General features: G+C 45.4%; 32 protein-coding genes and 2 pseudogenes. 10 read left to right on the forward strand and 24 right to left on the reverse strand.

All coding sequences use genetic code 11. From position 1 onward, the window contains the following. Positions 1-620 precede the first annotated feature (620 nt). A complete protein-coding gene (locus IEY48_RS15520; protein ID WP_188921946.1) occupies positions 621-1,310 on the forward strand; it encodes a fumarylacetoacetate hydrolase family protein in 690 nt (229 codons plus the stop codon). A gap of 74 nt (positions 1,311-1,384) precedes the next feature. On the opposite strand, the gene IEY48_RS15525 is transcribed toward IEY48_RS15520, so the two are convergent. The 21 genes from IEY48_RS15525 to IEY48_RS15625 form a co-directional block, all read right to left on the reverse strand. Beyond that, positions 1,385-1,642, reverse strand: coding sequence for a hypothetical protein (locus IEY48_RS15525; RefSeq protein WP_188921947.1), 258 nt, complete (start codon positions 1,640-1,642; stop codon positions 1,385-1,387). Positions 1,643-1,659: 17 nt separating this feature from the next. Continuing rightward, entirely contained in the window at positions 1,660-3,288 is a 1,629-nt protein-coding gene (pfaD, locus tag IEY48_RS15530; RefSeq protein ID WP_188921949.1) for an eicosapentaenoate synthase subunit PfaD, read from the reverse strand. Positions 3,289-3,306: 18 nt separating this feature from the next. Then, positions 3,307-9,087: a hotdog fold thioesterase gene (locus tag IEY48_RS15535; RefSeq protein WP_188921951.1), complete on the reverse strand. Its 5,781-nt coding sequence runs from the start codon at positions 9,085-9,087 to the stop codon at positions 3,307-3,309. Next, positions 9,084-11,162: a PfaB family protein gene (locus IEY48_RS15540; RefSeq protein ID WP_188921953.1), complete on the reverse strand. Its 2,079-nt coding sequence runs from the start codon at positions 11,160-11,162 to the stop codon at positions 9,084-9,086. The genes IEY48_RS15535 and IEY48_RS15540 overlap by 4 nt, the downstream gene beginning before the upstream one ends. Further along, entirely contained in the window at positions 11,159-19,048 is a 7,890-nt protein-coding gene (locus IEY48_RS15545; RefSeq protein WP_188921955.1) for a type I polyketide synthase, read from the reverse strand. Before IEY48_RS15545 ends, IEY48_RS15540 begins: the two co-directional genes overlap by 4 nt. Continuing rightward, complete coding sequence (locus IEY48_RS15550; protein WP_188921957.1) at positions 19,032-19,904, reverse strand: transcriptional regulator; 873 nt, start codon at positions 19,902-19,904, stop codon at positions 19,032-19,034. Before IEY48_RS15550 ends, IEY48_RS15545 begins: the two co-directional genes overlap by 17 nt. A gap of 372 nt (positions 19,905-20,276) precedes the next feature. Then, positions 20,277-21,281 carry an AgmX/PglI C-terminal domain-containing protein gene (locus IEY48_RS15555; protein WP_188921959.1) on the reverse strand — a complete coding sequence of 335 codons (1,005 nt, stop codon included), beginning with the start codon at positions 21,279-21,281 and terminating at the stop codon, positions 20,277-20,279. Position 21,282: 1 nt separating this feature from the next. Further along, positions 21,283-21,816 (reverse strand): ExbD/TolR family protein, encoded by a 534-nt coding sequence (locus IEY48_RS15560; RefSeq protein WP_188921961.1) that lies wholly within the window; start codon positions 21,814-21,816, stop codon positions 21,283-21,285. Continuing rightward, positions 21,813-22,367: a biopolymer transporter ExbD gene (locus IEY48_RS15565; protein ID WP_188921963.1), complete on the reverse strand. Its 555-nt coding sequence runs from the start codon at positions 22,365-22,367 to the stop codon at positions 21,813-21,815. The genes IEY48_RS15560 and IEY48_RS15565 overlap by 4 nt, the downstream gene beginning before the upstream one ends. A gap of 5 nt (positions 22,368-22,372) precedes the next feature. After that, positions 22,373-23,026 (reverse strand): MotA/TolQ/ExbB proton channel family protein, encoded by a 654-nt coding sequence (locus IEY48_RS15570; RefSeq protein ID WP_188921965.1) that lies wholly within the window; start codon positions 23,024-23,026, stop codon positions 22,373-22,375. A 119-nt stretch (positions 23,027-23,145) separates the two neighbouring features. Further along, a complete protein-coding gene (locus tag IEY48_RS15575; RefSeq protein WP_188921967.1) occupies positions 23,146-23,466 on the reverse strand; it encodes a hypothetical protein in 321 nt (106 codons plus the stop codon). Position 23,467: 1 nt separating this feature from the next. Then, positions 23,468-24,256, reverse strand: coding sequence for a tetratricopeptide repeat protein (locus tag IEY48_RS15580; RefSeq protein ID WP_188921969.1), 789 nt, complete (start codon positions 24,254-24,256; stop codon positions 23,468-23,470). Then, positions 24,243-27,287: a tetratricopeptide repeat protein gene (locus IEY48_RS15585; protein ID WP_188921971.1), complete on the reverse strand. Its 3,045-nt coding sequence runs from the start codon at positions 27,285-27,287 to the stop codon at positions 24,243-24,245. The genes IEY48_RS15580 and IEY48_RS15585 overlap by 14 nt, the downstream gene beginning before the upstream one ends. Next, on the reverse strand, positions 27,287-29,425 hold the full coding sequence (locus IEY48_RS15590; RefSeq protein ID WP_188921973.1) for a hypothetical protein: 2,139 nt from the start codon (positions 29,423-29,425) through the stop codon (positions 27,287-27,289). Before IEY48_RS15590 ends, IEY48_RS15585 begins: the two co-directional genes overlap by 1 nt. Positions 29,426-29,431: 6 nt before the next feature. Beyond that, complete coding sequence (locus tag IEY48_RS15595) at positions 29,432-29,986, reverse strand: AraC family transcriptional regulator (protein WP_160054691.1); 555 nt, start codon at positions 29,984-29,986, stop codon at positions 29,432-29,434. 65 nt (positions 29,987-30,051) lie between these two features. Continuing rightward, positions 30,052-31,206 carry a DUF3570 domain-containing protein gene (locus IEY48_RS15600; RefSeq protein WP_229786515.1) on the reverse strand — a complete coding sequence of 385 codons (1,155 nt, stop codon included), beginning with the start codon at positions 31,204-31,206 and terminating at the stop codon, positions 30,052-30,054. Continuing rightward, positions 31,193-31,453: a DUF4266 domain-containing protein gene (locus IEY48_RS15605; RefSeq protein ID WP_188922001.1), complete on the reverse strand. Its 261-nt coding sequence runs from the start codon at positions 31,451-31,453 to the stop codon at positions 31,193-31,195. Before IEY48_RS15605 ends, IEY48_RS15600 begins: the two co-directional genes overlap by 14 nt. A 7-nt stretch (positions 31,454-31,460) precedes the next feature. Further along, a complete protein-coding gene (locus IEY48_RS15610) occupies positions 31,461-31,979 on the reverse strand; it encodes a TlpA family protein disulfide reductase (protein WP_188921977.1) in 519 nt (172 codons plus the stop codon). 53 nt (positions 31,980-32,032) lie between these two features. Next, positions 32,033-32,695, reverse strand: a complete 663-nt coding sequence (locus IEY48_RS15615; RefSeq protein ID WP_229786517.1) for an outer membrane beta-barrel domain-containing protein — start codon at positions 32,693-32,695, stop codon at positions 32,033-32,035. Then, positions 32,665-33,405 (reverse strand): outer membrane beta-barrel protein, encoded by a 741-nt coding sequence (locus tag IEY48_RS15620; RefSeq protein ID WP_188921979.1) that lies wholly within the window; start codon positions 33,403-33,405, stop codon positions 32,665-32,667. Before IEY48_RS15620 ends, IEY48_RS15615 begins: the two co-directional genes overlap by 31 nt. 55 nt (positions 33,406-33,460) lie before the next feature. Next, a complete protein-coding gene (locus IEY48_RS15625; RefSeq protein ID WP_188921981.1) occupies positions 33,461-36,118 on the reverse strand; it encodes an HzsA-related protein in 2,658 nt (885 codons plus the stop codon). Between the two features lie 390 nt (positions 36,119-36,508). Here IEY48_RS15625 and IEY48_RS15630 point away from each other — a divergent pair, with 390 nt between their 5' ends. The 9 genes and pseudogenes from IEY48_RS15630 (at position 36,509) to IEY48_RS15670 (ending at position 47,607) form a co-directional block, all read left to right on the forward strand. After that, on the forward strand, positions 36,509-37,777 hold the full coding sequence (locus tag IEY48_RS15630; RefSeq protein ID WP_188921983.1) for a hypothetical protein: 1,269 nt from the start codon (positions 36,509-36,511) through the stop codon (positions 37,775-37,777). Between the two features lie 2 nt (positions 37,778-37,779). Beyond that, positions 37,780-40,218 carry a LamG domain-containing protein gene (locus IEY48_RS15635; protein WP_229786518.1) on the forward strand — a complete coding sequence of 813 codons (2,439 nt, stop codon included), beginning with the start codon at positions 37,780-37,782 and terminating at the stop codon, positions 40,216-40,218. A gap of 118 nt (positions 40,219-40,336) precedes the next feature. Next, positions 40,337-41,914, forward strand: coding sequence for a general secretion pathway protein GspF (locus IEY48_RS15640; RefSeq protein ID WP_188921984.1), 1,578 nt, complete (start codon positions 40,337-40,339; stop codon positions 41,912-41,914). Positions 41,915-42,527: 613 nt separating this feature from the next. Beyond that, on the forward strand, positions 42,528-42,686 hold the full coding sequence (locus IEY48_RS15645) for a hypothetical protein (RefSeq protein WP_188921986.1): 159 nt from the start codon (positions 42,528-42,530) through the stop codon (positions 42,684-42,686). 800 nt (positions 42,687-43,486) lie between these two features. Continuing rightward, the gene (locus IEY48_RS15650) at positions 43,487-43,816 is read left to right on the forward strand and encodes a hypothetical protein (RefSeq protein WP_188921988.1); all 330 of its coding nucleotides are present in this window, start codon (positions 43,487-43,489) and stop codon (positions 43,814-43,816) included. Positions 43,817-43,971: 155 nt separating this feature from the next. Beyond that, positions 43,972-44,895, forward strand: a complete 924-nt coding sequence (locus IEY48_RS15655; protein WP_188921990.1) for an AraC family transcriptional regulator — start codon at positions 43,972-43,974, stop codon at positions 44,893-44,895. Positions 44,896-45,099: 204 nt separating this feature from the next. After that, a pseudogene (locus IEY48_RS15660) lies at positions 45,100-45,432 on the forward strand (transposase); the annotation flags it as partial. A 239-nt stretch (positions 45,433-45,671) separates the two neighbouring features. Next, positions 45,672-46,649 carry a transposase gene (locus tag IEY48_RS15665; RefSeq protein WP_188921992.1) on the forward strand — a complete coding sequence of 326 codons (978 nt, stop codon included), beginning with the start codon at positions 45,672-45,674 and terminating at the stop codon, positions 46,647-46,649. 667 nt (positions 46,650-47,316) lie between these two features. Beyond that, positions 47,317-47,607, forward strand: coding sequence for a hypothetical protein (locus tag IEY48_RS15670; protein WP_188921994.1), 291 nt, complete (start codon positions 47,317-47,319; stop codon positions 47,605-47,607). Positions 47,608-47,690: 83 nt separating this feature from the next. On the opposite strand, the gene IEY48_RS15675 is transcribed toward IEY48_RS15670, so the two are convergent. The 3 genes and pseudogenes from IEY48_RS15675 to IEY48_RS15685 all read right to left on the reverse strand — a co-directional run bounded on the left by IEY48_RS15675 (position 47,691) and on the right by IEY48_RS15685 (position 49,956). Further along, the gene (locus IEY48_RS15675) at positions 47,691-48,896 is read right to left on the reverse strand and encodes an ABC transporter permease (protein ID WP_188921996.1); all 1,206 of its coding nucleotides are present in this window, start codon (positions 48,894-48,896) and stop codon (positions 47,691-47,693) included. Beyond that, positions 48,896-49,535: pseudogene (locus IEY48_RS20665) on the reverse strand (ABC transporter ATP-binding protein). The gene IEY48_RS15675 and the pseudogene IEY48_RS20665 overlap by 1 nt, the downstream one beginning before the upstream one ends. Positions 49,536-49,611: 76 nt before the next feature. After that, the gene (locus tag IEY48_RS15685; RefSeq protein WP_188921998.1) at positions 49,612-49,956 is read right to left on the reverse strand and encodes a hypothetical protein; all 345 of its coding nucleotides are present in this window, start codon (positions 49,954-49,956) and stop codon (positions 49,612-49,614) included. Positions 49,957-50,124 lie beyond the last annotated feature (168 nt).

Consider the following 50,124-nt stretch of genomic DNA (forward strand, 5'->3'; position numbering starts at 1 on the left):
AAAAGTCGATAACGCAGTAAAAATGGCCAACAAACGCTACCCGAAGGGTTCGGCTAAAAACGTTTTACTCTTTGTTGAAAGGATCTTGCTTAGATGACTAGGCATCAATCCATTCGCCTCGATTAAAACGTTTTTAACTCGAACAAAATTTAACCAGCAAAGATCAGCAGGCCCTAATGTATAAAGATGGATACCGTGAGCACTCATGTTATTCATCTTTTTCGCTTAACGCGCATATTTCTAAATTCACTTTTACTATGTTTATCTGCTTTATGGACTTTTGCTTCCTAGCGTTCACTTCCTAACTTTCACTTCCTAACTTTCATCTAGCACTTTCTTTGAAAAAATTTTAATTGCTCCACGCCTTGTTTAGCCTTTATTCTACATTAACTTGAATTCGGCATAAGGGATGAACTTATGCGATTTAAAATCAACATGTTAACCAAGCTCATCGTCACGCTTGTAATTGTTATGCTAATAAAGCGAATTGACGCGCCAGTCTCTTGCAAGTCGATTTAACGCAGTTAGCAGAGCAAAGCGTTGCTTGAAAGGCTTTTATTATCGCGAGCTTAGGTTAAATTAATATTTTGTAGAAGTGTTTCATTTTCAATGAGGTTAATGTGAATTTACCCAATGTAGTACTAAAACAAGCCGAACAGACCTTAGCTGTCACCCCATCAAAAATTGTCTGTATTGGGCGTAATTATGTAGATCATATTCATGAACTGGGCAATGACGTGCCAGATGAAATGGTGGTGTTTTTAAAGCCGAGCTCTGCTATTACTGGCACTTTATGCAGTGAAATGGGTGAAACATTACATTACGAAGCCGAGCTGTGTTTTATGGTTAAGGATGGTCAATTTAGCGCGGTAGGCGTTGGCCTTGATATGACCAAGCGTGAGTTGCAGGGCAAACTCAAAAAGCAGGGCTTACCGTGGGAGCGCAGTAAAGCGTTTGACGGCTCAGCGTTGTTTAGCGAGTTTATTCCAATGACGTCGGCGCAACAAGATTGGTGTTTTCAATTGACCATTGATAACCAAGTAGCTCAACTTGGGCACCAGCAATTAATGACCTATCAACCCAACGCCATGTTTGCCGCCATCACTGAGTTTATGAGCTTAAATGACGGTGATATTGTGATGACTGGTACCCCAAAAGGGGTTGGCGCTGTTTCTGCTAATACTTCGTTTGAAATCAGCCTGTGGCCAAATGTAGCCTTTGAGGTATTTGAAACCGCACTGTCTGGTGAAAAATCAATGACCCAGCTTTGTGGCCCAGCGATGTTAGTTAAACAGTGGCAAGCAGTTTGAGTGAGGAGTGTTAAAAGCAAAAAGACCCTCTTAGCTAAGTGGGTCTTTTTTATTCATAATCCAAATCAGTTTGGTTATTTCATTAACGCGACGGCTTCCATATCGAGCTCAATATCAGTACAGCCTTTAGCGCAATAAATACCGGGCGCTTTCGCATTTGGCTTGGCATTTTTATTGTTGGGCGGCAATTGCAATGTCAGTGGTTTATTGCAGTCGGCACATGTGGCGCTGTTGCCTTTTAGCATGCGTTTAATCAGATTTTTCTGCTGGTTAAATGACGCCAATGTTGGGCCATTTACCGCTGAAAAATCGAGTTTTTGTGTGTCGCTCATCATTGTTCCTATGCTGGCTATTTAACTTGATCTGCCGGGCGCCAACGTTGTAATGCAACGGGTAGGCTAACACCCTGTGCCGTTAATAGATTCACTCGGGCCAAATAAGCGGCACCGTGCATTAAATGTTTGGCCAAGTCTACTGCATGGCGCTGGGGGTAGTCATCTAAATAACTGCCTTTTGCCCAGGCGTTAAATGCGCCAAGTGCAGGGCCTGCCCAGATTTGATAATCCATTTCACGTCCTGCCTCACCAGCATTTGACCAACGGCTTGATAAGCCAAGGTACCAACGGAAAATTAACGCCATTTTACGTTTAGGGTTATCTTTAGCTCGCTCTATTTGTTTTGGGTCGCGCTCATTAAAATGCGCCACTGTGCCGGCCCAAATGTCATCTAGGCTTGAGCGAAACACTTGTTTTTCAAGCTTTTCACGCTCATCAGCCGGAATGGCTTCTATTGAATCATAACGAGTATAAATTTCGTATAACTTGTTAGCGCGCATCGGGAAAAGGGTGCCGCGCTTAACCACTTGCAACTTAACGCCCATTTCGAACATATCAGCTGCTGGTGCCATGGTGACATCGGCCATTTCTGTGGTGGCCAATAATTTACGAGTATGTTCACTGGCGCCAGCTTCTACGCAAGCCTGGTTAATTGATCCGGTGACAATAAACGCCGCGCCCATATTGAAAGTCGCCAGTGCGGCGTCGGGCGTACCCACACCACCTCCAGCACCGACGCGAATAGGGGTTTTGTAGTTGTACTGTGTCTGGACTTCATCTTTTAGCGCCAAAATTGTTGGCAACAAGGTCACTAATGGACGGTTATCTGTGTGGCCGCCAGAGTCGGCTTCGGCGGTAATGTCATCAGCCATGGGCACTAATTGTGCTAATTCCATTTGCTCGGCGCTGATCAAGCCATCATCAAGCAGTTGTTGCAGCATTTTTACCGGTGCGGGCTGCATAAATTTAATCGCCACTTCGGTGCGGCTAATTTTTGCGATGACTTTGTTGTCTATTTGAATTTCACCATGTGCATCACGGCTTAACCCTGCTGCGCGGTAATAGACAATTTGCGGCGTTAAGCCCAAAAAGGCCGAGGCTTCAACTGTGCGCACTTTGTGTTTTAAAAATAGCTCTACGCTACCACGCTCAAGTGCTGGCTCACTTGGGCTATGGATTAAGTTAAAAGCATAAGGCCCATTCGGCAGGGCGGTTTGAATGTGCTTAATAGCTTGCTCAACCCGAGACGGAACAAGGCCCGCTGCACCAAATGAGCATAAAATACCGGCCTGACCTAATGCGATAACCAGTTCTTCAGATGAAATACCGTTGGCCATAGCACCAGCGTAATAAGCGTATTTAACCCCGTGCACACGGCGGAAATTACTGTCGCCTAAACTTTGGGTGCCAAGGGCTGGGGCAAAGGCGCTGACAGGCAGTTCATTGGCCGCAGTAATTGCATCGGTTACCACTTGAGCTTGCTGTGCAACACCTAGGCCTTGCTGATGATCATTAACCACATAACAGGCTTGCGATAAGTCTTTAAGCTTTTTGTTCATTCCTGCAGAGTCAAAACTGACGTGCTGCTGGCTCACTTGCCAAGGCCATGGAGAAAGCTTTTCGTTTTTTAATTGGGTTGTCATTATTTTTTCCTTGAAAAGCTAGGCTTCTTCAATACAAATAGCGATGTCTTTTACTTCGTAAATGCGTAAACCATCTTTACTTAAATTGGCATCACCCACGATGATGCGTTTACCGTTTTCGTCTTTTACTGCACTGATGTGCACATCTAACGACATTTGTTTGTTTAGCGGATTAATTTGGCCGCGGTATTTCCATTTTATATCCGACAAAATCTGGCCGAATTTAGGATTGGTAAAGCCAGCGCCTAAATCGTTAGTAATCGCGTAAGTTTGCATTAACTCGATGATAGCTTCAACGCCTAATGAACCTGGCATTACCGGATCTTGATGGAAATGGAATTGGAAGAACCAGTCACTTGGGTCAATGGTGCGTGATGCAGCTAAATAGCCCTGCTTATACTTGCCGCCGTTATTGACGATTTCTGCCGTATCGATAAAGTTAAGCTGACCACCGGCTAAGCGGTAATGTGGCTGATGTGCAGGCGCATTAAACACGCGCGATTGTTTATCAAGCAAGTTGATAATGCTGTCGGCTGCGACATTGTTGTCGACATGCCAGGGTTGGGTAATTTTACCGTTATCAATGCCAAGCTGGTTTTTAAGTGCATCACCTTTAAAGTAGCCAAACACTGCGCCGCCTGTGTAAAACGGTTCGCCATCGACACTTAAATCAAAGGTAAAGTTTTGAATAATGTTACTGCCTGCAATCACGGTCGACAATAAACGCGAATCGTTAACGATGGTTTTGCCGCGTAAATCCACATGGCGCAGTAAGGTGCCGTGACCGTCGAGGTTACGGAAAAACAATTCTTGTCCCGGAAAGCCTAACGTTGTGCCCATGTAGCCAGAAATAAAGCCATTGGGTTGCAATGATATTTCCATTAACACCGAGTATGGCATTACCGCCTGATGGCTGTTTTTGGCAAAATACCATGCATCTGTTGGTACTTCATATTCAGCAATACACGATGACGGTTTTTTCAGTTCGCCACGCTTACCATTAATGTCGATAACGCGGGTGGTTAACTGTAAATCACCGCAAGGTGTACGCGGCGGGATCAGCCCTTTATAAATGCTAAAGTCTGGCCCAAAGCATTTTTCAATATCGCCAGTAGCAAATTCAAACATATGATACGGCGTAAAAGGCACAGTATCGGGCACGCGGTTAGCGTATTTAGAATCAGCACTGACTTGCGGCGCTGCAACGTGTTTTAGCGGGATAACGCCTTTATTGGTTGCTGCATTGGTGTCGGCTATTTTCGCCATTAACGGGGCGACATCTTGCTGGCCGGCGTTGTTGTTTAAGCCAGTTGGTGTTTGATTTGTTGTGTCTGCTGTTGGCTTGGTGCTTGTATTAGCAGTTGAGTCGCCAAGGTAGCGGGTGCATTGCGCTTCTTCTTTGATCATCACCCCGAGGTTTTGAAAATCGACTACTACTTTGCCATTAAGCAAAATATCAATATTGGCTTTAGCATATGGACGTGGCGAAATACCGATTTCGGTGACTTCCATACGGTAAGTTAACTCGCCGTATTGCGGTAACACCTGGCCGCGACAACGCACTTTTTGCGAGGCATTTTCCAGCGGTTGAAAACGGCCGTTTTCAACTAACGTATGCATACCAATATGCAACATAAAGAACTGCAGTAATTGGCCACAGCCTTCAGCCATTAATGAGCCGGCCATCACTTGGTCGCCTTTAAAATGACACGGGAAATACCAATGATCTGGCGCTAATTGCTTGTGGCCTTCAACTAACCCTAGGCCCCATGTGCCGCCGCCCACTTGTAAGTTGCTTACGCGCTCAATCATTAAGAACTTTTCAGACGCAAAACACAGCGATTTTTGCATGCCAGTTTGCAGCTGGTGGCCAACGTGTTCGCCGCGAAAGCAGCTGCCAATATCGCCAGTTAATAAATGGTGAATTTGACCATAATCAAAGGCTGATTGTGCGCAGTGTAGTAACGGTGCAAATGTCGGTTTATTTGGGTTGTTAAGCACTTGCTGACGCAGCTTAATTTCATCTTCGGTTTGGATAACGCCTTTACCATCAGACAATTCTTTGTCGGTAAAGAAGCCGGCACAGCCGCCGTCCATTTTCAAAATCATCTTGTCGCCGACAAAACATTCGTACGAGAAGAAAAACAATAAGGTGTCGCCATTGCGGGCAAAGTTATTGATTTTAATGTCATAACGTAGGGTGTCGCCGCCACGCGGTAAATCACTTAGGAAGGTCAAGGTGCAGTCGAGTAAGCGATAAACGCGCTCGCCTTTGTTTTCAAAATCGATGCCTAAGTAGCTAATTAACATTAAATCGCACTGGCCCGACTCAACCGCGACGGCCCAGGGAATTTGCCCGTCAACCAGATACGGCGCATCAACTGGGATGTCGTACTCTGTGGTCATTGAGCAAGGTTTGTATTGATTCATGCTGGCATCAAGTTTGGTTACGCGAGATACCAATAAGTAGTCGGTAGTGGGTAAGCGCACACGGCGTGAATAGCTGTCGATGATGGCATAATCTGGGCCAAATACTTTGGCGATATCACCTTCGGCATATTCCACTAAATCGGCGTAGTTCCAAATACACGGTTTATCTGCCGGAATGGGGACGGTGTAAGCCGGAACCTGCGCATGGTTCGGTGCCAGTACCGATTGAGCTTCAACGTTATGAGTTGGCGCATTGGTTGTTATTGTTGGTGCTATTGTTTGCGCTGTTGCGGCAGACGTCATCGAAGCCAGTTGTGATTTTAACAAGCTGTCGGCAACTTTTAACCCTGCCTCTCGACTGGCTAAAAACGCTAAGTGGGCTTGTTGTGCTAGCCATTGGTTTTGCTGAAAAGCGGTTAAATGTGCTGGTGGTATCGCCGAGCTAATCCCTTGAGTTGGATTAGTGTGATTGTCTGTTGGTTGAGGCTGCGAACCTGGAATCTGTGCTGAATGACTTGCGGGCATAATAGGCTCGTTTATATTCATTTTTATTGGGGCTTGTTCCACTGAAACGGGTTTAATCGATGCGCATTGGTTAACAATGTTATCGATAGCAGCAACTGGGCTGTCGACAATGTGCTGATAGATATCGCGGCCACCTAAACTGACTTGTTTAATCAAGCTTAGTTTGGCGCTTTTGGTTAGCTGCTCTGTGAGCGGCTGACTTAAGCGGCTGGCAAGCGTCTGTTGCTGTAATGCATTAAGCGATAATCCAATGCGTGAGTATTGATTTTCACTGGCGCTAATCACCTGTGCATTAACGTCCGCTTGTTGTAACTGCTGACTTTGGATAAGTGCATTAAGCAAGCTTGCCATGCCAGAGGCGGCAAAGGTATGGCCTAACACATCTTGTGCGCTTGTAATGCTATGTGGCTTAGCCATTTGAGTTAACTGACTCGTTAGCTGCAGCCCAAAATCAGACAGTTGGCAAAGTGGTGCAATATTGAGTTCATTGATATCAAAGGTTTGCTCGAGTTTGAGCTGATCTTGCTTGGCAAACTGCACGCTATCAATACTGGCAAAGCTGTCGGTTGGATGATCTTGCTGTAATACAATCGCGCCAGTACCTTCACCTAAGTGGATAGCGCTTTCCTGTAAACCCGTAGCTTGCAGGTGTGCATTGTTGAGTAGGCAGTTTTCAATACTGCCAGACAAATCAACCGCAGCAATAATCACCGCATCGAGCGGTTCTTGTAACGAGCCCATGGCAAACAAGTTTTGCGCCACATCAATACAGCGATTAACCGATTGTTCAGCGGCTGAAATGGTAAAGGCGGGGCCGTTAAAGTCCCAAAGCGATGAAATCCTCGACGCCATAATATTGCCAATAAAACTGGTGTACTGGTTTAATTTGGCGGCATCGAGCACGCTGTCCATGGCGATGGCTTCAAGGGCCTGGTATTCATCGTTTGTAAGTTCAACACCTTGAGCGGCGAGGCTTTGCGCAAGCTGGCTGTGCAAGTTTACTCGGCCACGGAATTGATGTAATTCTAGCTCGGTTTCCATGGCCACTAACACGGCCACTTTGCTACCGGGTTTAAGGTTGGCATTCACAATGGCTTCATCGGCGACTTTTATCAGTAACAACTGTTGCGAAATTAATCGGTCGTCTTCATTCGGCGGCACTTTGAAGCGTAAAAAATCAAAGTCGAATTGATCTATGTATGCACCATCAGGCACCTGCTCAATACCGTATTTGGCCAATAGTTCTGGATGTTTGTTGATGCCTTTCCAGCGTTGAGTCGGCAATGGGGTAAATAAATGTTGTTTAGCGCGAATACGCTCAGCAAGCTGATTAACGCTACTGCACTGGCCAAAGTGAGCTGCCATCCCGGTAATGTGCATCGGTTTTTCGCTGGCGTTGATCACCTGAGTCGGTTGTTGCGATGTTGCCGCTGCTTCAGAGTACGACTCTAATAACAGGTGAGCATTACAGCCCCCAAAACCAAATACTGACACGCCAGCATGACGTGCGCGATTACCGACTTTATCTGGCCAAGGTAGCACTTCATTGGGCAAGGTTGCCTGACCAAATAAGCCATTAGGAGAGGCGATAGGTGCGCTGATATTAATACTCGGTGGTAACACACCTTCACGCATGGCAAAAATCATTTTCATGATGCCTGGCATACCCGCTGCGGTGAGTAAGTGGCCCAAATTAGATTTAGCCGATCCAAGCCGTGGCGTGGCACTGCCATTGAGTTTATCTTCAAAAAAGCGCTCCATTGAGGTTAACTCAACTTTGTCGCCCAATGGCGTTCCCGTGGCATGGCATTCAATCACTTCAATGCTGGCAGGGGTAATGCTTGAGTCTAATGAGGCCGCTTCACGATATGCTCGCTCAAAGGCTTGCACTTGGCCTTTACTGTTTGGGCTAAGCACAAACTGGCCTTTACCGTCGTTTGATAAACCAATGCCGCTGACGAGGGCATAAATATGGTCGCCATCAAGCTCGGCATCTTCAAGGCGTTTTAGCACTAAGACGCCAGCACCTTCACCGGCAAACAAGCCTTTGCTGTTGCTGTCAAACGGCGCTGAAATGCCGTGGTCTGGATAGGCATGAAAAATCGAAAAGCCCATGTTGATAAAAAAGGGATCAGCGCCCGATACCGCGCCAGCCAGCATCATGTCGGCTTTGCCAGTATGCAAATAATCACAGGCAAGCTTTAATGCATAAACAGAGCTAGCGCAGGCAGCATCTAGGCTTAATTGCGCGCCGCCCAATCCTAAGGCATCTGCTACTAGCTTTGAGGCATTGTGAGCCACCGCGCCATTGCGCCAATTATGTTGCTCGGTTTGTGCGGTTAAACCAAAATCTTGCAATACAAAATTAGGTTGTTGTAATTTGGTTTGTAAGGCTTTTTCGACCACGCTGTGATAAAGCGGTACAAATAATTGGTTTGACTTAGCGGTGGGGAACGACAAGGCGCCCATCACAATACCGGTACGCTGTAAGCTAGGATGATTAAGATCGGTAATCCCAGCATCGGCTAAGGCGTTACGTGCTGTGTCGGTGGCCCATAAAAAGCTGTCGTCTAGGCCTTTAAAAGCACTGCTATCAATATGATAACCATCAGAGTTAAAACTGAAGTCCTGAATGTAGCCGCCTTTGTCGCAATAAAAACGGTCTGACTGACCCTGCACACCGATGTAATCGCTAGGCGATGCATTGAGTTTTTGCGCATTTATTTGGCTACGCGAATCTTTTTTGTTGATGAGGTTTTGCCAAAATTTTGCCGGAGTGTCGGCATCGGGATATTGATTGGCTAAGCCTACAATGGCTATCTTGGGAGCAGCTTGAGAACTCAATGAGGTTCTCCTTCTAATAAAGTGTCACCATGCTCAACAGCAAAGCTGTTGGCGGCAATGAATAAGGTTTGTTGTTCGATGGCTTCGTTTAAGCTTTGCATAAACGGGGTTAATGACATGGGTACTCTGTGAGTCATTAACTGGGCTAAGCATTTCAATAAACTGTTGATGTCGTCAGCGCCTTTAGCATTGACGGCCAATGCTTGAGCCTGCACATCTGTTGTTTGTTGGCCAATAATTTTATCGATTATGGTGGCGGTTTGTCTGTCGGCGCCGACTTCAACAAATAAACGGCAGCCCTGACTAATTGAGTCGCTGATCAGCTGGCTAAAGTCCAGTGGATGACAAAAGGTGTCGGCAATTGACTGAGCAATGGCGTGTGATGTTAATTCAACTGGCTGTTTTTGCGCTGCCGATAAAAACTGAGTCGATGTCGGCAGCGTTGCAGCTAATGGCTGCAAGTAAAACTGTTTTACATCGTCAACAATATTGAGTGCCGCAGGGGTATGCATTGCCGTGACTCTATTGGCGGCAATGCCACGTTTACCGGCTTGTTTGAGTAATGCTTTGCAGCTTTGTTCGCAGCCAGCTAACACTAAGCTGTCGCCCTGAATAATGGCAATGTAAGCACGAGGATAATCGACTAGGTACGGGCTAAGGTCGGCAACTGTCGCGCGGGTAACAAAGCTGTTCCACACTATCGGTTCATCATTTGCTAATTGCCAGGCTTGTCTCACACAGCGCAGTTCACCTGAAATATCTTGATTAAAAATACTGCTGTTTTGGGTTGAATCGATTAACTGGTGCGGGGCTTGCCATACACCTAAACTGGCCCACATGGCGGCTTCGCCCATTGAATAGCCTAAAGCGAAGGCCGGTGTTATCTCAAATTCATCCTGCAATATTTTGCTGAGCATGTAACTTGCGCCCACCCCCGCAATGGCAAGCTCACTGAGGCTCATGTGGTTATTGTTTTTCTCTGCAGTGGCATAAATCGCTTGAGTTTGCAGCATGGCTGGCAAGTCGCCTTGCGCTTCTAACTTAGCAAATAGCTTAGGAAAAACATGACCAAGCTGGCTAAACATCTGCGGGTAAACCGTGCCGACACCTGGGTAGACAAAGCTCAGCCCGTTGGCGCCTAATGGTGACGCGGTAAAGCAACTGCCTGCAGGCGTTTTGTAGTGTAACCTTGTGTTGTTAAGCGTTGAGGCGTTTTGAGTTTGTTGAGTATCAAGTGCCGCGAGCATGGTAGATGCTTCTTGCTGTAAACCGCTTTGACTCGTTGCCATTAACACCAAGGCATAAGGCGCTTGCGATTGGTATTGTTGCCATTGTTGGTGGATAAATTTAAGCAGGCCTAGCTCATCGCATGGCTCGCTGAGTGCGTCGCAAACGGCGGTTAATTGTGTGTGTAACTGGGCAATATTCTGTGCTGATACTGGCAGCATTAATCGGTTTGCTGCTAATAATGGTTTAGCACTCAGTAATTGACTGCCTTGTGTGAGCACGAGTGCGAGTACACCGATGTTACTTGGGTAACACAAGCTTGCCACACGGCTTTGGTGTGCTGGCGTAAACCAAAAATCTTGGCTGTTGGGCACACGTCGATAGGCAATGTCTTCAATAAGCGCGACCAATGCATTGAGTGCAATATTGGCCTGAGTTAACTCTACCGCTTGAGGTTGAGTATGTTGTCTTTTGGCATGAGCGAGTGCTTGAGCCATTGCTTGATCGGTGTTATCACCACACCCTATTCCGTTTAAATAGGCATGAGCATGTAAGCCATTTTTAGCCGCAGTGATTGCCGGCATAATCCACAGTTTATCGTTAATACTTACAATATCGTAGCTATGATTGCCAAGCAGACCTGCCGCGTCTAACAACAGGGCTTCTAACGGCTGAGAATCTATCGGCTGATGCTTTGTGGATAACTTGCTTACACTGTTGGCATCAGGCGCAGCCAACAACAAGGCCAGGCGCATTGGCTTGGCTTGTTGTTGTTTGAGATCAGCGGTTAACTTTTCGGTTAACGCTGCTTGCTGAACGGCGGACATCGCGTTTACTGAAAAGGTCACACGGTATCCTTGCTGTGCTGATTCGCAGGCTGATTCTCATGTTGATTGATAAAGGCCTGATTCAGTGTTTTGCTAATGGTGATTTTAGCATCACGCATTTGACAGCTTAAACGTCCATCTTGATGATACAAACTCACATTGGCCAGTAACATTCTGCCGCTGTGTTTTACCACCTCAAGCTGGATGTAACCCTGATCGCCACTGGAAAAAGGTGCTACCGTGATAAATTGCCCCATTGATGATGGCAAACTGGCAGCATCGTATTTGAGTCTTGCCCAAACCAACATGGCCTGTAACAGCAAATCTTCGGCAAATATTTGGCTACCACCGGATACTGCCGATGGCGCAAAGCCTGGGCTGTCGGCAGGATCAATTTGCGGTAACTTAACCTCACACAGCAGCTCGGTATCATCAAAGCTCAATACTTGCTTAATACCCTGCAAACGCGGTCCATGGAACAAGGTGCCGTTTTGATACAAGGTATTGCCTGCATGTATTGCGGGCATCTGCGCGAGCTTTTGCAGCACGGTTGAAGGTAACGATGACTGAGCAACTGCGGTGGGCGTTAGCGCGTCATTGACAACTAATGTTGCCTGATATTGCGGTTTCATTGTGCTGTCGGGCTCGTCTAACACACAGCTCGAAATCAATGCACTTAAGCCAGTGTCAGTGTGGGTGAGTTGCAGCTTTAGTAAATGTGTCTGGTCGGTGTCAAAAATAACCCCTTTAAGCAATTTATAGTCAGCAATACTCACAGGCACATGGCACAAGGTTTGTGCGGTTTCGCGCATCCACTGGATAGCACACACGGTCGGCAACACTGGGTTGCCGGCAATGCGGTGATCGTTTACAAATGCAAGCTCATTAGGTTGCAGCACCCGTGTCACCGTAATGGTTTGGGTGTCTGCAGCCCAATATGGCGCAGAAAACGTCAGCGAACCCTCTGCGTGTGGCAAAGTGTTCGCATTAGGCTTTTTTGCCGTTGCATCCTCTGTGGCTGAGCCTTGCATGTCTGAACCAATTAGCATTTGCACACCTTGCGAGCTTAATAAGCTATGAGCAAATAAATTGGCTCCGGCCTCAAGCGGGATGACGTATACGCCACGTTCTACGAACATTTTTTTCAACGCAGAACTCACCATACCGCCGTCCCATGGGCCCCAGTTAAAGCTCATGACTTTGGCTTGTGGTAATTGTGCGGCCAATTTTAATGCGGTTTTATTAAGGATTTCATTCGACATCGCATAGTCGCTTTGACCTGTGTTGCCATAAAACCCAGCAGCCGACGAGAACATGGCAACCAATTTGATTTGTTGTGGTTCAAGCGCATTAATAATGCTTGCCACACCAGTCACCTTGGTGCTGTATACGCGGTTCAGTTCATCCAATGTTTTGTCTTGAATGTGCTTATCCGCTAATACGCCAGCACCATGAATGACACCATTGATGACTAACTTTTTACCGTTAGCATCGGTTAACTCTGCCAGTGCGTCGATAACGCCTTTAGCCTTGCTGACATCCATAGCAACATATTGCGCGCTGGCGCCTACCTTAGTAAAGGCGGCGAGGGCACGGTCAATCTCTAAGCTACTTTGTACAGGCCACACTAACGCATCAATTTGCTTTGGTGTGGGTTTAGCGCCTTGCGACTGGATGAAACCAATTGCGGCGGCTTTAAGCTCAGAGGTTTGTTTACCTTGAGCCCAGGCTGGCATGTCATTGCCTAGGTGTTGACTGCGACCGGCTAATACAAAATGCGATTGGCACTGTTTGGCCAGTGTTAGCGCACATTCAAAGGTCACACCCTTAGCGCCGCCAGTCACTAACACATTGTCTTGCTGTGTCAGTTGGGCAGCAGGATAGCTTGCACTGGTGTTGGGTTGGCTCGCTGCGATTAACGTTACGCGACCTTGTTGGCTAATGCCGACTTCGGTAATGCGTTTAGCACTTGGCGCTGCACCATTAACATCAAACAGTTCAGCAATAATGGCATTGGCAAACGTTTTGGCATCAATATCATTGGCGATATCAAGCGCGCGGCAGAACACATTTGGCCATTCATGGCTTAAAGTTTTGGTGAGCCCAGACAATGCTGCCTGGTTAAGCTCTGCTTTGCTTAGTGCCGCGCTATCAAGGTAGCCAAAGCCACTATCGATACGGCTTACGGTAAAGTAACTTAAGCGTGATTGCAGTGTTTTTGCAAATTCAGCATGCAGATGTTTTGCCCATAAAAAGGCGTTATCAACAGCGGCTTTTGCTGCCTCATTACAACTGACTAAATCTTTGCTGTCAGCGTTAAACTGCGGTTGTAAGTGCACAAAACCCGCAATAGGGTGTTTAGCGCTAATCTCACTTATTACCTTGGCAATGGCTGCATCATCAATGCTGGTTAAGGCATAGCTGCTGATGTCGCTGCTTAAAGGCGAGTGAGCTGTGCTGATGCTTTCTGGGTTACGAATAACGGCGACGGTTAATCCTTTAGCATTAAGTTTTTCAGCAAGTACACCGGCATTATGGCCGTCATCTGTGATGACAATGCAGCTGTCTGTTGAATAACATGCTTCTAGTTTATCCGCCGCTGGCAACTTTTTTAGCGCTACCCCGCTGTGTGGCGGTAAGTCAGAGCTATCAAGTGTTGGCTTAGCTGTTATGCTTTGCTCTGCCGTGGCTGCTGCGGTTGAATTTAGCGCGCCTAGGGTTGCTTGCATGTAGCTGACGATTTCGCCCAATGTACAACATTCAGCTAAGTCTTCTGGGTTCAGCTCAGGTAAATCGGCCAACTCATCCTGTACGGTACCTAAAATTTCCACACGCTTGATTGAGTCGATACCCAAGTCTGCTTCCATGTCCATGGTCAACTCGAGCATTTCGGCTGGATAACCGGTTTTATCGGCCACCACCGACATCATGGTGGTTAACACGATTTCCGCGCTTAAGCCTGATGCTTGAGCAGGAGATGTTTGCACCGTTTGCGCTTGAACTTGTGCAGCCACTGTAGCTGGCGTTGCTGATAATTTAGATTGCATATAGTCAACAATCTCGCCCAGGGTGCGGCACTCTGCTAAATCTTCAGGGTTGAGTTCTGGTAAGCCTGGTAGCTCATCCTGTACGGTGCCTAAAATCTCGACGCGCTTGATGGAATCAATCCCTAAATCGGCTTCCATGTCCATGGTCAACTCGAGCATTTCGGCTGGGTAACCGGTTTTATCGGCTACCACTGACATCATGGTGGTGAGTACGGTTTCCGCGCTCAAGCCTGATGCTTGAACAGGAGATGTTTGCACCGTTTGCGCTTGAACTTGTGCCGCCACTGGAGCTGGCGTTGCTGATAATTTAGATTGCATATAGTCAACAATCTCACCTAGGGTGCGGCACTCGGCTAAATCTTCAGGATTGAGTTCTGGCAAGCCTGGTAGCTCATCTTGCACTGTGCCTAAAATCTCCACGCGCTTGATGGAGTCGATCCCTAAATCGGCTTCCATGTCCATGGTCAGCTCGAGCATTTCTGCTGGGTAACCGGTTTTATCGGCCACCACACTTAACATGGTGCTAAGAACCGTGTCTGCACTTAAACCTGACGTTGATGCAGATACTTGTGCTGCGGGTGTGTTAGCCGTTGATGTAGATATAGCTGGCGTTGCTGATAATTTAGATTGCATATAATCAACAATCTCACCCAAGGTGCGACACTCAGCTAAATCTTCTGGATTGAGTTCTGGCAGGCCTGGTAGCTCATCTTGCACTGTGCCTAAAATCTCGACGCGCTTGATGGAGTCGATACCTAGATCGGCTTCCATGTCCATGCCAAGTTCAAGCATTTCTGTTGGGTAACCGGTTTTATCGGCAACCACAGTTAACATAGTGCTCAGTACTGTGTCTGCACTTAATCCTGACGTTGCTGTTGCTGATTCTTGCGTAGCGGGTGCGCTAGCCAGTGGCGTTGATACAACAGCTGGCGAGGCTGATAATTTAGATTGCATGTAATTCACAATCTCACCCAGGGTGCGACACTCTGCTAAATCTTCTGGGCTAAGCTCTGGCAAGCCTGGTAGCTCATCTTGCACTGTGCCTAAAATTTCAACACGTTTGATTGAGTCGATACCTAAATCGGCTTCCATATCCATGCTAAGTTCAAGCATTTCAGTAGGGTAACCGGTTTTGTCGGCAACCACATTCATCATGGTGAGCTGCACAGCATCTGCAGATAAGCCTGTAGATGCACTTGCAACTGCTGCCGTTGCTGGCATAGGTGCGGTTGGTTGAGCCACTTGAGCGATAGGCGCTGATACTGCTGGCGCTACTGTTGTGGCAGTGGCTGCAACAGGTGCTGGTGCAGCGGCTTGAGTCATCACTGGTGCTTGCGGGGCAGCTACAGGCGTTGCAACCACTTGTTGTGCTGTGGTGGTATTGGCAAACGTGCTCACTGGAACACTTGGTGCTTGTCCTTGTAGCATGGCCAATGCAGCCTGACTAGTTTGTGCTTGTAGAGTTAAAAACTGGCTGTGGCTTTGCAGTGTTTGCGCTTGATGCTGGTGGAATAATTCCATTGAGCGTTGCAAGCTTTCTGGGATAGCGACCCCTGATGATGCCATTTGCGCTTGGGCTGTCATCAATTGATTAAAGGTATCGCCATACTGCTGAGGAATGGCTAAAAACTGCTGATGTAATGTTGCAGTTTGTTGCTGAGCGGCAAAAAATGCACTTAAGCTGTCGTTACTGACTGCGGAATTTGCGTGTACTGGTGCTTGAGCTGTTGTTTGGCTTGCGTGCGCTGGTTGCGCCGTTGCTTGTGTAAGAGGCGTTTGTGCGATAGGCGCTTGAGCTGATGCAGTAGGTGCACTGGCCACTTCAACGTATTCGGTTTTGATCACTTGTTTTTCCACTATTTTTTCCACAATTTTCTCGACAGGCACTTCCACTGTCTTGCTGGTGACTTCGCCGGTTTGCAATGATTTTTGCATTTTGGCTTGTGTGCTTGGACTGATGTAGTTTTGCGCCGTCAGTTTGACGTTCATCGGCGAGGTTTTAGCAAGCTCTGCTATTGGCGCTTGATAAGGATCAACCTCAGTTAATGCCACACCTAATACCGCTAATTGTGTTGCCGCTTGACGCAGCTGTGTATCGCTACTGCCTTTCGGGTTAGGATTTAGGCTGACAACACTGACCGCTTCGGGTTTGTTGCCTAATGTCGCATCAACCAGTTTTTGTAAAATATTTTTAGGCCCAAACTCAACAAATACTCGAGCGCCTGCATCGTACATGGCAACGAGTTGCTCGCTAAAATGCACCGACTGCAGCATATGTTCGCTAAAGACGGCTTGAATTGCTTTGCCGTCGCTTGGGTGAAGCTGGCCTGTACCGTTGGCATATAATGCCACTTTAGGCTTAGCAAACTTAACCTTGCTAATCGCTTTGGCAAACGGCTTTTGCGCGTGGCCAACTAATGGCGTGTGGAACGCACCTGATACTGGCAAGGCAATGGCTTTAAAGCCTAACTCTGCAGTAATGGCTTTTGCTGCATCAGCACAAGCGTCTGTTGGACCAGCAATCACTAATTGCGTTGGCGCATTGTAGTTAGCAACTTTTACGCCATCAAAAACACTGATGCAGTTTTCTAATTGGCTTACTCCTTGTTCTGCTGCTTGTGCCGGAACAATAATAGCGTACATGGCGCCTGGGTCTTGATCGGCTGGTGTGGCAGCCATTGCCTGGCCACGAGCAAAGGCCAATTGATAATAATCATCCTGGCTGATAACCCCTGCTGCACATAAGGCTGACAGTTCACCAAAACTGTGGCCTGCGACCATGTCAGGGCTAAAACCAGCTTGAGTGAACAATGCGTATTGGCCCATGCTCACCGTACCAATGGCGCTTTGAGCATAGGCGGTGTTGGTCAAGGCAGCTTGTTGCGCAGCAATACCCTCTGCCGAAAACGCCGGAATAGGGTAGATAATTTGCGATAATGGCGTTTGCTTATGCTTGGCAAACACTTTGTCTGCTTGCATTAATTGTTGGCGCATTTCAGGGTAGAAACACGCAAGCTCAGTGGCCATATTGACGTATTGCGCCCCTTGGCCTGCAAACAATGCTGCCACTTTTGGCTTAGCAGCTTTGTGCACTAAACTGGCACTGCGATAACTTGCGCCAGAGGGTAATTGCCAGTTATCGGCATCATTGTTAGTTAACTGCGCTAGGGCTTGAGTCAGCTGCACTGTTAAGTCAGCAATTGACGCCACAACTAAGCCTAAACGTGCTGCTGTTGGCGCAATGTCTGAAATGGCAAAGCGCTGGGCTAGCTCGGTTAATGCCAGTTCTTGACTGTTGGCTTTGCTTGTATCGATTGTGGCTATTTCAGCTTGTAGCTCAGCCAATTTACTTTGCAGTGCCGCCTTGTTATCAGCACTGATTAACAAGCTTTGTGGCACTGCGCGTTGACGGTATTTGTCATTACGGGCGTGATCTTGACGGTACTCTTCCAACACGATATGGAAGTTAGTGCCACCAAAACCAAACGAGCTAATTCCGGCACGGCGCGGCGTGTCGTCAGGGCGAGGTAACCATGGACGCGTTTCGGTATTGAGATAAAACGGTGAATCACTGATGCCCAGTTTTGGATGTGGCTTACTGACGTTAATGGTTGGCGGCAACACTTTATGGTGCAATGCTAACGCCACTTTAATCACTCCCGCGGTACCTGCGGTTGATTTGGTGTGGCCGACTTGAGATTTAACCGAGCCAAGTGCGATGTGTTGCTGGGTGTCGTTATCTTCAGCAAATACTGATGTTAAGCCATTAAACTCGGCTACATCACCTGCTGCGGTACCGGTGCCGTGGGCTTCAATGAGTCCCACTGTATGAGGCGCAAAACCAGCATCATCATAAGCACGTTTTAATGCTTTGGCTTGGCCTTCAGGGCGCGGCGCATAAATACTCTTAAACTTACCGTCAGATGAGGCGCCAATACCTTTAATTACCGCATAGATTTTATCTCCATCACGCTCAGCATCTTCAAGGCGTTTAATCGCCACCATGCCAATACCTTCACCAATCATCATGCCTTTTGAGTCAGTATCAAATGGTTGAATGGTGTCGTTGGTGGTAAATGCAGGGGTTTTTGAGAAGCTCATGTACATCGACGGTGAGTTGTCGGTACATACGCCGCCGGTGAGCATCATGTCACTGCGACCTTCAACCAGTTCGGTAATCGCCATGCGCATCGCCGCTAACGAGCCTGCACAAGCCGCATCGACGACACAGTTCATGCCGCCTAAGTCAAAACGATTAGCAATACGGCCAGCAATGACGTTACCGAGTGACCCTGGGAACGAGTTTTCTTCCCAGTGGATATATTGATCTTGAAATTTCTTGATCAGCATTTCGCTGTCGGCATCACTAATACCACTGTTTTTAAATACTTTCTTGAGTACTGGGTATTGTAAGCGGCTGCTTAGGCTGTGATTAATTTTTTGTCCGCCGCCCACACCAAGGGTAATCCCAATGCGGTCGGTATCGTATTGCGCATCGATACCGGCATCAGCTAATACTTCTTTGGCAACCACTAACGACAACAGCTGTGAGGTGTCGGTTAACTCTAAAATGTTAGGTGGCAGGCCAAATTCCATTGGGTTGAAATCGACTTCTGGTAAAAAACCACCGCGTTTGCAGTAGCTTTTATCGGGCGCTGACTTATCGGCATCGTAGTAATCGTCGGCGTTCCAATGGCTGTCTGGAATATCAACAATGGCGTCGATTTTTTCGCTGATTAAATCCCAAAATTTATTCAGGTAACGCGAGTTAGCAAAGATGCTCGCCATGCCGACAATGGCGACAGGCATGTCTTTTAAGCGTTTATTTAAACGCTTATCGATATTACTGGATTGGCTCATATGAGTCTCCGCTTGATAACTGAGAGTCAGTTATCTGCTGTTGGGGTGCAGCGGCTTTAGATGCCTTTGGCGTTGCCGCTGATTGACTTGCTCCAGGAAAACGAGCAAGAAAAGTATGATAGTTACGTACTAATAATTTACGTAAATGAAATGGTCCGTGCTTTAGCACATAAGCCATATAACGATTACTCGCCTGAGTATGGCTGTCTTGATAAATATCTAGATAAACCCAGTCGGTGTCAGCATCAACGCCCAATAACACCGAAGAAGCTTGCTTGGGGCTGTATTGTTTGGGGATGCTTAATGATTCAACTTGTACCACATGATCGACACTGGGGAACGATAAGGTATCTGCCAGTGTTTGAGGGTTGACGGCATAAGTGACCACGTCAGTGCCTTGGGTAATGGGTAATTGATTAAAATAACGCTCAGGCACAAATGCACTGTCAACGTCATCGAGTTTTGATACGCCATGACGTTTTAAGCAACGCGCTAAACCAGAACGGGAAACATTTGGATTAATAAACTTCTGGGTTATCGACAACAGTCTGTCTAACGGCATTTTGAGTTGGTATCGCAAACCGACCACCACATATTCTTGCATGGGTGACAAGGTGGTATTGAGTTTATGCGGGGTGTTAGGGGTATTATTGACTGAGTCACGCTTACGCCATTTGCGGATGGTGGCTTCACTAATATTAAGTATTTTAGCGAGTTGGCTGACGCTGTATTCGGACTGCTGAATAAACTGCCGCATTTCTGGGGTCGTCGTGGCATTACGGTGTTTAACCGTTTTGGGACGTGACCGACCTTCAGCAGACTTAGGTTCAGGATGTGAGTTTATCTTTTTTGCCATCTAGACAGGGATTCCAAATAATCTATTGGGATGTTCGCTCGCTAGACTCACTCAAGTTAGCTCAAATATCCATTTATGCGTATTAACAACAAGCAGATTACCTGAGGTTTCACTTCGATACAATCACCCGACACTAAAAACCGAAAATCGAGTAAATAAATTGTTTGATTTCGCGATAATAGACCGCTCTCAAGCAGCCATTAGCATACCTACATGAATGAGTGCCTAAAGCTATGTTGATGGTGATTTTTATGTATGCCGAGGGTGTTTAGTCGGCATTGGTAATGTCTAAAAAACATCAGAGATAAGAAGCAGGTAATGAGGCTATCATCACCTGCTTTTTTATTGCCTAAAGTCAGCGGGTAACGCTGCTTAACTCGGGAAGAAGTCGATAGACCAGATGGTGGTCATTACCGCGACTTTTTCAGCCGGAAAAGCAATTGAACGTAGCACCAAGGTTAATTGACGTTCTAACTTAGCATTGTTGAGCTCGCTTGATTTAATCGTCACCTTGCTGATACTGCCATTGGGTTGAATGACAATTTCAAACATCACTTTACCTTTTAAGAAAGGGTCTTTTCTTAAGGCGCGGTTGTAGAGCGAATAAAGCCGAGATTTATTGGCTTCTAAGGTGCGTCTAAGGGCTGCCTCTGAACGTTGACCAGCATGACTTGCTTGGCTGGCCTTTTCAGCCGCGGCCCCCTGACTGGCTAACACTTCCTCTTTTGCGAGACGAATTTGCTGGGTTTCGTTGCCTGTTAACGAGCCTGAAGCAACAGTTTTACTGATAGTTGATTTTGCCAAGCTATCAGTTTGTTTATTGGCCGCACCGGCTAGTAGGTCACGTTTTACTTTGACCTCTTGGCTCGTGGTTTGGTCAAGTTTACGCTGCGCCGTTGGGGTAACATCAAAGGCTTCGCGCATCGAAAATAGCTCATCTTTCATGGCGGCTAAGCCTGATGTGCTGGCTTTTTCTTTGGCTGCTTCACGAGTTGTGGGTTGCACAACTTGAGGTTTTACCACTGGCTCTACCGGCTTCTCGACGACCTTATCTTCTGGCGGAGCAGGTTCTGGCTCAGGCAGAGGCTCCGGCTCAGGTGGCTTCACTTCAGGTTTAACCGGTGGCGGTAGCTGCTTTTCTTGCAAGATGATTTTCGCCAGTTGTGGCGGCACTTGCTCTTTCACTTCACGCGGCAGTTCAACTTGTTCAAGCATCGGCACCACAACGGCAAACACCAAATAAACCAACAGCAATAGCCACAAAATCTGTTTAAACAGTTTGTCTTGTTTGCTGGGCTTAAATAAGTCGCCTAAATCATTAAAGCTATTACTTGTGTGCTGATTAAATTGAGCGGTTCCAAGGGTAGCTGTAGTCATGTTAGCTCTCCCCATCGGCTTGTTTAGCCTGTTGTTCAACCGCTAACGAAATATCACGATAACCAGTTGCAGCACAGGCTGCCATTATTTGCTTTAACACCACATAAGGTGTTGCTGCATCGCCAATAATGGTGACCGCGCGGCCGTTTTGTTGTTCGGTTTCACTCAGCTCGGTGCGCTTACTGGCTTGATAGGTCAGTTCGGTGGTTAAGGTGTTAATAAACTCAGGGTTTTCTTGCTCAGTTAATCCTTGTCCACCTTCACTTTTTTGCCATATAGCCCGATCTTGTACTAACACTGTGTCGGCGATGACTGTGATAACAAGATTTTCAACGGGCAAGGTTTCAGCGACAGATACTGGCAAGCTAAGCTTTTCAATATTTTGCAATACACGCACTTCAGACTGATTCACAATTAAGAAAAACACTAAAATCGTGAAAATGTCCATTAAGGCTACAAGGTTCAGCTTACTACCCGCTTTTAAGCGTTTGTGATGTTTAACTAATCTGCGGCTTCTGGCCGATTGTTTCATCATTGTTTGGTTCCTATTGCTTGTCCTATAGGAGCCTGTGGCTCTGAGTCACTGACAGCGGGAGCATCACCAAGTGAGACCATTGGAAACAACTCTGCATCAACCAAATTAGCGGCAACCACGGCTTTAAACGATCGCACTGTGTCCATGGCCGACACTATGGTTTGATAGTCAATGGCTGGGTCTAGCAGTAATACAATGTCGTTTTTCTCTATACCTTGCTGCTGAAATGTCAGCTTTAAATCTTGCAGATACACCGACAGCGCGGCAAAGTCATAACCTGTCTCTGTTATGTCAAATTGTTTAAGTGCCATACCCGCCGGATAGTTAAGGGTTAAGCGGCTAGGGGTGATCACTAATTCGAGTATTTTGGGTTCTTGTTCATCTTGCGCTTGTTCTTCTTCGGTTAACACCGGCAGTTGTAAGTTAAGAATGCGCACTTGTGAGAACACCAAACTCAGCAGTAACACTGGCACTAACACGATCATCAAATTCATGAATGAGGTGATATCCAGTTCTGCATCTTGGGTATTGGGGCGACGGTGGCGTCTCATACTCATTAGCCTCGGTTGTTATCCGTTTGCTGATTAAATGACAACGAATTAAGCAGTTTGATGCCTGCCATTTCAATTGAGTCAACAATGGTGGCCGTTTTAGTTTGTAGGCTAGAGTGAAATAAAATCAGTGGGATAGCGGTGATCAAACCAAATGCAGTGGTGTTCATCGCCACCGAAATACTCGATGACAATAAGTTGGCTTTTTCAGCAGGATCGGCGCTGGCAACGGCAGAGAACGCTGCAATTAAGCCCATAATGGTACCAAGTAGACCCAATAATGTGGCGATGTTCGCCAATGTGGCAATAAATGGCGTGCGTTTTTCAAGGCGCAGCATGTATTCCATCACGGTTTCTTCCATGGCATATTCAACATCTTCACGGCGGCTGGCACTTGATATACGCGCAATACCTGACTGCAATACGTCAAATACTGGTGCTTTATGGTTTTGTGCATGTTGACTGATGGTATTAACGTCGCCTGTTTTGAGGGCATTTTTTATCAACGAAAATGCTTTTTGGTTAGTGCGATGCGCTGAGCTTAAATATAACCAGCGTTCAATGGTAATGGCTAAACCGACCACTAACACTAACGCGATAGGGTAGATAAATGGGCCGCCATTTTGTAAAAACGCAATGATATGGTCGGTAAAACTCATGTGATGTTCCTTCTATTTTTGTTGTTTGTCCCCAGGTGTTTATGGCTGCATGGGGCAATTATCTTGTGACTCAGGTTGTTAATGTATTTTGGTGTTTAGCTGTATTTATTTTATTGAGATTACTCTGTCTGTTGATTGCTATTGGCAAAGTCTCTCACCTGTTGCCTAAATGCTTTGGGGTTAATGGGTTTAAATTCAGGCAGGGTGAGCCGCATGTCTTTGTTATTAATGTCTATTGGATTGGTGATTCCTTGCCACGGCATGATGTACAGCACTTTAGGTTGCTCTTGAGAGCCCGTGATTTGGCTTTCGATCACCACCGGCTTGTTGTTTACTGCCGTTGTGTTTGGTTTGTCGGCTTCATTGGCAAAACTTGCTTGAATAGCCGCCGCCCAACACAAACAAACAGCAATCAATTGCAGCGCTTTTATCGTGTTCATTTTAGCCTGCTCCGTTGGTGTTATCGGGTAGGGTTAACCCTGCACGTTTAATTTTAATTTCGACGCCAGCAAGCCAGCGTTTTGCCTGTTCATCGTCTGGTTGATTGGCTAAATAAGCCAAATAAAACTGTCTTGCTTGTAATAACTTACCGCGATAAAGCTCTAATAATATCGCTAAATTGATTTGAGCCTGAGGATACTGTGGCCACAATGCTAGTGCGGTTAAATAGCCCTGTTCAGCTTGGGCATATTGGCCTTGTTGTCTGGCAAGATTGGCCTTAATTTGATGCGCGTATGGGTTACTGCTGTTGGCCTTAATGGCTTGTTCTAACAGGGTATCGGCTTGCTCAAAAGCTTGTTGGTTAATCGCTATGATGGCTTTATTCACATAAGCCCCCGATAACTGTGGCTGCGCTGCGATAACGTTATCAAACAGGCCATTAGCGTTTTGCCATTGCTGGTTTTTCATCGCGTTAATCGCTTGTTGATATTGTGCTAACACTGCCTCGGGGACTTCGGCTAAGCGAAGCGATGCTTGTTCAAGATACTCGTTACGCTGATCTTGTTTGTCGGCGATCGCTGTTAAAGTTGTATTGGCGTCTTTGTTAGTGATATTAACCATGTCGACTATGTGTTGTTCGGCTGCATCCGATGATGCTGCGCGGCTTGGCGTATTGGCATCATTACTCTTTGGCGCTGTGCTGCAACTGGCTAAAAACGTCACACAGAACAGGGCGATAAACGCGCTTTGCCTCATGGTTGAGGTTGATAATGATTTAATGAATCGCATCGATAACCTCGTGTGTTAATTCTGATTTTTGGTACAAGGCTGGAGACATCTCTGCCAGGCGAATAAAGCTTTTATCAACCCATTGATCAACAATATCTTCCCATGCCCGTTGAGTGTTACTGATGTGGATGTCGATGGCTTTTTCTTCAAACGGGTAGGCGAGTTCTTCGAGTAAGATTTCGTACTCTTCAAGGGCTAGTTCGTCTAAATCATTAGGGCGCTGAGAATTCATCATGTCGCTTGCCAATTGACGGTACATTTCTGCCAGATTATAAGTGGCATGCGGCACGTATTTAGCTAATTGAAAACCGAGTACTTGTTGATAATAAGCAATGGCTTTTTTCATGGCGTCTTGTTTACGCTTTAAGCTTTTTTGCAGTGGCGCATTGAGCTTAATGGCCGCAAAGCTCCGCTGCTCTGCTTCGCCTAACGCAAAGGCGGCCATTGAGGCGAGTTCGATCTGGCGGGCTTGAATGGCGTTGGCATCACTTTGCAGTTGCTGGCGATCAAAGCTGAGTATTTGTCTAAACCAGTAATATTGTTTATTAGCCTCACCGCTTTGGCGATAAAACTCACTCATTTTAAAGCGCACTTCCTGGGCCACATCAAATGGCTGCGGGTAGGTTTTGGCATAGCTTCTGAAGGTGGTGAGAGCGTTGTTGCGATCGCCTGCTTTTAAATAATATTCGGCCGCGGTGTATTGTGCTTCACGCTTTAATGAGCCAGGTTGCTCATTGGCAACAATAATTAATAATTGTTCTGCAGCTAAGTCCCACTGGGCTAACGCTTCGTATGACTGGGCTAACTTTGCGGGAATGGCCGCGCTAAACTCATGGTTTGGATATTGTTTTTGAAATGGTTTTAACACATCAATCGCTTGCTGCCAGTGCTGTTGTGCTAGCAATAGGTTAGCGGCATCAAGTTCTGCGTTTACTGCATATTGTGATTCTGGCACCACTTGAGAGACGCGCAATAACTGATTAACAGCCAATAGTGGCTCAGTTTGTTTAAGGGCTTGGGCTTGAAAATAAATACTCGAGGCCAGTAAGTTGCGCATTTCGCTCCAGGCGGTCGCGCTGTTATCTGTGTATTGCAGCGCAAGCACGTAAGCGTCTTCTGCCTGTGCATATTGCTCTTGTTGATACAGGCTATTGGCATACAGTTGGCTAACAAACTGCACTTGTTTACGGGCAGTGTCTGATAATGGCGTTGCTGTTTGTGCTGCGCTAGAGCTTGCTGTCAGTGGTGCTATGCCATGAGCTTGCAAGACAAAATCGGTAAAGTATTTCAAGCTAACGTAGTCTTGGCTGTCAAACGAATATTGCGCCGCATTGCCGGCCAATTGTAAGGCGCGTGCATCTTGCGGATATTGCTTAATAAATTGTTTATCTAATTGATTACGTTTGCTAATTAATGGTGTGACAATCTCTGCTGAATTTGTGCTTTGCTGTGTTATTAGCTCTCGTATGGTCACGGTTGTTGCGTAGGCTGATTGCTGCTGGGTTTGGCTTAACGCCGTTGATGCCTCTGCGTCTGTTGGTTCATATGCAATGGTGTAATAGCTGTCTAGCGCAGCTTGATACTGCTTGGCTTCAAAGTTCGCGTCAGCAAAAAGATACTGGTCGTGAATAATGTCTTTGCTGAGTAATGGCTTGGCTTGAGGTAATTGGGCCAGCTGCAAGTAAGTGTTTAATGCGCCAGCAGCTTGGGCAAAGCCATTAATGCGCTCATTGCCTTGCAAGGTTTGAGCGTTGGCATATAAACGGCGGCTGTGCTCGTCACTAAAGCTCAGTAAATGCGGTAATAATTCACCTTGGTGCGCCGCTGAAGCCTTTAGCCAAAACGTGCTGTTTAAGCCGTATTGGTTTACATAATCATTTTTAAGCTTATGCATGGCGGCAAATTTGCCCTGACGCTGGAACAGGTCGAGTAATTCCAGCGAAAAGCGCGCCGCCCAAATATGATTAGGGGCAAAGTCGATATAGGCCTGGTAAGTTAGCTCCGCATCATGGTCGAGTTTTTTGTCGAGTAAAAAAGTGGCTAAGTTGGCAAATAACACATGTTGATATAAGCCAATATAGGGTAGCGATTGATTGTCATTCACCAATGCCACCAATGACTGTGATTGCAGTTGCTGGCTTAATGAAATACTCAGCACTCGTTGAGTATCAATGGCCAGGTTTTGCGCGCGGCTGCCAAGCTTTTCAAAGGCAAAATCATCCGCGGTTAACTTGGCCACTTGTGGGTTATTTTGTTGGCTAGCAACCAGTGCTTCAAACACTTGTAAAAATGCGTTATCGGCATTGGCAAGTCGGTTAAGCTTAAATTCAGACCAACCAAGCATATACAAACTATTGAGCTGATATTTTTGATTGTTGCGGGTAGTTAATACCTGTTTATAAGCTTGAATCGCCGCAATGTAATTTTGCAAATTGTAGTAAATCTCACCGCGCCTAAAGTTCAGTTCAGCCAGATAATCGGTTTGAGGATATTGGCTTAATAGTAATTCAACCTGCGCTAGGCTAGCGTCTAGATTGCCTTGTAAGTCGAGGGCTTTAGCTAATTGGTAGCGTAAATGTTCATTTTCAGCCCGCTGCGGATAGCGTTGGAGTAGTTGCTGGTATTGCTCAATTAATTGCTGCAATGCGGCATCATTTTTACTGAGCTGGGCCAATACCTGACTGTCGGCTTGTGCTGGATCGGTTAACTCATCACCTAAGTCTGCATAAGATTGGGCTTCAAAGGATTCGGTATTAATTTGCGCCAGGCGATATTCCACATGAGTGCGCACTTCAGGATCGGGCTCTAAGGTCAATAATTGTTGATAAATCCCGGCTAAAGCGGCACTTCGTTGCTGTTGACTCATTTCAACGGCGGCGACTTTTTTGCTAGTGCTTTTATTGGCTAAATCGCTCAAGCTGGCCCGTTTGGCTTGCTGGTTATAATCAGTTTGCCCACTACTAAAACAACCCGATAACAGTATGCCACTGACGATAATTAATGCGCTTGATACATTAGATGAGGCAGACATTAGCGCGCTCCTTGTGAAGCGCTATCAACACCTGATACAGCAGGGGATGATATGTTGTCAGCTTGCGCCATTTGCTCTAACACATTGGCCATTTGATGACGACTGGTGAGCAATAATTGCTGTAATGTATATTGCTGTTGCTGGGTGAAAATACTGATTTTACCGCGGATCTCTCGGCTGGTTTTGAGGTTCAACGCCTCGATATTCAAGGTCATTTTGTTGATGTCGGTTTGTGTTTGCTGTTGGCGCACGTCAAAGTTAGACAGTAAACGCGGGTTAGTGGATAAATCACTAAAACGACTGGCTTGCAGCTCAAGCATTTCAAGTTGTTCTGTTAACTGTTTAAGGCTTTGCTTGTGCTGCCAAAGCTGTTGTGGGAATGTGCTTTGTAATTGCCATTGCAACACGCCTTTGACTTTATCGAGTCGCTGCTGTTCATCATCGGTATTACGTTGTGAAGCCAATTTATTCAGCGTCGCCTGACTAGTATCAATACGATTTAACCATTGCTGCTGCGTTGGGTTGGCAAACACCTGCGGGTTTTGCTCGATTTCTGCCTGGGCGATAATATCCGCAATACGCTGCTTTTGCGCCGTTAAGCTTTGGATCATCCCACGGTAAGCCAATTGCTTTTGCTGTTCTATAACCCTAGCTTGGCGTTGGCTGTTAAGCATTAACGTGCCTTTAAGCCATTGGCTGTTGCTCTGTTGGGCTTTGATATTGTCGCTGAGTAACTCAAGGCTAAGCAGGGTTTGGTAATCGGTTGCCAGTAACGGATCGTTTAGCGCTTTTTTAAGCCAGGGGGCGTCGGTGTTAAAACGCTGGGTTAATATAAGTGCAAGCACATCTGACTTTGGTGTTAATAAGGCGTTTTGCTCATCGTTAGCCTTAGTGGCAAAATCCATAATGTTTTTGCTGTCGTTGAAGGTCTCGCCGAATTGTTTTATCTCGGCAATTTTTTGCAAATATAACTGCTCAGCTTGCTGATACAAGGTTAAGCCTTGTGCTAACGATTGCTGCTCACTCACTTGTTTGGCGCTAAGTAATGCGGCTTGCCAGGCTAAATTTGAGTAGGGATATTGCTGTTGTAATAACGTCAACAGTTTGAGCGACATGTCATATTGCTGTTGTTGCTGGGCAGAATAGGCAAACAAAAATAGCGCCGATTCGGCGTAGGGGCTTTGCTGCGGAAAATCAACCAACTCATTATAGGCTAAATCGTATTGCTGATTAGCAACATAGAGCTGCGCCAGTAGTAATTTGGCGTAGTCGTTAATGGCTTGCTGTTGCAACAATGCATCTTGTACTTGTGGTTTTAGCTGGTCGTTGGCGTCAAAAATATCGGGCTGTGCAAACGGGTTAAACAGCTTTTGCCAAAAATTAACATCGGGAGCCTGCCATTGCTGGTTTTTAAGCTCAATTAATATAGGTTGAGCTGCGCTGTATTCTTGCTGCTCCATGTACAGTAATGCCTGGTTTAAGGCGATGTAAGCGGCAGATGAATTAGTCTGCACCGCGTCATCTTCAACGGTTGTTTGCTGCACTTGTGCGGTTAATGGTGGCGGTGCTGGCCAATAAGCTAATTGGCTTAATATATGATATTGCTCAACATAATCAGGTAATACTGTGGTGATTTTACCTAGAGTAAGCTGGGCGCTAATATTGTCGCCTTGATCAATTTGTTGCTCGGTTAATTGCAACAAGGCAATGAGCAGTAGCTCTTGCGGTGAGGTGGCCGACTTGGCTTTGCTGCCATTGGTTGTCTCTGTTTGGTTTTGTTCAAAACGCGTTAAGGTTTGCGTGGCTTGGTCGTGTAACCCTATGGCCACTTGTAGTCCTGCTTCAAACAGCTGGCTGCGATCTGAATCTATGCCCTGACGTTGACGGTTTAAACTAATTTGCCTCAGAGCTGAGCCATAATCTCCAGCAAAGTAAAAGTACAAGGCTTGGCGATAAAACTTATCTTCTAAGTCTGTTTTTGCTGTTGCACTGCCCTCGGTTTGCTCTGCTGCATGGACTGAAGGCTGGGCAAATAAGGTTAACGCGCAAGTTAAAAGCGCAGCAGCGCTCACCGGGCGCAAAAGTTGGCCAATGCGGTAAGCTCGCTTTGTATTAACAGATTGAATGATAACGGCCATTATGATTTACAACGCCCACTGTTCGACTTTGATATCAGCGCGATAGCTTGATTCACTGTCTTCGACTTTAAGTTCAATCATCACGGTTTCATCGGTTTTATCAAAGTTATGGCTAATCGCGCGTTGCACAGTACGACCTTCTGCATCGTTACCGGTAAAAATAGCGGTTAACAGGTGAGGGCCCATTTTTAAATTGCCTAAGTAGATACGTTGAATACCGCCTTGCTCTAATGCCTTACGTTGACGCTCGGTATATAAAAAACCGCTAACATTATTGTCGTCAATTTTAAGTTCTACACTGTCGAGTTTAAGAAAACGCCCTACATCAACCGACACAAAAACCGCAATTTGAGTGCTGGCCGGAAACAGTAAATCTTCTTCTAAAATAAACAAATCGCGATTGAGCTTTAGCACCTGGCTTTTAATGTCTTCAAGCTCAGATGCCAGCGCGCCTTTATTGGCGTCTTCAGCATGCACTGGCATGGCAAAAAAGCTTGCAAGCACTGCAGTGACAGCAAATAAGCGAGTTAAAAATGCACAACATTTACGCACGGTAGTCATAGGGTTAAGGCCTTGGCAATTTCGTTGTAGGATCAATCTTTTATCGATAACGTTAAATACAGACATTAAAAGTACACGCTAACAAAGGCGCGGACCACATTGGCTGAGAAACCATAAAAGGGTTCGTTACCGACTCCGCCTTCTGCATTAGGGTTCCTAAAGTTATTGTATTGAAAGTCAATATAATCCCACTGTAAGGATGCCTCTGAGCGGGTATCGCCAAATGACATCGACGCGGGCAGCATATAGGTGATCCCTAAACCATAGGTAATGTCGCTAAAGTCACTTAACTCTTTGTCGCGCGCCATATAATTTTGTGCGTCACGATAGGGAAATAAATCGCTGTAAAACTCCGCCTGAGTTTGCTGGTAGTAACGCACTTTTAGCTCTAGTTCTAAACTGTCACCAATGGGATGGCGATAACCTACTTCAACGTCGCTAGCGGTGATTTCCCAACTGTCGTTAAAATGGCGGTAGTGGAAAAACAGCGCAGCGCGGTAAGGTAAAAAGTAACTGGCCGATAATTTTGCCGCAAACGAATTGCGGGTTTCTGGGTAGACTTCGGCTTGATACCCCACCCCCGATGGAATGCTGTTGTCGACATAACGCACGGTGCGGTAAGGGTTATTTAAATAACCACTGTCAGCAATGGCTTCAACGTTTAAACTGGCGGTGAGGTTGCGGGTTAAAACTTGATTAATGCCTGCGCGAATACGGTATTGCTCGCTCTGTTCTTCAAAGATGTCATCGCCATTACGCTTAATCTCGTTATCGCCGTAAGATAAACCCAGATTAAGATTGGTTAAGTCACCAAAGGTGTCTTGCGACACATTAATGCTAAAAGATTGGGCTAAATAATCGTCTTCATTACTTTGATGCAAATTAAGCGACATTAAGGTTTTGTCATACAGGTATTCAACCCCGATCTGACCTTCGTGGCGTTTTTCGGTGTACGGGCTGGCGGTACTGATCACATCGACTGACGCCGATGAAATGCTGTCCATGTAATAGTAAGCGGTAATCGCAACCGATTCAGAGGCCTTTTTTCGTAGCATGACGGATGGACCATCAATGGTCATGCCGCCACCTTCGTAGCTGTGATAAAGCATATCGGCGCGATCGGGATCGAGCACCGCGGCTTGAGCCGTTAAGCTACCTATTCCAATAAATAAAACCGCGAAGAGTTTAACGCTGTTATTAAGCAAATTAGTTACAACCACAACCACCTCCACCGGTTCCTTCTGCGCCACGAGCTGATTCACGGCCTTCAAGTACGTGAGCCACATGCATACTGGCGCTTGGATGACGATTTAAGCGCATAATTGGATCGGCCAGGTTTTGACGCTCGTAGGGTTTAACCCAAGGCTCAATGCCCATGCTCGAACAACCGCTCAGGCCGACAATGCTTAGCAGTGCGATGCACTTTAGCGATAAGGCGGTGAGGCGAGGTGATAAAGTGAATGTCATCATCGATTTACTCTCTGATCAGCTGTTTAATGGCTGCGGCGTATTTTTTCTCATAGCCATCTTGATAGCCTTGAAACACAAAACGCACCTTGCCGTTACGATCAATCATCACCGTCGTCGGCATGGCTTCAACCTGATAGGTTTTAGACAAGGAGTTGGTTTGGTCAAAAAAGATTGAGAAGCTCAAATCAAGATCGGCAAGAAAATCTTTACCGGCCTGGTTTTCTTGCTCAACGTTGACGCCCCAAACTTGCACGCCTAGGTCTTGATACTTGTCTTGTAGCTTTTGCAGTACCGGCATTTCTTTACGGCAAGGGCCGCACCAGGACGCCCAAAAGTTGATTAAGATAATTTCACCGCGCTGTTCGGCTAAGTTAAGGTTAGTGCCTTGCTGATTTTTTAAGGTGAAGTCGGGCGCCGCGTCACCGATGGTGAGCGCGTGGGCCTGCATCGACAATATCGACAATATCGACAATAATAATGCACCTAAGATAAGACATTTACCGCTAAATCGACTGAACAACATTGTATTTCCTTATTTGTTTTTCTTATAAGTGCTTATTTTAAATGTAAAAAATGTTAAAAATAAAACGACACACCGGTAGCAAAGCTTAAGTTGTGTGTGGTTTTAGATTCGCCAGTAACCTCGGTGTTAAACAGGTAATCACTCATGCTTAAGTCCCATGCTATCCAGTCGGTTAAAAACACTCGATAGTTGGCGGTTAAGTTAACGGTAAATTGTTCGTCACCGGCAAAGTCGGTGTTACCGCCACCGAGTTCAACTGAAAACACGCTATTAAACACTGTGTCTTTACTGAAAAATATTTCACCAGGTAGCAAGTTATAGCCAATGTTTAAGCCGTAATAAGTTAACTCTCGCTCGTCGTCGGTTAACAGCGGCGCGGCATTGGCCAGTTTTTCAAAACTAGTTTTGCCTGCTTTAGCCTGGGCGTAGCGGGCTTTAACATAAAAGTGCTCGCTGATGTGATAGCCAAGATGCGCGCTAAGCCATGAGCTGGACTCAAAATCTTCAATCGACATGATGCCGCCCTGAAACCCGACTTCAAAGTTTTCAGTGTCGAGCAGGTCGTCAAGCACATCGCGGCGCTCTACATCAGCTTTAACAGTGTTAGCGGTATCATCAGCGGCAAAGGCAACTGAGCTTGGGGTTAATGCGCTCAACGCCAAGGTGCTGACGGTCAGTAATGGCATTAAAAAAATACGCTGAATCCTATTTTCCATGTTTGGATCTCTTCATTTTCATCTCGGTCGGTTAAGGCTAACGAGAGTTTGTATTCGGCGCGTAATATAAAATTACGGGCAAGGTGGTATTTAACGCCAGCAGCGGCGCTCATTAGCGTGCTGCTGCGTGATTCGGTGTCGGCTAACACGCTATGAGGTTCGGTTTTAATAACCCCCGCGCCAACGCCGATGTAAGGCACAACGATTAAATCGGGTATTGGGTGACTGAATAACATCACTTCAAATACATCACTGTCTGAAATGCTCCCCAAGGCTTTACCCGCTGATAACTCCGCGCTAAAGACGGGGGTAAAGGCATAACCAGCAAATAGATTATAAAAGTTGGCCCCTTCTAGGTCGCCATACATAACCCCAGCTTCAAATTGACGGTTTATCACGTCTTGTGCTGTGATTTGTGTGGCGCTAATGGCTTGACCGTTTTGGGATAAGCCTAATAAATCATCTTCATGAAACCAGCCTTCAACACCGCGTTTGTCTTTTACTTTTAACCAGGAGGTGCGTTTAAGTAATACGCTGACCATTTCATTTTTTTCAATGACCGATACCACAGGGTAGCCAGCACTCGGCCCTGAATGCAGCTCAACAAAGGGTACGTCGATGCGTAATCTCGGGTTGTCGTCAGCCTGCAATATTGGGCTTAAGCACAATAGTGTCAGTAGTAGGCAGGTGTTGCGTATGTAAGTCAGCATAATTCCCTATCGCAAAGTCTATTGCGCCAACGGAGAGGGTTGGCGCTGTGCTTTGTTAGTCCTGTGAGTAAAATGGCGTGTTGTAATATTGCGCGCCAATATCTAGCCATTCGTTGAGCAATTTAAGCTCATCTGCCGACAACATAGTTTGATGCGTGGTGTTGTTCATCACCTCAAAAAATGAGCGGCTTGCACTGGCACCGTTAGTCGACAAGATGGCAGGTACATTGACCGTGGTTAACACTGGAATAGGGTTACCATCTGCGTCGAGAATAAGCTCGCCATTACTGTCAACCTGATACACCACGTTGCCGTCAGCATCGAGTACTTCAATTAACCTGTCGATTAAAATGCCGTCGACTTCTTCTTGCTCTACATCGTTAAACAGCAGTTCGCGGTATGAGGTTAAATGGGCTGGCTCGTCGCTAGACGCAGAACTGACTAATGACAATTGCCCTGCAGGCACCTGGGCTGCGCCGTCAACATCGACAATATTGTGGCAACTGGTACAGGTATTGTCGGCAACAATCATTTGAGTTGCTGCGTCGACAACAGGCCTTGCAAGATCCCACAGGGGTTGAATGTGTTCGACATAATTGATTTGTATACGGCAGTAAGCTGTCCAGTTATCAAAGCATTCGCTGCCCGTTGGGGCTGGCGTGGCTAAATTGCTGTAGTTGTAATCAATGCTTGGATTAACCTCTGACAATACCGGGTTAGTCCAAATATCTTGATAGGACAGGCTGGTCGTTAACTCGGCAAGGCCATTGACCATTTCATCAGCTTCGGCCATGGTTTGCCCTTGCTCTGGAATGATGTTGCTGCTGGCATTAGGGTAAGCAAAGCCGCCTGTCGCGCCAGGGTTAATGCTGTCTGCTTGTGCGTCTAATCGCCCGTGAGGTAATTGGCTGTTGGCGGTATGGCAGCCGATACATTCTAAGGTTTCACCTGGGATTAATGTTATCCATTGACGATGGCGGCCTCCGATACGTTGGCCATCTGCATCTAACACGCTAATGGCTAACGGCACATTGGCTGGTACTTTAATTTTAACCGAACCATCGGGTTGGATAGGGCTATAACCAATAATCTCGCGCATGAGTTGGTTGTTGCTGCGGCCAAAATCCGTGTTTGGAATGTCGCGCACCTCATCAGGCGGCATGGGCACGCCGCGAACAATACGTAAAAAGCGTGCAGGTAAGTTAGCTGCTGGTGTTTGTGATGGGTCGCTTAATTGACTTATTCCACCGGCATTGGCGGTGCTGTCGATACCGTCAAAGTCATACACGCTGCGAATGTGGATTGAACCAGCTAGCTCTTGGCTAAGCTGCGAGTCGAGTTCATTACCAACCACTTTATCGGCAATAAAGGTTTTAGGCTGCGAGCTTGGTTGCAATACCACTGACTCAGTTAACACGGTTCCTTGAGCGGTTGTAGCAACTAACTGTTGGGTGTTTTCGGCGTTATCAAGTAGCCATAATTCGTATAACGGGTCGGCTTGAATTAGGTTTTCATCAGCCAGTTGCTCTGCGGTTAACTGGCCGCAAGCACGAATAACATCGTTGACTACCACTCGGCATAAATCCCAACTCATTAAGTAACGTTGGCTGGTGTCGGGAAGGGGAAATAAGTGATTCAAGCGGCCGGTTTGAGACAGTTCCGTTGAAAATGAAAAGCTAAAATCAGATAGTTCAGCGTCAGTAATGGCACTGCCCTCGGCACCCGATGTGGCTGTGGCTTGCTCAGCATCAATATAGTCATCAATGTTAATCAGCACGGGGCGTTTTTGAATTACGCTGTCATCTTGTGAGGTTAACAACATCAAAATCTCACCGCTAGGTAACTGTTGCGGCTTGATAAAATCAATCGATTCGTTTTGCTCATCTAAACTCAGTTGGTGCGAATGCCATCCAAAAACGAGTTCGTTGTCGCTGCCATCTGGGTTCATGCGGTATAAATTAACCCCATGATTAGCGCCCATCCTGTCCCAACGGCTGTATAAGATTTTACCGCTTTGCAGTACCAGTGGATAAAAGTCGTGGCTTAAATTGAAGCTAAGCTGTGTGATGGCGCTGCCGTCTGGGTCCATTACGTGGATGTTGAAGGTTTCATTGTCGCGGCTTTCATCTAATGCCGTGTATTGCGGTTTACCTTCGTCGAGTAAAATAGCGCGCGATAAACGCTGGCGAGTAGAGGCAAAAACAATTCTACCATCAGGTAAAAAGCTCGGCATTAAGTCATCGGCTTGTTCTGCGGTCACATCGCTAGTTATCACGCGTTCTAGGGTTTCATCGGCAACGCGATAACGCCAAATATTCCATTTAGGCTGTTCATCATCGTCTGCATCGTCAATTTCTGGAGCGCGGATTGCCATCAGCATTTGTTGGCCGTCGTCAGAAACTGAAAGATCGCGAATATCAATAAGCTGATCTTCACCAAATAAGCTGGTTGTTAAGTTAGTGGCAGGAGAGTCGGCAAAGGCATTTCGTTTAATTAATAGTTGCGCACCAGGATTAAAATAAGCTGGGTTGAGGGTATCAAATTGTGCGGGTAATTGATCGACAGCGGTTAAGTTTTGCTCGATATAAGCCACCGGATATTCAACAAGAACGGGGTCAGGCTGTTCATCTTTTATCGCTGTCTCAGTGTTACATCCTATTAACAATGTAGTTACTGTTAGCACGATTATGTTATAGCCCCAAGTCGGCCTCATTTGTTTTCCTTTACGGTTATTATTATTGTAATGACTGCTGTAAATATCTTAGTGAAACCTGATTGCACTTGACATTATTGCCTTGTAGGCTCAGTGTTTCAAGACTTTTATGCAAATAGTTTTAATACTTTTTTTTGACGGTTCAAGGCACTTTTTTGACGTCAATCAATTGGCTGGCAGTGTCAAAAAAATTAACAAAATAAAAACTTTTAATGTTGCTCATTGAATGATTTAATCAGCAACATTCGCGACAGTAATCGCTCAAAAAACAGCCATGATGAGTGTAATCAATAACATCGATTAAATAATCATCTGACGAATAAAAAGTGAGCATTTATCTACATCAGAGCAAGTTTATGGCTAAGACGTCAGTGTGAAAAAGGAGACAGTATGAAGGTTCGGCTTCGTACGGTAACAAGCCAGCGCTTATTATCTTATTTGGGAAAAACCATGCAGGTTAAGCATTTTATCAATCTATCGGCACTTGGGGCATTAAGCCTACTTTCTGCCAATGTAGTTGCAGGTAGTTTAGATCAAGCTAAACAATTACATGACCGCATTGCCGGTGTTGCCGCGTCGGAAACAACCTTGCAAAGCATGGCGACATTACTCGATGACGGTAAGCCTATTGAAGCCGCTTATTTGGCTATGGAAACCCCTGCGTTTTACTCCACCACACTGAAACTATTTGCTACGCCGTGGACCAATATTGAACAAAATATTTTTGCACCATTAAATGACTATTCTGCCACTGTTATTGGGGCTGTTAGAGATGATGTGGATTTTAGAGAAATCTTGCAGGCAGATATGGTGTATGTCGGTAAAAATAGTTTAAATTTACCTGCTTATAACCGCAATGATAATGCGCACTACCAAGCATTAGAAGACCAATTTATTGATTTAAAAGATGGCCTTGAGCGCACCACGCAATCAAGTCTAAACGGTTTACCTTCATCGGCTACCGCTGGGGTGCTCACCAGCCGCGCCGCGGCCAAAGAGTTCTTTTATTTAGGCACTAACCGCGCCATGTTCCGCTTTACCTTAATGAACCATTTATGTACCGATTTAGAGCCGCTTAAAGACAATACTCGTTCAACTGACCGTATTCGCCAGGATGTGAGCCGAAGCCCTGGTGGCGATAGCCGTTTGTTTATTAATAACTGCTCAAGTTGTCATAGCGGTATGGACCCATTAGCCCAAGCATTTGCTTACTATAATTATGAGTTTAACCTCGAGCAGGATCCAACGGGTGAAAGCGGCGCAATTGCTTATAACACTAGCGGTCAGACCGATCCCGACACGGGCACTCGCGTACAAGGTAAATACCATATTAATTCGACCAGTTTCCCTTATGGGTTTGTGACGCCAAACGATGATTGGCAAAATTATTGGCGCCAAGGGCCCAATCAGAAATTAGGCTGGGACAGCGGCTTACCCGGCCAAGGCAGCGGCGCTAAATCGTTTGGAGAAGAGTTGGCTAACAGCAATGCCTTTGCACAATGCCAGGTGAAAAAAGTATTTAAGTCAGTGTGTTTGCGTGATGCAGAAAGCCAAGCCGATATTGCGCAAATTAGCGCAACAACAGCCTCTTTTAAGCAGAATGCTTACCTGCTTAAGCGAGTGTTCGCTGAAGTTGGCAACTATTGTATGGGAGAATAGGCATGAAATTTTTAATGATTAAACGCCTTGTTATTGTCTCATTATTATTTGGCCTAACTGCATGTGGCGGTGGTGATGTTGAAGAAAATCCACCCGCTCAGCAAACTCCAACTTCTGACGTATACACAGGTCCAGCAGCGGCAACCGCGGATATTCAAAAATACAAAACGTCGTTGTGGGACAACATGTCGACTCAGGATAAGTGCGGTGCATGTCATACAGAAGGTAACCAAGCCCCTTATTTTGCCAGCCGTAATGATGTTAACGACGCTTATGCCGCCACTAATCCCTTAGTTGATTTAACCGAGCCTAATGCTTCGCGTTTAGTGAGCAAAGTGGCTGGTGGGCACAATTGTTGGTTGGCCAGTGATTCAGCTTGCGGCGAAACCATGACTCAGTGGATTAAGTTATGGGCTGATGACCGAGTGAGCACTGCCAATACGATTGAGCTAACAGCCCCCGTTATTCGAGATCCAGGTTCAAGTAAAAACTACCCAGATGACAGCAGCTTATTCAGCCAGCATGTTTATCCGGTTGTGTATCAACATTGCGCTTCTTGCCATAACGAAGGCGTGCAAGCGGCACAGTCGCCCTTTTTTGCCAGCAATGATATCGAACAAGCGTATGAAGCCGCAAAAGGGGTGATGAATTTAGATACCCCAGCACAATCACGATTAGTGGTACGTTTAGGATCGGAGTTTCATAACTGTTGGAATAACTGTTTAGACGACAGTATTGAAATGCGCGATGCGATTACTGCGTTAAGTGACGGCATTGAACTCGATGAGATCTCACCGGATATGGTGGTGTCTAAATCGTTACGATTAACGGATGGTATTACCGCATCAAGCGGTGGCCGTTTTGAAACTGACGTGATTGCGCTGTACCAATTCAAAACCGGTGAAGGCACCATTGCCTATGACACCTCGGGTATTTCTCCTGCGGCAAACTTAACCCTTAGTGGTGATGTCGATTGGTTAGGCGGCTGGGGATTGTCATTTACCAATGGTAAAGCGCAGGCTAGCACCGCCAATAGTAAAAAATTGTACGATTTAATTACCGCAACGGGTGAGTTTTCGATTGAAGCCTGGGTCACCCCCAATAATGTGACTCAAGAAGGGCCTGCCCGCATCGTCACTTATTCAGCCGGTGATGACGCGCGTAACTTTACCCTTGGGCAAACCCAATATAATTATGACTTGATGCTCAGAACTGAAGCATCAAGTAGCAATGGTGAGCCAGCATTGAGCACCCCCGATGCCGATGAAGTGCTGCAAGCGACGTTGCAACACGTAGTGATGACCTACAACGCCACTAACGGTCGCAGTATTTATGTGAACGGTCAGCTGATTGATACGGTTGATGAAGATATTGCTCCATTAGCAAATTGGGATGACAGCTTTGCGCTAATTTTAGGCCGTGAAGCGTCTAATCAACATGTATGGCAAGGCGATGTTCGCTTACTTGCGCTTTACAACAGGGTTTTAGCACCTGAGCAAGTGCAACAAAATTATGAAGTGGGCGTTGGTGAAAAGTTCTTTTTACTGTTCTCAATAAGTCATCTCATCGATTTACCGAATACTTATGTGATGTTTGAGGTAAGCCAATTTGATAATTACAGTTATTTATTCAGTAATGCTGCGATTGTGAATATTGACGGTACGCCAGTGAGCGACAGTTTTGAGGTAAAAGGCTTACGTATTGGTATTAATGGCAAAGAAAGCGCTCAAGGTCAGTCGTACGTTAATCTCGACTTGTCGGTATCGGCAGGCCAGGTGCTTGCTGAGCCGTTTTCTATCTCGGCACTTGGCACCATTATCGCGCTTGAAAAAGGCGCAAGTCAGGATGAGTTTTTCTTAACCTTTGAGCAATTAGGCGAGCACAGTAATGTGGTGCTACCTGGCGTATTTGTTACCCCAGCAGAGGTGCCAGCCACCACTGAATCTGCTCAAGTGGGTGTGCGTAACTTTGCAGAAATTAATCACAGTATGAGTGTGCTAACTGGAGTGGCGCAGCAATCAACCAAGGTGTTTGCCACTTATGAGTTGGTTAAACGTCAATTACCTAGCCTTGAGAACATTGAAACCTTTATTTCAGCGCAGCAAATGGGCATCACCCAATTAGCGATCGCTTACTGTGACTCGGCAATTGAGGATAATACAATACGCAATAATTGGTTTCCTGATGTTGATTTTACGGCTGTTCCTAGCGTGGCATTAAGTGCGGCTGATAGAGGTAACTTGCTTAATCCATTAATTAATCAGTTAATGCCATTGTCATTGAGTAACCAACCTAGCCAAAGCGATGTGTATGCAGAATTAGACAGTTTGGTGACCGGCTTGTCGGTGTGCAGTGGTACCTGTAATGCAGAGCGCACTCGAACCATTGTTAAATCAACCTGTGCTGCGGTATTGGCCAGTGCTGTCATGCTAGTGCAATAGGGGCCGCAGATGATAAATATATTAACCACCGCGCAATTGAGCTTTGTTCAATTGATGCATGCACCACTGAACAGCACTGCAAATGTTGTCGTAAAACAGAGACAAAAAGGATCCAACAATGACTAAATCAAAGCATCTTCATCCAGACAGTCCATTGTTGTTTGCTGATCATCGTAAACCCATGACTCGACGCGAGTTTATTTCAACGGGTTTATACAAAGGCGGTGCGGCAGTTGCGGGATTATCTATGTTTAGCATGTTTGCTAATCCTAACAATGCGCATGCGGCATTGTCGGCAGATCTTGAAGCATTAAGGGGGTCTTGCGGCATTAGCGTTCAAGGTGCGGGTAAAATTCCATTTATTAGTTTTGATTTGGCTGGTGGCGCTAACATTGCCGGCTCAAATGTATTAGTTGGCGGCGCGGGTGGCCAGCAAGACTTTTTATCTACAGCTGGTTACAACAAGCTTGGTTTACCGGGTGACATGGCGCCATCGATTGCTAATCCTAATGCTGGGGTGTCTGATTTTATCAATACCGATTTGGGTTTAGCATTTCATTCTGACTCGGCGTTTTTACGCGGTATTTTAGAAAAGGTTTCATCAGACACGGCATCAAGAATTAACGGTGCAGTGATCCCAAATCGTTCAGACAACGACACCGGCAATAATCCGCATAATCCAATGTATGCCATTGCGGCGGCGGGCGCGAATGGCTCGTTAATGCCGTTGGTGGGTTCACGCAATTCTGATTCGGGCGGCAATTCAATGGCGCCAACCAGTTTTATTGATTTAAGCATGCGACCGACCAAAATTGATAGGCCGTCTGATGTCACCGGTTTGGTGGATGTGGGCGACTTATTTAGTTTATTGTCGCAACGCGATGCTGTGGCGGTGATGGAGAGTATTCAACGCATTAGCGCGCAAAAAATGGCGGCGGTAAATACTCAGGTGACCCGTGGCGATGTGATTAAAGATTTAGTCAATTGCGGCTATGTTAAAAGCGCTGATTTAGCGGATCGTTTTGGCGACCCATCAACCCTAAACCCGTTATTAGACCCAGATATTGTGGGGCCAGGTGGCATATTTGGCATTAACGAGTTTGATTCTGAATCAGAGTTTCAAAAGACAGCATCGATTATGAAGCTAGTGGTGAATGGCTTTTCTGGTGCGGGTACGGTCACTATGGGTGGGTTTGATTATCACACTGGCGAGCGGGCAACCGGTGAGTTACGCGATTTACGTGCAGGTCGCTGTATGGGAGCCTGCTTAGAGTATGCTTCACGCCGTAATATGCCGTTAATGTTGTATGTGTTCAGTGATGGCTCTGTTTCAAGTAATGGCCGTATTGATGACTCAATGGAAGGTCGTGGTAAAGGCGAGTGGACGGGTGATAATTCTTCAACCGGAGCCTCGTTCTTTTTGGTGTATAACCCGTCTGGTAAACCCCAATTAATGGGCGGCAATGACGACCAAATGGCGCAAAAACAACAAATTGGCTTTATGCGCTCTGATGCGTCAGTCGATACCGCCTCCGCCCCGTCGGCTAATAACGTGAATTTGTTGGTGGAAACCGTTTTGCTTAATTACATGGCTTTGCATGGTGAACAAGGCCAATTTACTTCAGTAGCCCCAATGCAAGGATTAGGTAATGCCACTATGCTCGACTCGCTAACCGCGTTTCAACCGATAGTGTAGGGAGTGTTACTGCGCCAGAATTTTTTACTGGCGTATTAAAGACACTTTTTAATATCTCGTTAGCTCGCATGGATGCGGCTGAATCACCTCAAGTTCAAACACTTCAGTGACACGCTACAAGTACATCCTTGTAAGCTCGGCCATGACGTCCATGTCATGGACGGTCACAGCCGAGCTTGTACTCGAGGCTCTATTTCTTCGTTGCGGGCGGTGTATCGGCTTGATGTGTAGCTAAATATTGGCTCATGGATGTGGCAGAATCACCTCAAATTCAAACACTTCAGTTACACGCTGCAAGTACATCCTTGTAAGGTCGGCCATGACCTCCATGTCATGGAAGGTCACAGCCGCGCTTGTACTCGAGGCTCTATGTCTTCGGTGCTGGCGGTGTATCGGCAAAGATGTGTAACTAAATAATGGCTCATTGATGTGGCAGAATCACCTCAAGTTCAAACGCTTCTGTGACACGCTGTAAGTACATCCTTGTAAGCTCGGCCATGACGTCCATGTCATGGAAGGTCACAGCCGAGCTTGTACTCGAGGCTCTATTTCTTCGTTGCTGGTGAGATGACAAGGTGACAAAACAAATGTGTAGCTAAATATTGGCTCATTGATGTGGCAGAATCACCTCAAGTTCAAACGCTTCTGTAACACGCTGCAAGTACATCCTTGTAAGCTCGGCCATGACGTCCATGTCATGGACGGTCACAGCCGCGCTTGTACTCAAGGCTCTATTTCTTCGTTGCTGGCTGTGTATTGGCTTGATGTGTAGCTAAATATTAGCTCGTAGATGTGGCTGAATCACCTCAAATTCAAACGCTCCAGTGACACGCTGCAAGTACATCCTTGTAAGCTCGGCCATGACCTCCATGTCATGGACGGTCACAGCCGCGCTTAAACTTGAGGCTCTATTTCTTCGTTGCTGACTGTGTAGCGGCACAGATGTGTAGCTAAATATTGGCTCATGAATGCGGCTGAATCACCTCAAGTTCAAACGCTTCTGTGACACGCTGCAAGTACATCTTTGTAAGCTCGGCCATGACGTCCATGTCATGGACGGTCACAGCCGCGCTTAAACTTGAGGCTCTATTTCTTCGTTGCTGGCGGTGTATCTGCACAGATGTGTAGCTAAATATTAGCTCGTAGATGTGGCTGAATCACCTCGAACAAAGGGGGAGATTAACCTCAAGCATCACATGCTGCGCATGTAAAAAATCAAAAGCGTTAAAAATAAAATCAGTATGAATACTTTTATATGGTATGTACTGATTTTATGTACAGTTATAATGGATTTTCATCGATTTGCGCTAAAGAATGATTAACAGTCGTTCTTTCGTTGTATCTGTTTATCAATTGAGAAATCGTAATTGTCTGATATTGTTATCTTTAGTTTTTTGTAAAGTGAAGGCAAATTCTACTTTACGCGCAAGCACGGTTTGTTTTTACATGTTAGACATAATTAATTGCTTTACTTCAATAAGATAGCAAATGTAGGATGATATTAATCAATAACTTGAACGGCCGACCTTATCGGGCGAGCCCTTCAATAAGCTGTTATGTTTCAAGGATGATATGGATAAATTTGTAGAAACTTTAAACTATTTAGAGCGCAATGATAATCTAAGCAGCATCGATGAGTCTTCAACCGAAATTAGGGTCGAGATATTTAAGGAACTTTATGAAAATGGTCTCGTTAACGCAATAGATTGTTGTAGCAAAACTGGTTTAAGCTATTTGGAGCCTAGAATTAATATGAGTGGTAGGCAATGGCTAATAGAGCAGACAACTTCTAAAACTATACAGCATTCTGTTTCAAGCGAAGATATTATCGATTTAAAACCGAATTTTATGGGGCTTGGAATTAACTTTAATGCTTTGTTTAGGCGGTTTAGGCGTAAATGAAACATAACAAAAAAATTAAGCTCGCCTGCTGCGCAGGCTGGGACGCAAACATGTGGGCTGCTCACTTCGTTCGGACTTTAGCCCACATGCCTGCACCCCTTATTTAAAAGTTAGCTTCCCTTGAGCATTTGTGCAGTACTCCAACTTAGGTATTTATGAATAAAAAGTACAAAGTTCGAATAGATCGAGTTATTCAATATATTGAAACCAATCTAGCTAACAGTATCTCATTGACTGAAGTGGCGAAAATAAGTCATTTTTCTGTATATCACTTCCACCGAATTTTTACAGGCATTGTCGGTGAAACCGTCAATGATTACATCGTTAGGCGAAGGCTTGAGCGAGCAGTCAACTTATTGATTTTTAAAACTGAGCTGTCTGTTACTCAAATAGCTTTAGATAACGGCTTCTCATCAAGTGCCAATTTTTCAAAATCAATAAAGTTACATTTCGGATTTAGTCCGTCGGAAATACGAAATCCAGAAAAAATTAAAAATAGCAAGATTGGAAAGATATCTAGCAAGTATGGAAAAGATTTTAAACCCTCTGATTTGTATCCTTCTCGCATCACAAATGAAGTGATGAATAAAATCAATTTAGAGGATACAAACATGAATATTGAAGTAAGAGAACTTGATAGCCAGCGTGTATGTACTTTGGCTTCAGAGCGAGGTTATGAACCTGAAGCGATATATCAAGCATGGGATAAGCTTATAGATTGGGCTGTTTTTAATGGTATAAAGCAAGATGAGCAAAAACGCTTCGCCTTTGCTTTTGACAATCCGACAGTTACACCGGTCGATAAATGTCGTTACACGGCTTCGATAGTGATTGGTGAAGATGTTCAAGTTAAGTCACCATTTTCGCTATCTGAAATACCAAAAGGTAAATACGCTGTACTTTATTTTAAAGGTAGCCCAGAAGAAACAATTAAGGCTCAATTGAGTATCTATTCTGATTGGTTACCTAATAGTGGATTTGAACCAGATGATTTCCCAATGTTAGAGCGTTATCTGAACGACGCAAGAATTGATGGGTACGTTGAAATGGAAATTCACGTTAAACTTAAGGAAATATAGGCATATTTTGTACAGGGTAAAAGCTAACAAAGCCAGCCAGCAGGACGCAGCAAAGCTGCGCCTCTGCTGGCGGCGTAAGTCTTAGAACATGGCCACCCTAGAACATGGCCACCCAGTCTTAGAACATGGCCACCCAGCACAAGTGGATAAATATTAAACAACCAACTAGGCTTAGTTACCTTTAACTCTGACAGGTAATCTAAGATGGCCAGACCAAGACAGACAATCGTTAGTCTAGAAGATACACCTTACTATCACTGTTGTTCTCGTGTGGTGCGTAAGGCATTTCTTTGTGGAATTGATAATTCCACTGGTGAGAACTTTGAGCATCGGCGTGAGTGGGTTGATTCACGCATTCTTGAGTTAGCGACCATTTTTGCCATCGATATCTGTGCTTATGTCGTGATGAGTAATCACTTACATGTGGTTATAAAAGTCGATGCTGACAAAGCGAAGCAGTGGTCAGATAAAGAAGTGCTAATTCAATGGCACAAAGGCTTTAAAGGCACGTTACTCACACACAAATTAGAACATGGCCACCCACCCCAACGGTACCTACGCAGTCGTTTGTATAGGCTTTATATTTTAAAATGTCTATTCATGGCGTAAGGCTTCTATAGGATCGAGTTGTGCGGCCTTACGAGCAGGGCCTAGAACATGGCTAGAACATGGCCACCCAGCCCAAGTGGATTAGAACATGGCCACCCAGCCCAAGTGGATAAATATTGAACAACCCACTAGGCTTAGTTACCTTTAACTCAGACAGGTAATCTAAGATGGCCAGACCAAGACAGACAATCGTTAGTCTAGAAGATACGCCTTACTATCACTGCTGTTCTCGTGTGGTGCGCAAAGCATTTCTATGTGGAATTGATAATTCAACAGGTGAGAATTTTGAGCATCGGCGCGGGTGGGTCGATTCCCGCATTCTAGAGTTAGCGACCATCTTTGCTATTGGTATCTGTGCTTATGCCGTGATGAGTAATCACTTACATGTGGTGTTAAAGGTTGATGCAGACAAAGCAAAACAGTGGTCAGATAAAGAAGTGCTTATACAGTGGCACAAAGGCTTTAAGGGCACGTTACTTACACAAAAATACCTTAAAGAGGAAGACCTTAACTCATTTGAACTTCAAACGGTTAATGAATGCATTACCGAATACCGTAAGCGCTTAATTGATATCAGTTGGTTTATGCGTTCACTCAGTGAGCCCATCGCCAGAATGGCCAACAAAGAAGATAAATGTACCGGAAGATTCTGGGAAGGACGTTTTAAGTCTCAAGCACTGCTTGATGAGGCCGCAGTATTAGCTTGTATGGCTTATGTCGATTTAAACCCTGTCAGAGCCAATATGGCTGCAACTCCTGAAACCTCAGATTACACCAGTATTCAGCGCCGAATAAATTCAGCAATGAAAGGCGAGCAACCACCTGAACTATTACCGTTTGTGGGTAATGAACGACTCAATATGCCTAACGGGCTCATGTTCAGTGTGAAAGACTACATTGTACTGGTTGAAGATACCGGTCGAATTATTAGAGAAGATAAGCTTGGCGCCATTAGTTCAAGCAGTCAGAGCATTCTGAATAGACTCAACATTCCTGCTGCGAATTGGCTCAAAATCACTACAGAGTTTGGTGCATTATTTAAAGGTGCTGTCGGTGCATTACCTGCCTTAACCGAATATTGTGAGCATTTAGAGCGAAAACGACGACAAGGCGCTGCAAATTGTCAGCGTTGGCTGTGCGCTTAAGTCATAATCCCCAATCAAATTACAATTCTTCTTATACTTGATTGCTATCAAGTTTTTCTGTTGTGCAGAATTCTGGATATGACAGGTAAACCACTCATTTAACGTTAATATTTTAGTCATATCGATATAAATTGATGAGTTGAGTACATCAAGTATAACCCTCGCCAAAGCAATGAAAACGAGTTAAGTTACTTGTTCCAATAATGGGTGGCATTTTTCATCGTGCTCAAATAATGGGTGGTATTTTTCATCGATCTTTTTCATCGTTAGAGGCGAAGCTGAAGTTGTCAGGTTAAGCAGAGAAAGTCGGGCTGTCAGTTATAAAAGCAAACTTAGCTAACATTCAGTTGGGTGAGGAAGCCAAGCACACTCTCAAGTGGACAAATCAGAAAATAGGACGATGAAAGAGCAATGATAAAAGATGAAGAATGACAAAACCTACCTTAAAAGGTGTAATCAGAACAAACAATTAGCCGAAAGGTTGTACAAAATACCACTACCGAAAAAAAGCAAATTCCTATAGCATAAAACATACCGATTAATTTGGGTGTGGCATCGGCCAAGTCCAACAAGCGATTTATGCCTTGCAAACTGCGCAACGCATAAATACTAAAACGTTATGTGCCAGTGTTATCCAATTTAAATTTAATGGAGACTAGATAGTAATATGAATACATTTTTTGAATATTTAACACTAAGCCTATGGGTTTTCCCCTTTTATTTCTATGTAATCTCATTTTTACATTTCCGTAATAAAATTAATCCTGGTGTGTATTTCGGCTACTCAGCTAAAGGTCAGTTAATAACGGGTATTGCTTTTACATTTTGTGCCAGTTCATTTTTATTCCAATCAGTTGGAGTTAACGTTACTTTAATGTTTGCTTATTGTGCCACTCTCATTTGGGCGATCAGGGTGGAAAAACAAGCTAAAATTGGGAAAAGTCAAATTAGCACATAGCAAGGCATTTAAAAGAGTAGAACATAGCCACCCACCCCAACAATACCAACACAGTCGTTTGTATAGTTTATATTTTAAAATGTCTATTCATGGCGTAAGGCTTCTATAGGATCGAGTTGTGCGGCCTTACGAGCAGGGAAGTAGCCAAAAATAACGCCTACAGCGGCTGAAAATAAAAAAGATATGGCGACAATGCTTAGATTAAATACAAAGGGAACGCCCATTAAGTTTGCCAGCGTAACCGATCCAATTAATGCCAGTATAATCCCAATAATGCCGCCTAATGATGACAACATTACAGCTTCGACCAAAAATTGTAACAGTACTTCCCGTTCCATGGCGCCAATAGCAAGACGAATACCAATTTCCCGCGTGCGTTCGGTGACTGATACCAACATGATATTCATAATACCAATGCCGCCTACCAATAAACTCACTGCTGCTACAGCACCCAATAACGTAGTTAATACTTTTGTGATACCGCTTAACATGTTAGATATTTCTTTCATATCCATGACGGTAAAGTCGTCTTCTTCATTAGTCGCAATGTGACGCCGTTCACGCAATAATTCGCCGATAGCTTGTTTTACTTTTTGTGTTGATTGGCCATCGTTAACTGAAATTTGAATGAGTTTAATATCTTGATTACCGGATAAACGTCGCTGAAAAGTTCGCAGGGGTATCACCACTAAGTCGTCTTGATCCGTCCCCATGGTAGACTGTCCTTTTGCATTCAATAGCCCGATGATTTCACATGAAAATTTTTCTAATCGAATTTTTTGACCTAAAGGGTTTTGACTACCAAACAATTCTTTACGAACGCTTTCGCCGATAACGCATATGGCTTTACCTGCGCGTAATTCACTTTGGGTAAATGCGCGTCCAGCTTCAAAAATCCAGTTACCCGCAACAAAAAACTGGTTGGTGGAGCCCATAATACTGGTGCTCCAGTTTTCATTACCGTACACCACGGTAGCACCTTGCGATGAAGAGGGAGCGACTGCATTGATATTGTTAATCTCTCGAGCAATTGCCTCTGCATCAGCCAAACGAAATGCTGATGCCGATGATCGTTGTCCCATCCCCATTCTCTGCCCCGGCGTGACTAATAATAGATTGCTGCCAAGGCTAGCGACTTGTTCTGTTACTTGTAAGGTTGCGCCGCCGCCAATGGTGACCATAATGATCACCGCAGCAACACCGATAACAATCCCTAACACAGTGAGGAATGAGCGCATAAGATTACGGCGTATTTCTCGCATAGCCAGTAACACAGCATTCCATAACATTAGCGAGTTCCTCCGTTGTCATCATCTCTGACAACCTGCCCATCGAGGAAGTGGATCTGTCGTTTGGCAAAGGCGGCCATGTCAGGCTCGTGAGTGACCATAACAACCGTAATATCCAACTCACTATTAAATGAACTTAATAACTCCATGATTTCTCGGCTACGGGAAGAGTCTAGATTACCGGTTGGTTCGTCTGCTAATAATACCGCTGGTTGAGTCACAATTGCTCGTGCAATCGCCACGCGTTGCTGTTGACCACCAGACAATTCACCTGGCGTGTGATGAGCCCAACCACTCAAACCCGACAACATTTAATGCACTTAGTGCTCGTTCTCGACGCACGCCAGCAGGCAAACCTCGATAGATTAACGGTAATTCGACATTTTCTAATGCGGATGTTCTATTGAGTAAGTTGAATCCCTGAAAGATAAACCCAAGGTAATTGCGTCTTAACAGTGCTAATTGATCGCGACTTAATGTGCCGACATCTATTCCATCAAACAAATATTGACCTGATGTGGGAGTATCTAGGCAACCTAATACATTCATACAGGTCGATTTACCTGAGCCACTTGGGCCCATCACAGCAACAAAATCACCACGGTTAATGGTTAAATTGACTCCTGCTAAAGCTTGCATTTTAGCTTGGCCAGTTCCGTATACCTTATATACTTCTCTTAACTCAACGAGAGGGGATTGATGACTGACGATAGCATTACTCACTTTTAGTACTGATTGTATCGATGATCAATGGCATATCGGCTTTAAGGTCACCGCTGATTATTTCGGTATTGATACCATTGGTTGATCCAGTTGTAACATTAATTGCGATAGGTTGATTATCACGAAGTGTCCATACGTGCTGTTGAAGGTTATCTGTATCATTACTTTCGACTTTAGTTTTGGAGATGCTGGGTGGTCCAGGCATGATACTTTTCATAAAGCCGCCGTTGTTACTGGATTGTGTCTCTTCATTTGATGGTTTAAAGCGTAGTGCGGCATTAGGCACTAATAATGAATTGTTTATTTGTTTTACGAGAATATCTGCGGTTGCCGTCATTCCTGGACGCAGTAATAAATCAGAATTATCAACGCGTAAAACGGTAATCCCCCCTAAAAAAAGCTGATTTCAAAAGTAGAATTTTCTCGTACTATATACGCAGGGAGATTCTGCATGAAAACATCAAAATTTAGCGACAGCCAAATCTTGGCTATCCTCAAGCAAGCC

Source organism: Shewanella saliphila, assembly GCF_014648295.1.
GTDB lineage: Bacteria > Pseudomonadota > Gammaproteobacteria > Enterobacterales > Shewanellaceae > Shewanella > Shewanella saliphila.

Excerpts from the sequence above, each read along its gene's own strand:
- IEY48_RS15585 (WP_188921971.1), bottom strand. The coding sequence starts at position 27,287 with ATGTCTGCCTCATCTAATGTATCAAGCGCATTAATTATCGTCAGTGGC.
- IEY48_RS15655 (WP_188921990.1), top strand. The coding sequence starts at position 43,972 with ATGAATAAAAAGTACAAAGTTCGAATAGATCGAGTTATTCAATATATT.
- IEY48_RS15590 (WP_188921973.1), bottom strand. The coding sequence starts at position 29,425 with ATGGCCGTTATCATTCAATCTGTTAATACAAAGCGAGCTTACCGCATT.
- IEY48_RS15565 (WP_188921963.1), bottom strand. The coding sequence starts at position 22,367 with ATGAGACGCCACCGTCGCCCCAATACCCAAGATGCAGAACTGGATATC.
- IEY48_RS15595 (WP_160054691.1), bottom strand. The coding sequence starts at position 29,986 with ATGACTACCGTGCGTAAATGTTGTGCATTTTTAACTCGCTTATTTGCT.
- IEY48_RS15645 (WP_188921986.1), top strand. The coding sequence starts at position 42,528 with ATGTGGCAGAATCACCTCAAGTTCAAACGCTTCTGTAACACGCTGCAA.
- IEY48_RS15545 (WP_188921955.1), bottom strand. The coding sequence starts at position 19,048 with ATGAGCCAATCCAGTAATATCGATAAGCGTTTAAATAAACGCTTAAAA.
- IEY48_RS15625 (WP_188921981.1), bottom strand. The coding sequence starts at position 36,118 with ATGAGGCCGACTTGGGGCTATAACATAATCGTGCTAACAGTAACTACA.
- IEY48_RS15525 (WP_188921947.1), bottom strand. The coding sequence starts at position 1,642 with ATGAGCGACACACAAAAACTCGATTTTTCAGCGGTAAATGGCCCAACA.
- IEY48_RS15550 (WP_188921957.1), bottom strand. The coding sequence starts at position 19,904 with ATGGCAAAAAAGATAAACTCACATCCTGAACCTAAGTCTGCTGAAGGT.
- IEY48_RS15580 (WP_188921969.1), bottom strand. The coding sequence starts at position 24,256 with ATGCGATTCATTAAATCATTATCAACCTCAACCATGAGGCAAAGCGCG.
- IEY48_RS15575 (WP_188921967.1), bottom strand. The coding sequence starts at position 23,466 with ATGAACACGATAAAAGCGCTGCAATTGATTGCTGTTTGTTTGTGTTGG.
- IEY48_RS15635 (WP_229786518.1), top strand. The coding sequence starts at position 37,780 with ATGAAATTTTTAATGATTAAACGCCTTGTTATTGTCTCATTATTATTT.
- IEY48_RS15650 (WP_188921988.1), top strand. The coding sequence starts at position 43,487 with ATGGATAAATTTGTAGAAACTTTAAACTATTTAGAGCGCAATGATAAT.
- IEY48_RS15610 (WP_188921977.1), bottom strand. The coding sequence starts at position 31,979 with ATGTTGTTCAGTCGATTTAGCGGTAAATGTCTTATCTTAGGTGCATTA.
- IEY48_RS15605 (WP_188922001.1), bottom strand. The coding sequence starts at position 31,453 with ATGACATTCACTTTATCACCTCGCCTCACCGCCTTATCGCTAAAGTGC.
- IEY48_RS15640 (WP_188921984.1), top strand. The coding sequence starts at position 40,337 with ATGACTAAATCAAAGCATCTTCATCCAGACAGTCCATTGTTGTTTGCT.
- IEY48_RS15685 (WP_188921998.1), bottom strand. The coding sequence starts at position 49,956 with ATGACGGCAACCGCAGATATTCTCGTAAAACAAATAAACAATTCATTA.
- IEY48_RS15670 (WP_188921994.1), top strand. The coding sequence starts at position 47,317 with ATGAATACATTTTTTGAATATTTAACACTAAGCCTATGGGTTTTCCCC.
- IEY48_RS15615 (WP_229786517.1), bottom strand. The coding sequence starts at position 32,695 with ATGGAAAATAGGATTCAGCGTATTTTTTTAATGCCATTACTGACCGTC.
- IEY48_RS15665 (WP_188921992.1), top strand. The coding sequence starts at position 45,672 with ATGGCCAGACCAAGACAGACAATCGTTAGTCTAGAAGATACGCCTTAC.
- IEY48_RS15555 (WP_188921959.1), bottom strand. The coding sequence starts at position 21,281 with ATGACTACAGCTACCCTTGGAACCGCTCAATTTAATCAGCACACAAGT.
- IEY48_RS15560 (WP_188921961.1), bottom strand. The coding sequence starts at position 21,816 with ATGATGAAACAATCGGCCAGAAGCCGCAGATTAGTTAAACATCACAAA.
- IEY48_RS15620 (WP_188921979.1), bottom strand. The coding sequence starts at position 33,405 with ATGCTGACTTACATACGCAACACCTGCCTACTACTGACACTATTGTGC.
- IEY48_RS15630 (WP_188921983.1), top strand. The coding sequence starts at position 36,509 with ATGAAGGTTCGGCTTCGTACGGTAACAAGCCAGCGCTTATTATCTTAT.
- IEY48_RS15675 (WP_188921996.1), bottom strand. The coding sequence starts at position 48,896 with ATGTTATGGAATGCTGTGTTACTGGCTATGCGAGAAATACGCCGTAAT.
- IEY48_RS15570 (WP_188921965.1), bottom strand. The coding sequence starts at position 23,026 with ATGAGTTTTACCGACCATATCATTGCGTTTTTACAAAATGGCGGCCCA.
- pfaD (WP_188921949.1), bottom strand. The coding sequence starts at position 3,288 with ATGACAACCCAATTAAAAAACGAAAAGCTTTCTCCATGGCCTTGGCAA.